The organism is Marinobacter sp. bablab_jr003, from assembly GCF_016464245.1.
In the GTDB taxonomy this organism is placed as follows: domain Bacteria; phylum Pseudomonadota; class Gammaproteobacteria; order Pseudomonadales; family Oleiphilaceae; genus Marinobacter; species Marinobacter vinifirmus.
The window spans coordinates 230,022-287,692 of record NZ_JADARC010000119.1 but is presented as its reverse complement, the minus strand read 5'-3'; the positions used below and the strand labels follow the sequence as shown (position 1 = coordinate 287,692).

Below are 57,671 nucleotides of genomic sequence, written 5' to 3'. Positions count from 1 at the left end.
TCTTCGACGAGCCGATGATTGCAGCCGTTCCGGCAAGCCATCCCCTCACCCGGCACCCGCCCTCCATGAAGGAACTCTCGGGGGTGCCCATGATCACCTTCCCCGCCGGCGCCGGCCCCAACTTTTCCGATATTACCCAGGGGTTGTTTCACCGTCGCGGCCTCAGAGTACATGTCATCCAGCAAGTGAACGACCTGCAAACCGCCTTGTCTCTGGTGGCCTCTGACATGGGCTTTACCCTGGTGCCAGAGCAGGTGCGCCGTCTGCACCGTGAAGGGGTGGACTATATGCCGCTGGAGGATGACAACATTACCACGCCGGTGATCGCCTCCCGCCGAAGAGGAGAAAGCCCCAACGCAGTCATGCGCCTGACAAATACGATTCTGGGGGAGTTGATCGAAAACCGGGTGATGGGCCGGTACCCCTGAGCATCAGCGAGCGGTTTGCCGGACCTTTTCGGCCACTGCCTGCAGGCGGGGCAGGTAGGTGTTCATCAGGGTATCCATATCCACCCGTGCGGCGTTGGTACTGATGTTCAGTGCCCCCAGCAACTCGCCACTACCAGCAAACGCTGGCACTGCTACCGAGCGCAGTCCCTGGTCCAGTTCCTGGTCAACCATCGCATAGCCCTGATCGCGAACCTTATCTATTTCTTTCCGAAGCGCCTGCTTGTCGGTAATGGAAAACTCGGTATAAGGCTCAAGACTGACCCTGTCGAGATACGCTTCCAACTCATGCTTCGGCAACTGGGCCAATAACACCCGCCCCATCGAGGTATAGGCCGCCGGCAGCCGAGTGCCGACCGACAAGGTAATGGCCATCAACCGGTGGCGGGCCGCCGAGCGCACCACGTAAACCACGTCATCACCATCCAGGACGGCCAGAGAAGACGACTCCCCGAGTTCAGCTGTCACGTCTTCAAGGTACTGTTGAATCACAGCCCGATACTGGTTTGACGCCTGGTAGGCATAACCCAGCTGAAGCACCCGGGGGGTCAGCTCAAACTGCCGGCCGGTTCGCTTCACAAAGCCCAGTGCGTGCAGCGTCAGCAGGAAGCGCCGGGCCTTGGCCCGGTCCATCTCGGTGCGGGCTGCCACTTCGCTCAGGGTCATTCGTGGGTGCTCCGCATCAAAAGCCTGTAAAACCTCCAGCCCCGAAGCCAACGCTCCCACGTAATCCCGATCACCGGGCTTGAGAATCTGCTCGTCCATTCTGACTCCTTAAGTACCGTTACTGGCCTTAGTTTCGCACGCCCACAGCGTGTTCGCACAACGAACAACTGTACATTTTTGCCTTGTGAACAAAATTTGTACTTGACGACCCAAAACCAATCGCGCCATCATGTTCGCATATTAAACTTATGTTCGTACAGCGAACTCATCACAGAAGTGACACAGGAGGCATTGCGATGGCCGAGTTTCTTCCCCTCAAGGAAGCGGTGAGCAAGTACATCAACAACGGTGATACCGTGGCGATGGAAGGCTTCACCCACCTGATCCCGTTTGCTGCGGGCCATGAAATCATCCGTCAGGAAAAGCGGGATCTGACCCTGATCCGCATGACCCCGGACCTGGTGTATGACCAGATGATCGGTGCCGGCTGTGCCAAAAAACTGATCTTCTCCTGGGGCGGCAACCCGGGTGTGGGCTCCCTGCACCGCCTGCGGGATGCTGTTGAAAAGGGCTGGCCGAACCAGCTGGAGATTCTCGAACACAGCCACGCGGCCATGGCCAACGCCTATGAAGCTGGTGCGGCCGGCCTGCCGCTGGCAGTTCTGCGCGGATATGTAGGCAGCGATCTGCCGAAAGTAAATGACCAGATCAAGTTCATCGAATGCCCGTTCACCGGTGAGCGCCTGGCGGCCGTGCCGTCGATTCGCCCGGACGTGGCGGTAATCCATGCCCAGCGGGCCGACCGCAAGGGCAATGTGCTGATTGAAGGCATCGTCGGTATCCAGAAAGAAGTGGTACTGGCCGCCAAGCGCAGCATTGTCACCGTCGAGGAAATCGTGGATGACCTGGGCGCATCGGTTAATGCCTGCGTGCTGCCGTCCTGGGCGATCACCGCGATTGCCGAGGCTCCGAAAGGCGCCAGGCCGTCCTATGCACTGGGCTACTACGACCGCGACAACGCCTTCTACAAAGACTGGGACGGCATTGCCCGCGACCGCGAGACCTTCCAGACCTGGCTGCAAGAAAACGTATTCGAGAAAGGAGCCGCGTGATGAGCCTTGAATTCACATCTTCAGAAATGATGAGCGTTACCGCTGCCCGTGCGCTGACCAACGACATGACTTGCTTCGTGGGTATCGGCCTGCCCAGTGAGGCCGCCAACCTGGCTCGCCTGACCCACGCTCCGGATGTCACCCTGATCTACGAATCCGGCACCCTGCAAACCAAGCCGGACGTGCTGCCACTGTCCATCGGCGACGGCGAGCTGTGCGAATCGGCCCTGACCACCGTCTCCGTGCCCGAGATGTTCCGTTACTGGCTGCAGGGCGGCCACATCAGCGTTGGCTTCCTGGGCACCGCCCAGATCGACCGTTACGCTAACCTGAACACCACCCTGATCGGCGATTACCGCGAGCCCAAAGTTCGCCTGCCCGGCGGTGGCGGCGCCCCGGAAATTGCCACCAACGCGAAGGAAGTGTTCATTACCGTGAAGCACTCCAGGCGCACCTTCGTGAAGGATGTGGACTTCGTGACCACCGTCGGCTTCGGCCGTGACGGCAAGGCCCGGGACAACGTACCGAACATTGGCCGGGGCCCCACGGTGGTCATTACCGACCTGTGCATCCTCAAGCCGGATCCGGAGACTAAGGAGCTCGTGGTCACCTCCCTGCACCCGAACGTGACCCGGGAAGACGTGATCGAGGCGACCGGCTGGGACATCCGCTTTGCCGAGCAGCTGGAAACCACCCCGGCGCCGACCGCCGAGGAACTCGAAGTGCTGCGGGACCTGAAAACCCGCACCAATGCCCATCATTCCGGCCAACAGTGAGGCCCACCATGACTGACGTATTCATTTGCCATCCCCGCCGCTCCGCTATCGGCCGTTTCGGCGGCACCCTGGCCAGTGTGCGCCCGGACGACCTTGCCGCCCATATTTTCAAGGCCGTGCTGGAGCAGGCGCCGGAACTGGACCCTGCCGCCATCGACGAAGTGATGATGGGCAGCGCCAACCAGGCCGGCGAAGACAACCGCAACGTCGCCCGTATGTCCGCATTGCTGGCCGGCTTGCCCTCTTCCGTACCCGGTACCACCCTCAACCGGTTGTGCGGATCCGGTATGGACGCCGTGGGCACTGCCTTCCGCGCGATCCGCGCCGGTGAAATGGACCTGGTACTGGCCGGCGGCGTGGAATCCATGTCCCGCGCGCCCTACGTGATGGGCAAGGCTGACTCCGCGTTCTCCCGCGGCCAGAAGATCGAAGACACCACCATCGGCTGGCGCTTTGTGAATCCGCTGATGAAAAAGCAGTACGGCGTCGATTCAATGCCGGAAACGGCGGAGAACGTGGCCGAGCAGTACAAGGTGTCGCGGGAAGATCAGGACCTGTTCGCCTTCCGCTCCCAGCAGAAAACCGCTCGGGCACAGCAGGAAGGTGTATTTGCCGAAGAGATCGTGCCGGTGTCCATTCCGCGCCGCAAACAAGACCCGCTGATGTTCGACACCGACGAACATCCCCGCGCCAGTACCCTGGAGAAACTCGCGGCCCTGCCAGCTCCATTCCGTGAAAACGGCAGTGTGACCGCCGGCAACGCTTCGGGCGTCAACGACGGCGCCGCCGCGATGCTGGTGGCCAGCGAAGCAGCAGTCAAACAGCACGGGCTGAAGCCTATGGCGAAAATTCTGGGCATGGCGACCGCTGGCGTAGAACCGAGGATCATGGGTATTGGCCCTGTCCCGGCTGTCCAGAAGCTGCTGAAAAAACAGGGCATCAGCATCGATGAGATCGACGTGATTGAGCTCAACGAAGCCTTCGCCGCCCAGGGCCTGGCTGTGCTGCGGGAGCTGGGCGTTGCCGATGACGACCCCCGGGTGAACCCGAACGGTGGTGCCATTGCCCTAGGCCACCCACTGGGCATGTCCGGCGCGCGCCTGCTGCAGACTGCGGCACACCAACTGCAGCGCACTGGCGGCCGCTACGCCCTGTGCACCATGTGTGTGGGCGTGGGTCAGGGTATTGCTACACTGATTGAACGGGTCTGATCGGACCCATTCTGAGGAGACAACATGGCTTTTCTGAATCACAACGGCCGCACCATCTGCTATCGCCTGCTGGGCGACAGCCAAAAGCCGTTATTGATGCTGGCACACCCTCTGGGCATGACCCAGGGGGTTTGGGACGACATGCTGCCCACGCTGTTACCAAAGTTCCGGGTTCTGACCTGGGACCTGCCCGGGCACGGTGCAAGTGGCGCCTGGCCCGAAACGGCCGGAGAGATCACCCCGGAAGATCTGGCACAGGAAGCCCTGGCACTGGCGAAAGAAGCCGGGGTATCCAGCTTTCATTTTGCCGGCACCTCTATCGGCGGGGTAATCGGTCAGCAGCTGATTGCCGCCCATAGCGAGCAGCTTGAAACTGCCACACTGACCAACACCGGCGCCATCATTGGCACCGAGGAGGCCTGGAGCCTGCGTGCGGCCAACGTTCGGGAGAAAGGCCTGGTGGCGATGGCCGGCGAAATCGTACCCCGCTGGTTCGGCCCAAATGCCTGTCAGGAACAGCCTGCGCTTCTGGACGGCTGGAAAGTGATCATGGGACGGGGCGACGCCAACAGCTATGCACTGCTGTGCGAAATGCTGGGCAAAGCGGACTTCCGGGAAAAGCTGCACGGACACAAGGTACCGTTACTGCTGATCGGTGGCTCCGAAGACCTGGCAACACCACCAGAGTCCCTGAAAGCACTGGCACAGTTCAGTGGCGCTTCGGACCCGGTTATTCTGGATGGGATCGGGCACGTACCTTCCGTTGAATGCCCTCAGACCCTGGCCTCGCAACTCCTGCAAAGCCTGAGTTAACCGGGAGCGGGCAAACACCCGCGCCCCGGCAACTCGTTGATTCACTTCTGGCCAGCAATGATCAGAAGTGAATCACCGACCGGATGCTCTTACCCTCGTGCATCAGGTCAAACGCCTTGTTGATGTCTTCCAGTTTCATCTCGTGGGTGATGAACACATCCAGCGGGATCTCACCTTTCTCGGCTTTTTCCACGTAAGACGGCAGCTCCGTGCGGCCTTTCACGCCACCGAAGGCGGAACCACGCCATACCCGGCCGGTCACCAGCTGGAACGGGCGGGTACTGATCTCTTCACCGGCACCGGCCACGCCGATGATGGTGCTTTCACCCCAGCCCTTATGGCAGGCTTCCAGCGCCGCACGCATCAGCTTCACATTGCCCACACACTCGAAGGTGTAGTCGGCACCGCCATCGGTCATTTCGATGATGACTTCCTGGATCGGCTTGTCGTAATCGTTCGGGTTAACCACATCGGTAGCACCCAGCTGTTTGGCGATGTCGAACTTGCCCGGGTTGATATCGACCGCAATGATGCGCCCGGCCTTGGCCATGGTCGCGCCAATGATGGCTGCCAGGCCGATGCCACCCAGGCCAAAGATGGCCACAGTCGCGCCTTCCTCAACCTTGGCCGTGTTCAATACCGCACCGATGCCGGTGGTTACGCCACAACCCAGCAGGCACACCTTGTCCAGGGGCGCTTCCTTGGGGATCTTGGCCAGGGAGATTTCCGGCAGCACGGTGTATTCAGAGAAGGTGGAGCAGCCCATGTAGTGGTACAGCGGCTGGCCCTTGTAGGAGAAGCGGGAGGTGCCGTCCGGCATCACGCCCTTGCCCTGGGTTTCGCGCACGGCGCCACACAGGTTGGTCTTGCCGGAGGTGCAGAATTTACACTTGCCGCACTCGGCGGTGTACAGCGGAATCACGTGGTCGCCCACTTCCAGGCCGGTTACGCCAGGGCCCACCGCTTCGACAATGCCGCCACCCTCGTGGCCCAGAATGGTCGGAAACAGGCCCTCGGGGTCGGCGCCGGACAGGGTGTAGGCATCGGTATGGCACACACCGGTGGCCACGATCTTCACCAGCACTTCACCTTCCTTGGGGGGTGCCACATCCACTTCAACAATTTCCAGCGGTTTATTGGCTTCAAATGCCACGGCTGCGCGGGATTTGATCACGTTCAGTCTCCTCGTTTCCGTTTGGTCGGGTCAGGCTTGCGGGATACACTCTTAACTTTAACACGCCTGCCGGCTGCAGGCTTTCCCGCGCTGCAATCTCATACGCAGGCGCGGGCGTATAGATTCCCGAACTGTCAGAAAGGGCCCTTCAGGTGCGCACACTCTACTGGTTTACCCGCGATCTTCGCATGCACGACAACGCTGCCCTGCTGGCCGCCGGCCGCTCGGACATGCTGCTGTGCGTGTACGTGGTAGAGCCCCGCTGGTTCCAACCCGGGCCGCTCGGGCTCAGCGCCATGGGCGAACACCGCTGGCGTTTCCTGTGGCAAAGCCTGATGACCCTGGAACGCAATCTCCGGCCCCTTGGCCAGCGCCTCCACATCGCGTTTGGAGAGCCGGAAAACGTGCTTCCCGAACTGGTACAACAACACCAGGTCAACCAGGTAATCCGCACCCGGCAGCCAGGCACAGAAGAAGCTGATCAATGGCAGGGCCTTCAGGACAAGCTGCCGGATGTGCACTTCCAGCAATTTGAAACCCTGAGCCTGTTCACTGAAAAATCCCTGCCCATGGACCTGGCCGACTTACCCGACACTTTTTCGCAATTCCGCAAGCTGGTAGAAAAACAGGGTGACCGCTGCACCGACCGGCTACGCATCCGCACCATGACGGCCCTGCCGCCGCCTCCGGGTTTTGCGAAAGACAACCGGGGCGATTGCCCACCGATTACCGAGCCGGAACACGATGCCGGCTTCCGGGGTGGTGAAAAAGCCGGGCTGCGGCAATTGCGGGAATACCTGTTTGTCAGCCATGGCATAGCCCGCTACAAGGAAACCCGCAACGCACTGGATGATCCGCTGGCGTCATCCCGCCTGTCACCCTGGCTGGCCAATGGCTGCCTGTCGGTGCGCGAAGTGACCGGCATGATTGACGAATACGAGCAGTCCGAAACCCGCAACGACTCCACCTACTGGCTGTGGTTCGAGCTGTTGTGGCGGGAATACTTCTACTGGTACGCCATGAAGCACGGCCGCCGGCTGTTCCTGCGGGATGGCGTACAACAGCAAAGCCGTGATACTGCCCTCCACCGGCCGGATTTCGAGAGCTGGTGCCAGGGCACCACACCCTACCCGCTGGTCAACGCCGCCATGAACCAGCTCCGGCTCACCGGCTATATCAGCAACCGGGCACGGCAACTGGTGGCCAGTTGCCTGGTCAATGAACTGGCCCAGGACTGGCGTTACGGCGCTGCCTGGTTTGAGCAGCAACTGGTGGACTACGATGTCGCCAGTAACTACGGCAACTGGCAGTACCTCGCCGGCGTGGGCGCAGACCCCCGTGGATTGCGCCAGTTTAATCTAGACAAGCAGGCCAGCCAGTACGATCCTGAAGGGCATTTCGTGGCACGCTGGCAAGGCGAAGCCTGAATAACATGCCGGGCTGGTAACAACCCTGCCACCCAGGGCCTCAAGGGAGCCAGCCTGGCGAAGCGGATTTTTGTCGGCTGACGGGTTATCTTAGGCGCACCAACGTTTAGTAAGGTAAGAGTGTATGGCGTGGATTACAGATAAAACGGCTAAGCATCAGCTGGACAAGGAAGCCAGCCAGGTTCAGAAAGAGGACCTGCAATCCCTGCTGGAGCGACAGAAAGCCATCGAAGACAAAGTGAAAAACAGCGGCAAGCTCAAGCGCTTTGGCACCGACATCCACCTGATGTTCTCGCTGATCCGGGACTACTGGCGCGGCGACTACCGGGCCATTCCCTGGAAATCCATCGCCGCCATCGCTGGTGCGCTGCTGTACGTGATGAACCCGCTGGACCTGATTCCGGACCTCATTTTCGGCTTTGGCCTGCTGGATGATGCCGGCGTCGTTGCCCTGTGCCTGAAACTGGTGGAATCCGACCTGCACAAGTACGCAGCCTGGAAAGACCTCAAGGAAACCTGAGTAACGGCACTCAGGCTTCCGACGCCTCCGGCTGCTGGCCCCGACGGCTCGCCCGCCATTCCCGGAACTGCTCCACCCAGGATAACAGTGCCGGAATCACCAGCAACACCAGGAAGGTCGCCAACCCCAGGCCAAAGGCGATGGATGTCGCCATCGGAATCAGGAACTGGGCCTGCAGGGAGGTTTCAAACAGCAGGGGCAACAGGCCGCCGATGGTGGTCAGGGAGGTCAGCAACACTGCCCGCACCCGCTGCACCGCCGCTTCGTTCAGGGCATCGGTAATGCCCAGGCCTTTCTGTCGCTGCTGGTTGTAGAAAGCCACCAGGATAATCGCGTTGTTGACCACGATACCGGACAGGCCGAACAGGCCAAACAACGACAGAATCGTCAGCTGAAGCCCCATGACCCAGTGCCCCAACAGGGCACCCACCAGGGCGAACGGGATGATGGCCATCACGATCAGCGGCAAACTCCAGGACGCAAACACCCAGGCCAGCACCACGTACATCAGCGCAACACCGATCACCAGGCCGGTTTTCATGTCGTCCATGGTTTCGCGCTGGTCAGCGGAACGGCCTTCAAAGCTGTAACGCACGCCATAACGGCTGGCAATATCCGGCAGCGCGCCGGCCTGCAGGCTCTCGATCACCTGGTCGGTCGTGGCCACCCGGGTGTTGAGAGCCGACGTCACTTCCACCGCCAGCTTGCCGTCAGCATGGCGCAAAGCCTGGAAGCCCTGACGGTGATCCAGGTTCATCACCTGGGCCAGGGGCACAAACCGGCCGTCGGGCAGGCGCACGGTCATGCGCTCGAGGGTGGAATACTGTTCCCGCTGATCCCGGGGCAGCTGCACCCGCACTTCCACTTCGTCGCGACCATCCTGGTAGATCTGCGCAATCCGGCCGTCAAAGGCGGCCCGCAACTGCCGGCCAAGATCCACCGTGGTCAGGCCCATGGCCTCACCAAACGGGCTCACCTGGTAGATCAGTTGTTCCCGGCCCCAGGGCATGTCGTCTTCCACATCCAGCACCCCGGGCAGGGTGCTCAGGGCCTGGGCCACTTCATCGGCGGCCCGTTTCAGGTTTTCTGCGTTATCGCCGGTCAGGCGTACGTTCACATCCCGCCCCGGAGGCCCGGCCTGGCGTTCATTGATGTTCAGGGCATCCAGCCCGGCGGGCAGCGCCATGCGGCTGCGCCATTCCCGCATAAACTCCGGGTTGCGAACGTCCCGCCGGTCCGACGGCACCAGCTCCACCAGCATGGAGCCCAGTTCGTCATCGTTACGGGAGCTGCCCTCGGCACCCTGGGTGGCCCCGAAGGTGGTTACCGCATGGCGGATCAGGTTACCGCCCAGGGCCTGTTCGGTTTCGTTCAGGGTCTGCTGCATCTGGCGCATGAAATCTTCCACGGTGCCTTTGTCCGTGCCGGCCACAAAGCTGGCATTGGCATAGAACACGGAAGGCTCCGGTGTGGGGAAGAAGTTAAAGCCCAGGCGGCCGCCGGCCAGCAAGCCCACCGTCACAATCGCCAGGGCCAGGGCGCTGGCCAAGGTGGCGCCGCGGTGTTTCAGGCTGTACCGGGAAAACCGGCGGAACGGGCCTTCCCGGAACCGGTCAAAACCCTGTTCGAACCGGTCCCGGAACCGACTTACCGGATTACCGCGCGGGCGCGCGCCCTGCTCCGGTAGCTTGTCGCCCTTGTCCTTGACCACAAAGGCATGGCGCAGGTGAGCCGGCAATACCACAAAGCATTCCAGCAACGACGCCACCAGAACACAGATCATCACCAGTGGAATATCGCCCAGAATATTGCCGATAATGCCGCCCACCACCAGCAGCGGCATAAAGGCAGCCACCGTGGTCAGGGACGAGGCCAGCACCGGCCACACCATGCGCTTGGCGGCGCCTTCGGCGGCGTAGATGGATTGCTCCCCCATGCGGGCATGGGCATCGGCATCCTCGCCCACCACAATGGCATCATCCACGATAACCCCGAGCGCCATGATCAGGGCAAACAGAGACATCATGTTGATGGAGCCGCCGAGCAGCCACAGCACCGCCAGCGCGGCCATAAAGGCGGTGGGAATACCGATGGCCACCCAGGCCGCCACCCGCCCGGGCAGGAACAGGTACAACAGGGCAATCACCAGCACCAGGCCACTGAGGCCGTTATTCACCAGCAGGGAAATCCGGTCTTCCAACAGCTGCCAGGTTTCGTCATACACCTTCATTTTGATGGTGGGGGGCAAAGCCGGGCGGGTGTCTTCCAGCCAGCTTTCCAGCACCCGGGCAGCCGCCAGCGAATTGCCGTTCTCCGCCCGCTGCAATTGCAGTTCCACCGCCGGCAGGCCTTCGTTTTCCATCACCGTCTGGTTGTCCCGGGCTTCCTGGCGAATGATGGCGATATCACCCAGCTGCAGGCGAATGCGGTCTCCGCTGAGTACCGGAATCGTTTCAAAGGCCTGGGGGCTGCGACGCTGCTCCACCGAACGCAATTCCCGGGTGGCATCCTGCTGGGCCATCATGCCCGCCGGCAAATCCCGGGACAGGGAAGCAACGCGGTCAGCAATCTGCTCCAGCGACAGCCCCAGGGTTTCCAGCCGTTCTACCGGCACATCCACGCTGACCTGCTGTTCTGGCAGACCACGGATATTGATGCGGTCAATACCCCGCTCCAGCAGCTCGTCTTCAAACCGGTACACCAGCTGGCGCAGCTCGCTGCGGTCCACCTCGCCGTATACCAGTAGCCGGGCCACCGGTTCATACCGCTCCACCCGGGCTACCTGAGGTTCCTCGGCGTCGCCGGGCAGGTTGTTGAATTCATCCACCTGCTGGCGTACATCGTCCACCGCCTGGATCGGGTCGGTGCCTTCATGAAATTCGAGCGTGATGGAGGACACGCTCTGGGCGGACGTGGAAGTCATCTTTTTCAGGCCATCGACGCTGCGCAGGCGCTGCTCCAGCGGGTCGGTGATACCTCGCTCCACGTCTTCAGCGGACGCACCACTCCAGACCACCCGCACACTGACCACATCCAGGGCGAAAGTGGGGAAAAACTGGATATTCATCCGGGTAAGCGCCAATGCGCCACCCAGCAACATCACCAGCATCACCAGGTTGCCGGCAACCCGGTGATGAACAAAGAAGCCGATTACGCCCTGCTTGCGCTTCACTGGGCAGGCTCCCCGTCAGCATCTGCCAGTTCGACTTTCAAACCGGTCACAGCATTGGGCAGGTGGGTGGTGATCAGACGGGCACCGGGGGTGAGCTGCTCTCCGGCAATCAGCAACCGGCGTTCGCCGTTTTCGCTGCGGGCCTCGCCGATGCGTTCTACTTCAATCCGCTGCATGCGGCCGTCATCGGTCATCAGGTAAACGCTGTCTGCGCCATACAGGGCGCTGAACGGTACGTCCACCGCCTGCTGCCGGGCGGGTCGTTCAAGGGTCAGGGGCAGCAACGCCCCGGGGCGCAGGCCACCGGGTTCGCCCTGCAGTTCCAGCACGGCTTCGGTGCCGGCCGGGTCTGACAGGCCGGCAAAGCGGGCCAGGACGAATTCATGGCCATTATCTGAAATCGCGGTCAGGGTTTGCCCCTGCCCAAGCGCGGTGATCAGTTCGTTCTGGAATACCTGGGGCACCCGGGCTCGCACTTCCAGGCCCCGGGTGGGATACACCGTCAGCAGAGGCTCGTTGCGAGATACCTGATCGCCTACGGCCACCTCAATACCGGTCACCACACCGTCAAACGGTGCCACCACCCTGGCCCGGTCGACATCCCGTTCCGTGGCCGCCAGGTTAGCCCGGGCCTGGGCCAGTTTGGCCTCAAGGCTTTGCAGGCGGGCGGGGTGTTCCTGGATAGCCCGCTGCCGGGTGCTGACCGTCAGTTCGGCACGGGCCAGGGCATCGGTTGCCGCCTCAAGGTTTTCACGGGAGGCCAGGTTGCGCCCCACCAGCGACTCAATACGCTCAAACTGCCGCCGGGCATTGGCAACAATGGCCTGCTCACTTTTCAGGGCGGCCTGGTCGTTGCGGTAGCGCACCTGTTCGGAGCTTATCTGGGCATCCAGGTCATCCACCTGGGCCCGGGCCTGAGCCAATGCCGGGCCGATGTCCGCTTCGTCCAGCGCCAGCAACAAATCGCCCTGTTTCACGCTCATCCCTTCAGACACCGGGCGCTCCGCCACCCGACCCGCCAGCGTGGCAGTGATGGTTTGCTGGTCCGGTGCAAGCACCTCGCCATACAGGGGCAATACCGGCACCTGGCTGCCCGGTGTAATGGCTTGCACCTCAACACGCCAGCTACGTTCCGTGGCCGTAACCTCCGCCGGTTCGGGACGGGTGGCTTTCAGGGCAATAAAAACCAGTACACCAACAGCCAGGATGATCAGGGGTAACAGACGTTTAAACATAGCCAGGTTTCTTGTTCCGGTTGGCAGGGTAGCGTTAACGCGCTAAAACTACTATACAATTTTCAGGGCGGATCCGATTGACCGTACCCTGCGACAAATTCACACAGGCCCCTTCTTGACCAGGAAGCCCGCTCAATGCCGAGCACCTACGACACATTGCTGAACGTTGTCCTGCTCAACTGCGCCCTGGTGTGCATTGTGGTGTTTATCCATAATGAAACCTTGCTGCGCCTGAGCACCATGCTCGGCAAAATGAGAAAGAGCCACCATTTCCGCCTGATTGTGGCGGTATTGGGGTGCCTGATTTCCCACGCACTGCAGGTATGGGTGTTCGCCACCACATTCTGGTTCATGCACCACGCCGACGGCTGGGGCCTGCTGACCGGTAACTTCTCGGGCAGCCTGCTCGATTGCGTCTACTTTTCCTTCACCACGTTCACCACACTGGGCTACGGCGATGTTGTGCCTATGGGCCAGCTGCGCTACCTGACCGGCATTGAGGGGCTTACCGGGTTTCTCCTGCTGACCTGGAGCGCCTCATTCCTGTTCCTGGAAATGCAGCGTTACTGGCCCGCCCGCTAGCGGCTTCAAACCCACTTGCAGCGGGCCAGGGTGTAGTACAGCAGCGGCACCACAATCACCGTGAACAACGTGGACATGGCCAGCCCGAACACCAGCGAAATCGCCAGGCCGTTGAAGATCGGGTCACTGAGGATGAAGTAAGCTCCTACTACGGCAGACACCGCCGTCAGCGCAATGGGCTTGATCCGCACGGCACCGGCCAGAACCACCGCCTTCTCCAGCTCCATGCCTTCGTCCAGCAGCTGCTTGATAAACACCACCAACAGGATGGAATTACGTACGATAATCCCCGCCAGGGCGATCATGCCGATCATACTGGTGGCGGTGAATTCCTTACCCAGAAGGGCATGGCCGGGCATGATGCCGATCATGGTCAGCGGAATCGGCGCCATGATCACCAGCGGCAGGATGTAGGAGCGGAACTGGGCCACCAGCAGTACGAAGATCATGAACACACCCACACTGTAGGCAGCGCCCATATCCCGGAAGGTTTCGTAGGTGATCTGCCACTCGCCATCCCATTTCAGGGTGCCTTTTTCCGGCAGTGGCGGTTGCTGGATAAAGAACTGCTCCGGTGCCTGCTCCTGCTCGTTCAGCAAACTGACCATCCGGAACATGCCGTATAGCGGTGAATCAATCTCGCCGGCCATATCCGCCGTCACGTAGGTCACCGGCAGCAAGTCCTTGTGGTAGATAGCGCCCATCCAGTCCGCTTCCCGCACCTCGGCCACACTGGCCAGCGGCACCAGCTCGCCACTGCGGCTACGCACCTTGATGGACAACAGGGCAGACGGCTGGGCCTTGTCGGCTTCAGACAAAATCACCCTGATTGGCACCGGGTACTTGGCCTGTTCATCGTGCAGGTAACTGACGTTAACCCCGCCCAGGGTCGTCTGCAGGGTGGCCACCACCTGGGCCTGGGACACACCCAGCCGGGCCGCCCGGGCCCGGTCTACCACCACTTCCCATTGCCGGGTGGGTGCTTCCAGGGTGGTGTCGATATCCACCAACCCCTCAATGTTTGCCATATCACCGGCAATCAGCCTGGCTAGCTCGGCTCTGCGGAAAGCATCAGCAGCGTAGACTTCCGCCACCAATGGCGACATCACTGGCGGCCCCGGCGGCACCTCCACCATTTTCACTTTGGCGCCATACCGGTCAGCAATCTCGGTAAGCGGGCCACGAAGGGCCTGGGTGATGTCATGGGAGGGGCGGCTGCGCGCCTCCGCACTGGCCAGGTTGACCTGGATATCACCCTGGTAGGGCTCGCTGCGCAGATAATATTGGCGCACCAGGCCGTTGAAATTGATCGGTGAAGCGGTACCGGCATAGGCCTGCCAGTTATCCACTTCGCCCACGGTTTCCAGGTAATGGCCCATTTCGGTCAGCACCCGCTGGGTTTGCTCCATGGGTGTGCGCTCGGGCATATCCACCACCACCTGCAATTCCGACTTGTTATCGAAAGGCAGCATTTTCAGGATCACCGCCTGGAATACCGGCAAAGAGGCCGCGCCCAGAGTGAGCAGGACCACCCCAAGCGCCAGCAAACGCCGGCGCCAGGCGTGTTCACCCAGAAACGGCCCCAGCACGGTATTGAAGATTTTCAGGGACACCGAGCTGACGCCATCGGCAGAGCTGCCGGAATCGCCACCCTCTTCCAGGGCCTCGCCTTTCTTGTGCTTGAGCAGCCGGAAGGCCAGCCAGGGCGCCACCACAAACGCCACAACCTGGGACACCACCATGCCGGCCGATGCGTTGATCGGAATCGGGCTCATGTAGGGGCCCATCAGCCCGGAGACAAACGCCATGGGCAGCAGGGCCGCCATGATGGTCAGGCTGGCCATGATGGTGGGTGTACCCACTTCATCCACGGCCACCGGGATAATGTCTTTTATGGCCCGACGGCTGTTCTGGATGCGGCGGTTAATGTTCTCGGTAATGACAATGCCGTCGTCCACCAGGATGCCGATGGAAAAGATCAGCGCGAACAGCGAGACACGGTTGAGGGTAAAGCCCCAGGCCCAGGAAAACACCAGAGTCAGCAGCAGGGTGATCAGCACCGAAATACCGACGATCAGCGCCTGGCGCCAGCCCATAAAGGCGAGCACCAGCAGCATCACCGCCAGGGTGGCGGAGACCAGGTCGGAAATCAGCTTCTGCGCCTTGTCAGACGCGGTCACTCCGTAGTCACGGGTAACCAGCACCTCCACGTCGGCCGGCAGTGCCCGGTTGCGCTGCTGGTCCAGGCGCTGTTCGATCGCGGTAGTGATATCGATGGCGTTTTCACCCGGTTTCTTGGCAATCGCGAGGGTGACCGCAGGGTAGACATCGCCGGCCTTCCCTGCCCGTTCATCCCCATGGGCCGGTCCGAAGCCCGCCAGCACGCTCTGGTCGGGTACGGTACTGCCGCGACGAACCTCCGCCACATCATCCAGGTACACAGCCGCGCCCTGGTGCATCCCCACCACCAGGCGCTTTACGTCTTCCAGGGACTGCAACAGGGTACCGGCCTGCACCGGTATCGAGAGATTATCCCGGGTTACCCGGGCTTCCTGGCTGGAGGCGTTGGCAGACTGCAGGGCACTTTCGATATCCGCCGTGGTCAGGCCGAAACCGGCCAGCAGCGCAGGGTCAAACAGGATATCCACCCGATCCGGCACACCGCCCACTGTGTAGATGTCCCGGGTACCGGGCACCCGCTTCAGGGCCACTTCCAGCATATGCGCCAGACGGGTAAGTTCTTCCCCGCTGTGGGTGCCGGTGGGGTCATACAGTGTCAAAGTCATCACCGGTACATCATCAATGCCCCGGGGTTTTATGACCGGCTGGGAGGCGCCGAGATTCTGCGGCAACCAGTCCTGGTTCGAATACACCTGGTTGTACAGCCGAACCAGGGCGTCCTGGCGGGCGATGCCCACCTCGAACTGCACGGTGATCACCGCCTGGCCCTGACGGGACACGGAATACACGTGCTTCACGCCCTTGATTTCGCTCATTACCTGCTCGGCAGGTGTGGCAATGGCGCTTTCAACCTCCCGGGTGCTGGCACCGGGCATGGCCACCATGATGTCCGCCATGGTGACATCAATCTGAGGTTCTTCTTCCTTGGGTGTCACCACGACAGACAGGACACCAAGAATAATCGCAAGGATCGCCAGCAGCGGCGTCAGGTGGTTGTTCTGGAATACCCGGGCAATGGCTCCGGACGGGCCGACCGGCGGCAGGTTATCACTCACAGCCATTACTCCCCTTCAGCCCGGGCGTTTTCAGACAGGCTCAAGCGTTCGCTGCCCACCAGCTCATCCGGATTGGTCACCACCCGTTCGCCTTCCGAAAGCCCGGCCAGCACCTCCAGCCGGTCGTTCTCGCGAACACCCAGGCGGACCTGGCGCAGACGGGGCTGATCCTGGCTGTCCAGCACAAACACGGCCCGCAGTTCGCTGCGCTGAATCAGCGCGCTGGCCGGTACCCACAGGGCCTCCCGGCTGGCTACCGGCACACTGACCTTCACCAGCATGCCCGGGAACAGGCTGCCATTGGGCTCATTCAGGCGCAGCCGCAGGCGAAAGGTGTGGGTTTCCGGATTGGCGTAGGGATAGAACGTCAGCTCGCCGGTTTCCAGCACCCGGCCGTCGGCCAGGGTAACGGTAGCCTGGCGTTCGCTGCGGGCCAGATCTGCGTACTTCTGGGGCAGGTCAACCACGACCCGAAGTTGCTCCAGCGACAGGCCGCTGAGCAGCGGCTGGCCCGGGTTCACCGACTCGCCCAATTCCACATGGCGCTCGGTCAGGATTCCGCCATAAGGGGCAATAATGCGGGTGTAGTCCAGTTGTTTCTGCGCTTCTGCCACAGAGGCTTCCGCCCGCTCCACCCGAGCCCTGGCCGCACTGAGGTTGTTCCTGGCCTGGTCAAACTCTTGCCGCGACACCAGGCCCCGCTCATGGATGGCTTCGATACGGGTGTACTGCTGCCGGGCATCCTGCAAACCGGAGCGGGCTTCTTCAAGGCCGGCTTGCGCCTGCCGAAGGCGCGACTGCTGCTCGCTGTCTTCAAGGCGCACGATCAGGTCTCCGGCTGCTACCGAATCGTCCACATCAAACGGCAGCTCGACCACCGTACCGCTGGTCTGGGCCTACACCGTGCTTTGCTGAACCGCTTCGATCAGCCCGTCAAGGTGTACGGTTTCATTGAACGGCGCCCGGGTTACCGGCGTGGCCTGGAGATCCTGTGCCGGAGCTGCGATGGGAAAGAGTAACCAGGGTGCCAGCATCCATCCGATCAACGCGCGCTTAGCCATCAACTTATTCCTTTTTGGCATTTGCTAATAACCGAATTCTAGCATCCTTTTCACCCGATGAAATCAGGCCCGGGGGTTATTTTCCGGCTGTTCCGGCGGAGCCTCTGAGCCGCCCTCTTCGGCCGGTTTCCAGCCTTTGTCACCCAGGTCGTCACTTTCCGCCAGCAACCGCAGCAGGCGTTCCCGGGTCATGCTCTCGTGCAGCTCGATCTGGCGCTGCTCGTTGCGAAGGGACTTCAACAGTGCCGTTGCCATGAAGATCATCAGCACCATGAACGGAAAGGCCGCCAGTATGGAGATGGTCTGCAGCGCCTCCAGCCCGCCACTGAGCAACAGTACACCGGCCACAGACACCTGCACTATGCCCCAGGTCAAGCGGGACCAGCGTTTCGGGTTGAGCACCCCCTTGCTGGTGAACATCCCCAACACAAAGGTAGCCGAGTTAGCAGAAGTGATAACAAACAATACGATCAGCACCAGCATCAGCCCGCCCAGAATGGCAGTACCCGGCAGGTATTCCAGGGTGGCAAACAAGGCCGAACTCATTTCCGTGGTGACCGCCTCGCCCAGCGCCGCGCCCTCGAACAGTTCGAAATACAGCGCTGAACCGCCAAAGGTGGAGAACCAGACAATACTCAGCAGCACCGGCATACCGATCACCCCGAACACGAACTCTCGGATGGTGCGACCGCGGGAAATCCGGGCAATAAAGCTGCCCACAAACGGCGCCCACGACAACCCCCAGGCCCAGTAGAAAATGGTCCAGCGCTCTACCCAGTCATCGCCGGTGTAGGGCGTCATCACCAGGCTCATGCCCACCATGTTGGAAAAATAATCCCCGATGGCATTGGTCATGGCCGCCGTAATGAAATCGGTGGGCCCGAAGAAAAACACGAATACCAGCAAACCCGCCGCCAGCACCATGTTGGCATCACTCACGTAACGGATACCGCTTTCCAGCGGCGCCAGCGAACACAGCAGAAATACCGCGGCCACACCCGCCAGGATGAACAGCTGTTGGCTGACCCCGAATGCCGTGCCGGCCACCGCCCCCAGACCACTGTTGATCTGGATAACCCCCAGCCCGAGTGTGGTGGCAACCCCGAACACCGTGGAGACCACCGCCAGGATATTGATGGCATGGCCGGCACCGGAATCTACCCGGTCGCCCATGGTGGAGCGGAAAGCTTCACTGATCAGGCCGGGGCGCTGCAGCCGGAAACGCACATAGGCAATGGCCAGCCCTACCAGCGCGAAATTGGCCCATTGGTGAAAGCCCCAGTGAAACAGCGAATAGCGCATGGCCATACTGGCCGCCTGCGGGCTTTCCGGTTCAGCGGAACCAAACGGCGGCGAAACAAAGTGGCTCATGGGCTCGGCCACCGCCCAGAACACCAGCCCCACCCCCATACCGGCTGAAAAGATCATGCCCAGCCAGGTCAGGTAGGAGAACTCCGGCGCCTCGCCGTCGGCCCCCAGTCGTATCCGGCCGTAGTCACTGCCGGCAATCGCTATGCAGAACACCAGGAAACCCGAGGTGGCAAACAGGTACAACCAGCCAAAGTGCAGGGTGGTGAACTCCAGGGCCTTGTGGGCATAGAAGGACAACTGGTCCGGCATCAGCCCGCCGGCCACCACAAAGACCGCCAGCAGAACAAATGAACTGTAGAAAACCCAACCGGGACGATGACTCATAACCACCCTGTTATCCGATACTGCTGAATTTATAGCGCCCCATTCTAGTCCCCCTGCAGAAAAGCACAAAAAAAACCCGGACAGACTCAACATCTGCCCGGGGTATAAATGTCACCCGCCGGCTATGAGAAGCGGGTAACCGCCATAATCGTCTTTACCACCGGGCCGTGAGTGCTGCGCGCACGGTACGGCCGGGTTCGTTGACCTTGAAAAACGCCTGGCCCAGGGCATCCGCTTTGCTCACGTGAGATGCCCAGGTCTTGTCGAACACGTTGTCCACCGCCCAGGTCAGGCTCAGGTTAGCCATCAGCGGATGGGTACCGGACAGGTTGAACACGCCGTAGCCCGGCGAGGTGCCGGGATCAAGGCCAGACTCCATGTCTACCCGATCCTGCCGGCGCGCCAGTTCCAGTTGCCTTCACGGCCCGACAAGCTGATTTCGAGCTTGTTGTGCTTTTCGGTATCCAGGCCCGGGTTACCCACCCAACCCAGCATTTTGTTGACGTAGCGTTCGGTCACTCCAGGGCTGCGCACACTGTGGCTGGCCACGACATCCAGGCTACGGTTCGGCGCATATCGCCACTCACCGCTGACAAAACCGCTGACATTGTCATCATTGGCATCGGTTCTGGTGGTGCCATATACCTGCTCATAAGCCTTGGCCGCACTCATCGACACCATGGTTCCATCTGGCTTTTTAAGCATGTAGGTCTGGTCAGCCTTGGTGGCCTGCATCTCTACGCGGTCGTAACGAATACCGGCACCCAACCGGGTGTTCATGCGGATCTGGTGGAAGGCTTCAACAAACACACCCACACGATCCCGCTCAACGCCAGGCCACATGTAAGAGGCCACAACATCTTTATCCACGTTGTTCAGGGCGGCATCCCAGTCGTTGCTTTCCACATCCACACCGATGGCAATGTCTTTGGTGTAGTTGATGGTCTGATCCAGCACCAGCCGCACGCCTTGAGTACGGGTCTCCGAGGCGGTCAACATTTTCATGGGAGCCGTTTGCTCGCGCAGACTGAAGTTGTCCATCACATGGTCAACGTCCGCCTGCCAGGCCATCAGGTTCCAGCCTCCATTGGCAACGGGCGCACCCAGCTCCATCCGGTACAGGTCGGTGTCGGTTTTCGGCGCGTCCATACCACGGCCCGGGAAGCTGACATCCCGCTCTTCCTGGCGGCTGACCATGCCTTTGATGTAGAAGCCGTTATCAGCTGTCCACGCACCATCCACCCGGCCTTCGGTGTTTTCGTAGGAGCTGCGGACTTCGTTACCGTCGCCGCCTTCGTAGTCGTCGGCTTCGTCGTAGCCGCCGCAGAAAGCCTGGCCGCTTCGGCGGACTGGCCTTCGGTTACCCGGATGACCACCGGGTTTTCAGCTTCGGACCGGGCATTGGCAAGGGGTGCGACGGCATAGCCGGCCATCACAAGGCTGATACAGCGAGCCAGGTGGGTTTGTCTCAACATCGGTTGGCAGTCCTTGGATCGTTTTAGTTGGTTGCATGACTAATGATCCGGAATTGTAAGACCCTTCCTTAAGCCTGGCTTGAGACACAATGCCGCACCTCTTTGGGGGTATCTCCGATAGGTGCAGAAGCACATTGTTTCGCCCTGCACTTGCAAAACTACCGTCAGATGTGGTGAAATCTCGTCCCTTTTTTTGGGTGGTCGCAAATTCTTGTGGCTTTCAATACGCGAATTCCGAGGGCTTATCCCATGACAGCAAAACTCGACGAAAAGCTGGAACCGATTTACCAGGACGTTCTGCACCGCAACCCCGGTGAGAAAGAGTTCCACCAGGCGGTTCATGAAGTGCTGGAAACTCTGGGGCCTGTGTTGGTGAAGTACCCCGAGTTCGCCGACAAGAAGATCATCCAGCGCATCTGCGAACCAGAGCGCCAGATCATCTTCCGTGTACCCTGGCAGGACGACAGCGGCGAGATCCACATCAACCGCGCCTTCCGTGTTGAATTCAACAGCGCCCTGGGGCCCTATAAAGGCGGCATGCGTTTCCACCCTTCCGTTTACCTGGGCATCATCAAGTTCCTGGGCTTCGAGCAGATCTTCAAGAACGCCCTGACCGGCCTGCCCATTGGCGGCGGTAAAGGTGGCAGCGACTTCGATCCGAAGGGCAAGTCCGACGACGAAATCATGCGTTTCTGCCAGAGCCTGATGACCGAGCTGTACCGTCACCTGGGCGAGTACACCGACGTTCCTGCCGGTGACATCGGCGTGGGCGGCCGCGAGATTGGCTACCTGTTCGGCCAGTACAAGCGCATCACCAACCGTTACGAGTCCGGCGTGTTCACCGGCAAGGGCCTGGACTGGGGCGGCAGCCGTGCCCGAACCGAAGCTACCGGCTACGGCACTGTATTCTTCACCCACGAAATGCTGAAAGCCCGTGGTGACTCCCTGGAAGGCAAGACTGTCGTGGTTTCCGGCTCCGGTAACGTGGCCATCTACGCCATCGACAAGTGCCACGAGCTGGGCGCCAAGGTCATTGCCTGCTCCGACTCCCAGGGCATGATCGTGGACGAGAACGGCATCAACCTGCAGACCCTCAAGCGTATCAAGGAAGTTGAGCGTCGTCGCATCAGTGCCTACACCGAGTTCCACAAAGACGCCAAGTACGTGGAAGACGGCAACATCTGGAGCGTTCCGTGTGACGTGGCCCTGCCTTGCGCCACCCAGAACGAGCTCAACGGCAGCGATGCCAAGACCCTGGTCGAAAACGGCTGTATCGCCGTGGCAGAAGGCGCCAACATGCCGACCACCCCGGAAGGCATCATCATCTTCCAGGATGCCAAGATCGCCTACGGCCCGGGCAAGGCAGCCAACGCCGGTGGTGTTGCTACCTCTGCGCTGGAAATGCAGCAGAACGCCAGCCGTGACTCCTGGACCTTCGATTACACCCAGAAGCGCCTTGAGGAAATCATGATTGATATCCACAAGAACTGCTACGAGACTGCGGCCGAGTTCGGCGCCGAAGGCAACTACGTGCTGGGCGCCAACATCAATGGCTTCCTGCGGGTTGCCAAGGCCATGAACGCCATGGGCGTTATCTGATCCTGCCATGAACGGCGAAGAACCTCGCCAGTCCGAAGACCGGGTATCTACCGGTCTGGCCGGACTGGACGAGGTTCTGGATTACCTCAGAATCGGCGATAACGTTGTCTGGCGGGTCTCCCACCTTGATGACTATCGCCGTTTCGTCCTTCCCTTCGTTGATGCCGCCGCCGATGCCGGCCGGCAGATTCTCTACCTCCGGTTTGGCGACCATCCGCCGATCATTGAAAACCACCCTGCCGTTCGCACGATCGAAATCGACGCCCTTGGCGGTTTTGAAAGCTTCACCAGCCGGGTCTGGCACCTGATCGAGCAACACGGTCGCGGCGCGTTCTACGTCTGTGACAGCCTGAGCGAGCTGCTCAATGCCTGGGCCACCGACGCCATGGTGGGTAATTTCTTCCGGGTGGTATGTCCGTACCTGTTCGAGCTGGATACCGTGGCCTGGTTTGCCCTGCACCCGGAGCGCCACTCCCGGATGACCCTGGACAGAATCCGCCAGACTACACAGGTAATGCTGGACGTTCGCCGCCATGGCGACAATGTGCAGGTACAGCCAATCAAGGCCTGGCGCCGGCAATCGCCCACCATGTTCCTGCCCCACCGGGAGCATAACGGCCAATTCTGCCCGATTACCGACAGCAGCGATGCCACCCGGTTACAGGCCAGCCTGGAACAGGAAAGCCTGCACCGGCAGCCCCTTCTGGATTACTGGGACCGATTGTTCCAGGACGCCAGCCGGGCCCTGTCCGAAAACGACGACGCCGCCATTGCCAACCTTCAGGAGCAGGTGCTGCAGGTTCTGGTCAGCCGGGACCCGCAGATACTGGAACTGGCCCGCCGTTATCTGTCACTGGAAGACCTGCTGGCCATCCGCGGCCGGCTGGTGGGCAGCGGCTATATCGGCGGCAAGGCCACGGGCATGCTGATTGCCCGGAACATCCTGCTGAAAGACGATCCGCAACAATGGCAGGAGATGCTGGAACCCCACGACTCCAGCTATCTGGGCACCGATGCTTACTATGCCTTCCTGGTGCACAACGGCCTATGGCCGGCGATCATGCGCCAGCGCTCCGCCACCGGTTACCTGGCAGAAGCCCCGGCCCTGCAAAACGGCATTCTGGAAGGCCGCTTTCCCGATGAAATCCGGGCAGACCTGGAGCGCCTGCTGGACCACTACGGCCAGTACCCGATCCTGGTGCGCTCATCCAGCCTGCAGGAAGACGGTTTCGGCAATGCCTTTGCGGGCAAGTACGACAGTGTGTTCCTGGTCAACCAGGGCTCGCCCGAACAGCGACTGGCCGCGCTGGAAGATGCCATCCGGCAGGTGTATGCATCGTCCATGAGCAAAGATGCGCTGGTATACCGCAAACAGCGGGGCCTGGACCAGCGGGAAGAACCCATGGCGCTGCTGATCCAGCGGGTAAACGGCCGGTTCCACACCCGCTACTACTTGCCGGATGCCGCCGGCGTGGGGGTGTCCCGCAACACCTTTGCCTGGGACAGCAACATGGACCCGAAAGCCGGCATGGTGCGACTGGTGATGGGCCTGGGCACCCGGGCGGTGGACCGTATTGAAGGCGACCACGCCTGCGTGATGGCACTGGACCATCCCACCCGGCAGCCGTTCCGCAACCAGGACGAAAGCTTCCGGTTCTCCCAGCACCTGGTGGACCTGCTGGACCTGGAAACCGGGGGCCTCGAAACCCGGCCCCTGAGCCAGATGCTTCCATCTGCGCCAAACCTGCCCATGAACCACCTTGCCGAAATCGACCGGGACGCCACCGCCAGGGCCGAGCAGATCGGCCTTGATGGCCCGGTCTGGCGCCTGACCTTCCGGCCGCTGGTGCAGGGCAGCCGGTTTATCAGCCGGCTATCGAGCCTGCTGGCCACCCTGGAAGCCGGTTACCGGCATCCGGTGGATGTGGAATTTACCCTGCACCTGAACGCTGAGGGAGAGCCGTCTTTCAACCTGGTGCAATGCCGCCCACTGGCCACCATTGGCGAAACCGGCCCGGTGCAGATTCCGGACCCGCTGCCCGAGCCCCGGCTGCTGTTCCGGACCCGGGGCCATTTCATGGGCGGCAACATCAACCTGGCCATCACAAGGGTGATCCGGGTAAACGCCGCCATCTATGCCGGCCTGAATACCAATGAGCGCTACGAGGTAGCACGGCTGGTCGGTGAAACCGTGCGGGCTTCGGCCGAAGCCACGATGCTGGTCGGCCCCGGTCGCTGGGGCACCAGCAGCCCGGAACTGGGTGTTCCGGTGCGGTTTTCCGACATTGCCGGCGTGGCCGCGCTGGTGGAAGTGTCAGAAAACGCCGGCGACATGGTGCCGGACCTGTCCTACGGTTCGCATTTCTTCCAGGACCTGGTGGAAACCGGCATAGCCTATGCGGCCCTGTTCCCGGATACCGCCCACTGCCAGTACCACCCTGATCGCCTGCCACCCTGCCAGCTTTCAGGAATGGCTGGGCAAGCTGCAGAAGCCGTGGAAGTCCATCACATCACCCGGGGCCAGCTGCAACTGACCGGCGATGTGGTAAGCCAGCAACTGGTGTGTTATTTCACCGATTGACCCCTGACAAAAGGTCGCACGTTGTTCAGGTGCGCCGCAGCCGCTTGCTGCTAGAATGCCCTCATGGAATGGCTCACTCACTCTCAGACCGGTTTTCGCCAGGCTGCCCGCTACCTGCTGGGCATGCGGCTGGCCATCATCACCACGCAACTGGTGGCTATTGCCGTTGCCGAATCCGTCATCACCCTGGCGCACCGGGCCGAGGCCCTGCTGGTTTGCCTGCTGTACGGCGTGTTGGCCACCCTTGGCTGGCTCTGGTTCAACCGCAAACCGCCCGAATCCTCGGTTCCGGTCAGCCTGACCCTGGCCACGGACCTGATCCTGATCGGTCTTTGGCTGTTCTACACCGGTGGCTATACCAATCCGCTGGTGTCGGTGTTGCTGCTACCCATTGCCGTGGCCATTATCCTGGTACCGGCCCGCCAGAGTATTGCGCTAACGCTCACCGGCATTGCCGTGTACACCGCCCTGGTCATCTGGCACACCCCGGTGGTGCACGATCACCACGGTGGCGACCTCGCCCAGCTACACCTTGTTGGCATGTGGGTGACCTTCGCCCTGACCGCCGGCATTCTGCTGCTGGTGGTGGGCACCCTGGCCCGTCGCCTGCGACACCAGCAAAGCCAGCTGTCCCGGTTCCGGGAAAACCGGTTGCGGGATGAGCAGGTAATCGCCCTTGGCCTCTCGGCGGCGGCGGTTGCACACCGGCTCGGCACGCCACTGAACACCATGACCTTGCTACTGGACGAAATCCGTTCCCACAGCGGCCAGGGCAACCCGGAGCTGGAAGAAGACCTGGACATGATGGGCCAGCAGGTGATGCTGTGCAGCAGCCACCTGCAGCAGCTCACCAAAACCGCCGTAGAAGCCAAGACCGCCCAACTGGAAACCCTGCCAGTAGGTGAGTGGCTGGCCAGGTTGCGGGAATCCGCCACCCTGCTGTGGCCGTCCGGCCCTATCCAGTGGGCAAAGGATCATCCCGATGCCCGCATTGCGGTCGACGCCACCCTCGACCAGGCCACCCTGAACCTGTTGGCCAATGCCCTGACCGCCAGCCCCCAGTGGGTAGCAGTCAGCAGTCGGCAAACCGATAACGGCCGCATAGAGATTGTGGTCGAAGACCACGGTGAAGGGCTGGAGGCCGCCCTGGCCGGGGCACCCGGCGAGGACATTGTTGATTCCAGGAACGGTCTGGGAGTTGGCCTGTTTTTGTCTAATGCCACCATCCAGCGGCTGGGCGGCAACCTGAAAGCCCGAACCGGCAACACCGGAACCACCATGGTGATCGATTTGCCGCAGACCGTGACATCCACTGCAGGAGAGCCGGAATATGTCTGAACAGGAACAGTGGCTGATTGTTGATGACGACCAGGCCTTCCTGCAGGTGCTGAGCCGCTCCCTGGCCCGGCAGGGTATCGAGGCCATCACCGCCAGCAACCACGACAGCGCCCTGGATGCGCTGGATGCCCACAACATCCGCCGCTGCGTGCTCGACCTGAACCTGGCCGGCGAGAGCGGACTGCAGTTGCTGCCGGAACTTCTCGACACCAACCCGGACCTGGACGTACTGGTGCTCACCGGCTACGGCAGCATTGCCACTGCCGTGGAGGCCATGCGCCGGGGGGCTGCCAACTACCTATGCAAACCGGTGACCGTACAGCAGCTGATCAGTGGCTTTGAACCGCTGGAAGCCCCGCCTGAATTGCGCCCGGAGCCACCCTCGGTGGAAGAAATGGAATGGGAACACATCCAGCGGGTGCTGAATGAGCACGAGGGCAACATCTCGGCGACGGCCCGGGCCCTGAACATGCACCGCCGCACCCTGCAAAGGAAGCTGCAAAAACACTCCCGCTGGCGCCAATAACCCCAACGCAAGCTATTCAATCCACACGATTTTGACGGACATCAATTCCGTCAGACTAATGTGTAATGCCCGCAATTCGCGTATACGCTAGGATTGCGCGGCGCCTGACTTTTGCAATAAATGGATAATCCGCTGACTGTCACTGCGGCCATCTCGGCCTCTACGGACGGTTAAACTGATTGCGATTGCTATACTTTCCGGCGCACTCACAGGGAGGAGAGCCAACCGCCAATTACCGGATTTACCCGAGATGCCCAAAGGTCCCGAACACATCGCACCAACTGCTGATATTTCCCCGGCCCGGCTGGCACTGGTGGCCACCACCACCAGCAACATGGTGCTGATCCTGGATGGCGAGGCCCGCATCGAATGGGTAAACGGCGCGTTTGAGGCCCATACCGGTTACCCCCTGACCGATATCCGGGGCAAAAAGCCGTTTGACCTGTTACCCGGAACCGGCACCGACAAGGAAACCGTCGCCCGCATCCGGGCGCACTTCGCCAACGGCGAACCCTTCGAAGAAGACATCCTGCACTACACCGCCAGCGGCACCCCGTATTGGGTACACACCTGCAGCATGCCGATCGGCAAAGCAGAGGGCGTGGAGCCGGGGTTTGTCGTCATCCAGACCAATATTTCCGACCGCAAGCACGGCGAGCGGGGCCTGCGTATTGCCGCCAGCGTATTCGACCGCAGCCACGAAGCCATCCTGATCACCGACAAGCACAACCGCATCATGGATGTGAACCCGGCCTTCGCCCGCATCACCGGCTACAGCCGGGAAGAAGTGCTGGGCCTGAACCCGAACATTCTCAGCTCCGGCCGGCACTCCAAGGCCTACTACCAGTCCATGTGGCGCTCTATCGAGCAAAACGATTTCTGGCGTGGCGAGCTGTGGAACCGGCGCAAGAATGGTGAGGAATATGTGGAGTTGTTGTCGGTCAGCCGGGTTCACCTGGAGGAGCCGGGGCAATATTTTCACGTGGCGTCGTTTTCCGACATTACCGCCCTGAAAAACCATGCCCGGGACCTGGACCGGGCTGCTAACTACGATGAACTCACCGGCCTGCCCAACCGGCAGTTGCTGGTGGAACGCCTGCGCACGGCCCGCCAGCACGCCGACCGCCAGAAACGTTCGCTCTCGGTGTGTTACCTGGACATTGACGGTTTCAAAGCCATCAACGACGAATTCGGCCACGACGCCGGCGACAAGGCCCTGAAAACCGTGGCCGACCGCCTGGCCCACAGTCTGCGACGGGGCGACACCATCGCGCGGATCGGCGGCGACGAGTTTGTCATCCTGGTTCAGAGCGACAACCCGGAAATCGTCTATCAGCGACTGCTGTCGGAAGTGAGCCAGCCGATCCCGGTGGCGGATACCTTTATTACGGTCACCGCCAGCCTGGGCGCCGCCATTTATCCGGACGACAACACCGACGCCGAAGGCCTGATCCGCCACGCCGACCAGGCCATGTACGCGGCCAAGGAAAAAGGCCGTAACCAGTTCCACATTTTCGACCCCGGTGAAGACGCCTTCCGGCGCCAGCGCCGCAATCAGCTGGTGGAAATCGGCAATGCGCTGGAGCACAACGAATTCGAACTGTATTTCCAGCCCCAGGTGCGGCTGGCAGACTGCCAGGTGGTGGGCTTTGAAGCCCTGATCCGCTGGAACCACCCGGCCAGGGGTCTGACCACGCCCGGGGAGTTCCTGCCTGCGGTAGAGAACAGCCACCTGGAAGTACCGCTGGGCAGCTGGGTGCTGAAAGAAGCCATCCACCAGATGAACCTGTGGAACGAGGCCGGCGAGCAGCTTGCGGTGAGCATTAACATCGGCGCACCGCACCTGATGGACCGGAGCTTTGTGCACTACCTGGAAAGCTACCTGCAGAGCCACCCGGAGGTAAATCCGGAACAGATCACACTGGAAGTGCTGGAATCCACCGCCCTGGAAGATATTCAGCGCGCCGAGAACGTACTGGCAAAGTGCCAGACCCTGGGCCTCCAGGTTGCGCTGGATGATTTCGGAACCGGGTTCTCATCCCTGACTTACCTGCGCACCCTGCCGATCAACATGATCAAGATCGACCAGAGTTTCATCCGCGACATGCTGCAGGACGACAGCGACCGGGCGATTGTGGAAAGTGTGATTTTCATGGCCCAGCGCTTCGAGAAACCGACCCTGGCCGAAGGCGTGGAAACCATGGCCCAGGCCGAAGCGCTCATGGCCATGGGCTGCAACCTGGTGCAAGGCTATGCCGTGGCCCGGCCCATGCCGGCTTCCGAGGTGCTGCCCTGGCTGGCCATGTGGCGGGAGAATGCCTCCTGCAAGGCCCAGTCGGAGCCCCCCCGCTAGCGATACCGGCGCTGGTCCAGGGTGCTCAACCGGTCGGGATGGAACACCATCAGGCCGGTCACAAAGGCTCCGTTGATAAAGCCTTCGGGAATCATGAACAGCGGCAGGTAGCGCAGGTATTCGTGCACCAGCATGTCGAAACTATAGGCTCCGCTGGTCCAGAGCAGCAAACACATCACCACCCCGGCCGCCGCCACTGACAGCCCGGCACCAAAGAACCCGCAAAAGAAGATATAAGCGAAGAAATTGCGGAAGTTACGCCGCCGCTCCCACAGCATGATGCCGTGGCTCACCAGGGCCGGCACCATTACCGTGACCAGGCCGTTGGCGGCAAACATCATCAGCGGTTCGCGCCCGGTAATCACCGTAATCACCAGCGCCAGCAGGCCGGCAAGTACTGCCAGCGCCCACCCCAGCATGAGGGTAATCACGGTAATTCCGAAAATGTGAATCGCGAGCCCCGGCGAGATGCCCGCCCGCAGCTGCCAGAGAAAACCCAACACCACCGCCGCTCCGAACAGGGTGTGCTGGGTTGTGTTGTCGTTGCGAAACGCCCGCCAGTCCACGGCCCGAAGTGCCGCAATCAGAACCAGCACAAACAACAGGGCGGTAAACAGCCACTGGCCAGTAGAGAGCAGGTTGTCGGTCATTCCCATCGGCGGTCACCGGTTGCTGGCATGAAATACGGGGGCAGTGTTCAACATACCCCCGCGCCGGTCAATGGGATCACTACGCTCAGATCATGCGATCGCCGGCCGGTTGGTGAGCGCCTGCCAGGCCTCATAGGTACTCAGGTGCACGCCACCGCCCAGGTGTTCCAGAAACTCCGTGCACTTGAGCCGGTCCATCACCGGGCCTTTCACCTCCGACAGGTGCAGCCTTGCGCCGGCATCGTGCAGGCGCTCGTTGATGGCTTCGAGGCTTTCCAGCGCCGAGGCATCAATCAGGTTCACCGCGGGGCACACCAGCACCAGGTCTGTCAGTTCCGGCTCCCGGGTGATCAGGTCCATCACCGTTTCCTCAAGGAACCGGGCATTGGCAAAATACAGGCTTTCGTCCACACGCAGGAACGTCACCTTCGGGCAAAGCTCCACATCATGGCGCAGCACGTTGCGGAAATGCTCGGTGCCCGGCACCCGCCCTACCACGGCACTGTGGGGCCGGCTGGTTCGATACAGGAACAACCCGATGGACAGCGCCACCCCGGCAATAATGCCTGCCTCCACGCTGTGAACCAGGGTCAGCACAATGGTGGCCAGCATGGCGCCAAAGTCGGTACGGGAATACCGGAAGGTGCGAGCCAGCGCCGGCAGGTCAATCAGCGTAGCCACCGCCACGATAATCGTCGCTGCCAGCGTGGCCTGGGGCAGCCAGGCAATGGCAGGCGTCAGGAACAGGGTGGCCAGGGCAATCCCCACCGCCGTATAGGCTCCCGCCGCCGGCGTTTCCGCACCGGCATCAAAGTTGACCACGGAGCGGGAGAAGCCACCGGTTACCGGCATACCTCCGGAGAAACCGGAACCCAGGTTGGCGGTGCCCAGGCCGATCAATTCCTGGTCCGGATCAATGCGCTGGCGCCGCTTGGCTGCGAGCGTCTGGCCCACGGAAACCGATTCCACAAAGCCCACCACACTGATCAGCAGGGCACTGACGGCCAGCTGGGACCATACCGAGGGCTCCAGGCTTGGCATGGTGAAGGAGGGCAAACCCGATGGCACGGCACCCACCAGCCGGACACCCTGTTCATCCAGCCGCAGGGCCCAGGCCACCAGGGTTGTCACCACCACTGCCAGAATCGGTGCCGTCTTGGTGAAAATATCCGCGGCACGGGGCGCCAGGCCCAGCTTGCTCAGCAGCGGCTTCAGGTAGCGACGGGACCACACCAGGAACAGCAGGGCACCGCCACCCACCAGCAGAGTGGGCAGGTTGATGTCAGCCAGGCCGGTGAACAACGATCCGACAATATCGATCAGGTTGTGCCCGGACGACTGGATACCAAACAGGTGCTTGAGCTGACTGGCCGCAATCACAATCCCCGATGCGGTAATGAATCCCGAGATTACCGGGTGGCTGAGGAAATTGGCCATAAAGCCAAGCTTCATCACCCCCATTACCGTCAGCATCAGGCCCGACATCACCGCCAGCAGAACGGCTCCGGCGAGGTATTCCGGCGTACCGGCCTCAGCCAGTGGCGCCAGAGCGGCCGCGGTCATCAACGAAGCCACGGCTACCGGCCCGACAGACAATGTCCGGCTGGTACCAAACACGGCATAGATCACCAGGGGCAGGATACTGGCATAGAGCCCGACATGGGCAGGCAGGCCTGCCAACAGGGCATAGGCCAACGACTGCGGGATCAGCATGACCGTAACGATCACAGCCGCGATCAGATCACTGGTGACCTGATCGCGATTGTAGCGCGGCGCCCATTGCAGAATGGGCAAGTAGCGTTTCAGATTCATACCCGGCTCAGAACCGGTTAACCGGAACTTTCAGGTAAACCTGGCCGTTATCCTCTGCCGGTGGCATATAGCCGGCCCGCATATTCACCTGCACCGAGGGCAGGATCAGCCGCGGCATATCCAGGGTGGCATCCCGCTCGGTGCGCATTTTCACAAACTCCTCTTCGGAGATACCTTCATGCACATGCACATTGGCCTCACGCTGCTCCGCCACCGTGGTCATATGCTGGTACTCATCCCGGCCTGGTGCCTTGTAGTCATGGCACAGGAAGATACGAGTCTCCGGCGGCAGGGTGAGCACCTTCTGGATCGATTGATACAGGGTGCGCGCATCGCCACCCGGGAAATCGCAGCGGGCGGTGCCGTAGTCGGGCATGAACAGGGTATCGCCCACAAACGCAGCGTCGTCGATCACGTAGGTCAGGCAAGCGGGAGTGTGGCCCGGGGTATGCAGCACCCGGCCCTGCAGGTTGCCGATGGTAAAGGTGTCGCCTTCCTGGAACAGCTTATCGAACTGGCTGCCATCGCGGGCAAACTCGGTACCTGCATTGAAAGCTTTACCAAAAATTTCCTGAACATCGACGATTTTTGCGCCAATTCCCGTCTTTCCGCCAAGATGTTCGTGCAGATAGGGTGCTGCAGACAGGTGATCTGCGTGCACATGGGTCTCCAGAATCCACTCAACCGCCAGGTTGTTGTCTCGAACGTACTGGATGATCTCGTCTACAGAGCGCACGTCGGTGCGGCCGGCGGCGTAGTCGAAATCCAGCACCGAATCCAGGATGGCACAGGCCTGACTGTCCGGATCACGCACCACGTAACTGAACGTATTGGTGGGTTCGTCGAAGAAATGCTGAACGATAGGCTGAGTCATGGTATTCACCTTGGATGTCGCCGATATCTATGATTTGATCTAAGGATATACTGAAACGATATATAAGGTGAAATTCTGTTTTCTTATATAGGCGATAAGCTCGATGCATCACACCGGGCACCGGAACACGTTCCGGCCCCCGGCAGGGTGTTTGCTCAGCGTTGCCCGAGAAGCTGTGTGGCCTCGCGGCGGCGACCGTCATCTGCCAGCTCACGACCCGGCCTGCCTGGCGCCGACAGTACTTTTTCCAGGTACACCCGCGCCCGCTCCGGCTCATCCTGATCCAGCAGAAAATCCCCGAAAAAATAATTGGCATCAATGCCATCAGGGTTGATCGCCAGGGCTTTTTGCAGGTAACTCCGGGCCTTGCTGTCATCCCCGAACCCCAGCGGCCAACCCGGGACCTGGTAGTATAGACTACCCAGAGACGTATAGGCCGAGCCATCCAGCGCTTCCGGATCGATGTCCAGTGCCGCTTCCAGTGAAGCCCTGGCCTCTTTTACCAGCCCCAGGGCGCCCAGACCGCCTTTGGCGCCAGCGTAGGTGCTGAGCACAATACCCTGCCAGATCAGCGGTTCCGCCCGGCCCGGGTAACGCTCAACAAAGGCCTTGGCCTCGGTGGCCAGTTCCTCGAATGCCTTTTCTTTTTCCTGTTCGGGTGTCTGATACTGGATTTCAGCCCAGCGTTGCTGGATCTGCGCCAGTTCGGTTGGTACATCCTGGGCCCACGCCGGCATGGCCAGCAACGCGGCCAATACCATCATCATCCACTTCATGACATTGCTCCTGAATCCAGAAAGCGCCGGATGACCGGCAGTTGTTTCAACATGGCTTTATCCACCATCTTCGGCAGGATGCCGTTGATCACCACAAACAGTTTTTCCGGCCAGCCCAGGAAGCGCCGGCGCTCATCCTTTTCCATGGCCTGAAGAATCTGGGCCGCCACGGTTTCCGGAGCGTCCATGGCATTGCCCAGCGCCCGGTTCAACTCGTTCACCGGCTCCGGGTTCATGGCCGTGGCGGTCGCCCTGGGGGCCACGTACACCACCTGCACCGGGGTATCCGCCAGCTCCCGGCGCAGGGCTTCGGTAAAGCCGCGCAGGCCGAATTTGCTGGCACAGTAAGCGGTGTAGCCCGGGAACCCGATACTGCCGAAGGTGGAACCCACAAACACCAGGCCGCCCATCCCCGCTTTACGGAACCGCGGGACAAAATGCCGGGCGACCAGCATGGCGGAACGCAGGTTGACCATGAGCTGGGCGTCCAGGTCGCTGACCGCCATGCCCTCCAGCGCCGCAAAGCGGTTCTGGCCGGCGCAGTGGATCACGCCATCAATATCCGGATACACCTCGGTCAGCTGTTGCAGTTGCCGGTCCAGTTCCAGGCTGGCCAGCTCCAGGTGCACCGGGGAAACGCCTGCGCGCTTTTCCAGCCGCTCGGGATGGCGGGTCGCCACAATCACCCGGGCACCACTTTCCACCAGGGGGCTGATCAGGGCCTGGCCAATGCCGCCAGTGCCGCCCAGCAGCAGAAAGGTTCGGTCATGCAGCCTCATGGCGCTGCTCCTTGTTACTGGCCGGCAGCGGAATGCTGTGCAGCATGTCGCCGTACAGGCGGTACACCATGCGGGCCGACTCGATGATGACCTGCTGGTCGTCCGGATCTGTAATGCTGTCCATCAGGTTGCGGAAGAACTCGAAGTGCTCCTGGTCCAGCGCGCCGTGAGAATACAGATAGCTGAAGGCCTGGTCAGGCAGGCCCAGCTGCTTCTGAATGGCTTCACCCAGGGGCGTGGCCAGTTCAATGGAGGTGCCTTCCAGTACCTGAACCATGCCGAAAAAGGCGGCCGGGTTACCGCGCTGGATGCGGTCGTACAGGTAAGCCACCATCAGCTCGATGGAGGTATCCGGCTGGCCATGGCGAATGTCTTCCTTGTCTTCACCACAGGCTTCCAGGTCGTTCAGGATCCACTCGTGGTGGCCGTATTCTTCCTCGATGTATTCCACCAGCGCCTTGCGTACAATCTCCAGCCGCTCGGGCAGCCGGCCACCGCAGGCCATCATCAGCGGTACCGTGTGTTTCACGTGGTGGTAGGCCTGGGTCAGAAACCAGGTGTAGCCTTCAAGGTCAAAGCGACCCTCCTGGATGGCCTGAATCACCGGGGCTCCGGTGACATGGGCCCGGGCCTGTTCGGTTTCGGATTGCAGTCGGTCAAAAAATGCCATGTTGGAGACTCCTGGCGTTGTCTGTTGGGGAGACGTGCCCGCAGGCACAGAAAGATTCATAAAAAGGGGAAAGGCTTCAGCCATGAGCATGGGCAGGTCAGCCTGAATCTGATGCCGCACCGGGCGGCCGTTGGCGGTGATATGGCCTTCGGCCTGGGTCAGGGGTTGCCGGCGGATGTACACGGCCTGCAAGCGGGCGTAGTCGGGCAAGCCGGCATTGAGTGCCGTCAGGGCTGCCCGCAGCTTGTCAGGGCCACGACCATCCCGAACCACCAGCAAGGCGCTGGGCTGTGGTTCGCCATCACCAAACACCACGGCCTGGGCGGCGCCCACGGCCTGTACCAACTCGCTCTCCAGCCATTCCGGGCTGATGTTGCGACCAAAACTGGTAATGATCAGGTTCTTGGCGCGGCCGTTAACAGCCAGGAAGCCCTCCGGGCTGATCGCCCCAAGGTCTCCGGTGTCCAGCCAGCCATCATCTTCGGGCTCGTCGCCCAGATAACCCAGATGGGTGTTGCCCCGCACCAGAATCCGCCGATTGCCATCCACCTGAACCTGTACATGCGAAAGCGGCCGGCCCACAGTGCCCTCCCGCTCCACGCCCGGTACATTCAGGGCCACCACCGAGCCACACTCAGACAAGCCATAACCTTCATACAGGGGCAAATTCATCGCCCGGCCACGGGCCAGCAAATCCGGTGAAACCCGGCCACCACCAACGGCCAGGAAACGAAACGAATCCGTGGCCAGCGAACCCTGCTCGGCGGCATTGACCAGCGCCATGGCCAGCTCCGGCACCAGAATCACCGAATGGGGCTGGTGCTGATTCAGGCCGGCCACCAGCTGACCCAGTTCCAGGCCGCTGCTGCCAGTCATGCCCAGGGTTTGCAGCGGGGCAACCGTCACCGTGGCACCCATCAGCAGGGGCAGGTATACCCCGGCAATGTTCTCCAGCAGGGTCGCCAGCGGCAGGATGCACAGGTGTTGCTGTAACGTCACACCTTCAAGCCGCTGTTGCAGTGCACAAGCGGTCGCAGCCATCTGCTGCGCCGACAGGCACACGCCCTTGGGGGTACCGGTGCTGCCGGAGGTGAAGGTAATCTTGGCGGTGTGTTCCGGCATCCAGGCCGCCCCCGGAGACACCGGCAGGTGCCGCAGCCAGACACCCTGGCCAATCGCCTCCGCCTGTTCGGCCTCGGCACTGAACAGCAGGGCATCCAGCCCTGCCCGCTGAATCAGGTGCTCGGTCTGGCTTTTGGAGAAAAACACCGGCACCGGCACACACACCACCTCTGCCATCAGGCAGGCAAGGTCCGCCACCACCCAGGCCGGGGTGTTGACGCCACACAGCCCGATGCGTTTAACACCCAGATTTCGCAACTGATCAGCCACTGCTCCGGCTGCGCGCCACAAATCCTGGTAACTGAGCCCGGCATCCGGCCCGCGCAGGGCGATGTGATCCGGATGCTGCTGTACGCGCCGGAGCAACAGATCAGGCAAGGCGGCCATAGGCACCTCCCAGATCCGGCTGACGTCCGGCTTCGGCGGCAGCCACCGGCTGCACCAGCTTCAGCAAGCCAGCCTCGCGCAACGCCGACATGCCATCGGCCACCCGAATCGTCATCACCACCGGATGATGGTCGTAGTAGCCGCCCCAGCCGGCACCGCCATCCGGTAGCTTCGAAGGGTCGGCATCCGCCAGCACCCGGGTGGCAATGCCCAGCCGATGAAAGCTGTTACGCAACTGATCGGTACCGGTACACACCACCCAATCGTAGCCGGCGGCATCCAGCCACACCGAAAGAGAGGCAAACAGATAGCGGCTGACGCCGGCTTCCACCCCGGCCAGGTGGGCAATTTCGGCAATCCGGCTGCGTTCGGTGGCGGGTTCTGGCATCAGCGACTGAACCGGTACCGACAGGTAATCCTCCAGAAACAGCTTGTCGACGCCGGCATTTCGCACACCTACTGCGGCCAACAGACTGCCCTGGGCTGTGGTTAACGCGAGAAGGGACGGAATACGCAGGTTTGGTTCCGCACCATAGGCCTGCTGAAAGCGGCGCCGAATGAAGGCGGTAACACTCTCGGCCATTGTTGTACCGGGAAGGATTTCGCTAAACCACCGGCCGGCACAGCGAAGCGATGGCACAACATCTGGAGCATCCGGCGGACAATAGGCAGAAATAGTCAACGGATCAGTCATCAGGTTTCTCCAACAGCCAGGGCCAGGCCGGCCCTCTGGTTACGGCTGCCAGATTAGGAGGGGAGTCTTAACCCATCCTTAAGGCGCTGTCGGAGATTTCTTAAGCCCGCGTTAAGCTTTCTGTGGCACACTCGCCAAGATCACATATAGCAGGAACCGCCAATGCGCATACTGTTGGTAGAAGACGACCATCCACTTGCCCGCACAATGCTGGACATGCTCCGGCGGGACCAGCATACGGTCGACTGGCTCGACGATGGCCAGCAGGCTTTGACGGCGCTGAAGCAAGACCACTTTGACCTGGTGATTCTTGACCTGACCTTACCCCGGCTCGATGGCCTTGATGTTCTCCGGGGCGCAAGGCAGGCTGGAAACCACACCCCTGTAATCATTCTGACAGCCCGCACTGAACTGGATGAAAAGCTCCTTGGCCTTGATGCCGGGGCAGACGACTACCTCACCAAACCTTTCGCCATGGCCGAACTGAAAGCCCGGATGCGTGCAATAACCCGGCGCGGGGTTCCCACCAACGGCGATGCCGAGCTTCAGGTAGGGCAACTAAAGCTGAATACCGATACCGGTCAGCTTGTGGCAGGTGGCGAGACCTCCATACTGCCTCGCAGCGAATTCCAGATTCTTCACTACCTGATGCGACATCCTGGCCAGGTTGCCACCCGCCGGCGCCTGGAAGAGCAACTCTACGGCTGGGATTCCGGTGCCGAAAGCAACGCACTGGAGGTACACATTCATCACCTGCGCCGCCGGGTTGGCAAACCCGTCATCCGAACCATTCGGGGCGTCGGCTATGTTCTGGACCCTGAAGCCGCTACCGGAACTTCGGTATGTCCCTGACGCGTACTTTGACCCTTCTGGTTACCTCGACGGTGCTGCTGATCGCACTGCTCGCCTCCGTTTGGAGCTATATCGAGAGTAGTCATGAACTGGAGGAGCTGTTCGATGCCGAGCTTGCCCAAAGCACACGAATCGTACAGGGACTGGTTCGTCACCTGGTGGATACCCAGGCCCTTGAGCAGTTACCGGCAACCCTGAGCGAGACCCTGACCCTGCCGCTTGATCCCGCAGCGGAGATTGACCTTGAGGCCGACGAAGGCGAGATCCTGCCCGGCGGGGTTGGCCACAAATATGAGAAGAAACTGGCCTTCGAAGTATGGACCCCTGAAAGGGAGCCTCTGCTGGACACCCTGAACTCGGATGACAACCTGGGGCTCGCACCTGGCTATTCCTGGGCCGAATCCCGCGGCCATCGCTGGCGCACCTTTACCCTGCAGGATCCGGAAACCGGGTTCTGGATACGAACCGCCCAACGGGAAGACATCCGCGGCGAGCTCAGCCAGGAACTGGCACTTGGGAACGTACTGCCATTGATCCTGGCGTTGCCGCTGTTAGTCGTTGCGGTGATCGTCGCCGTTCAGGTCGGATTCCGCCCCCTGGCCCGGCTGGAGAAACCCATCCGACATATGGCGCCGGAGCGGATTCACCCGCTCGACGACCGGCAGGCGCCCAAGGAAGTCGCCGGCCTGGTACAGGCGGTAAACGCGCTACTCAGACGCCTGGACCTGGCCCTTGAACGGGAACGGCGGTTTTCCGCCGATGCGGCTCACGAATTGCGCACCCCCCTTGCAGCCCTGCGCCTTAACCTGGAACGGGCCTGTACGGAACATCCGGAATTGTCTCAGGATCTGATCCAATCCGTTGATCGCATGGTGCACCTGGTCGAGCAGATGCTACTGCTCAACCGGGTGGACTCCGGCATTGACTTCGCGCCGACCCAGACCAACCTTTCGGCCATCCTTGAACAGAGTGTTGCCGACGTTGCCCCCCTGGCCCTGAAGAAACAGATTGAACCCGTTCTTGAAGATAATACCCATCAGGCAATGGTTCAGTGCCATAGTGCACTGATCAATACCCTGATGCGCTCCCTGCTCGCCAACGCCATACAGTACAGCCCCCGGAACACCGTCATCACCACTCACCTGATCGCTGAGGGCGATGGCTACAGCATTTCGGTCTGTGATCAGGGGCCGGGCATTGACGCTGGAGAACGGGAGCGCGCCCTCAGTCGCTTTGTCCGGCTGGATCAACGCCAGGGTGGTGGTGCCGGACTGGGGCTTGCCATCGCACGCCGGATTGCCGAGCTGCACGGCGGCCACCTGATCCTGTCGGATCGGCCGGATGGTTGTTCGGGCCTGTGCGTCCGGGTCTGGCTGCCTATCAAATACCGATGCGAGCACAGCCGGCATTAAGGTTCGATTAAGGTTGGAAGCTGATAATTGATCCCCGTACCAGAGGGCCTGACCCCTGGATCATTTTTGGGGGAGCTTACAGATGCCACATCAACCAACCCTGTCGCTGGTGATACCCGCGAAAGATGAGCAGGATAACATCGCTGCGCTGTTGACCGAGACCTTCACCGTCATGCGCGATTATCCCGGATTTGAAGTGGTACTCGTTGATGACGGCAGCAGCGACCGGACGCTGGACACAGCCAGGCGCACAGCCACAGCTCTCGGCGGCAACCTGACAACAATCCGGCATGACCAGAGCATAGGACAGAGTGGGGCCCTGGCCACGGGCATACGTCAGGCCAGAGGCCAATTGATCGCTACCATGGATGGTGACGGCCAGAACGATCCTGCCGATATCCCGGCATTGCTGCAGAAAGCCAGCACTCTGAATCAACAAGATTTCTGTATTGCCGGTTACCGTTGCAACCGTAAGGACACGTCATGGAAGCGCTTTCAGTCACGGCTTGCTAACCGCGTTCGTAATGCGTTTCTCCATGACGGCGTACCAGACACCGGCTGCGGCCTGAAACTGATCCCTCGTGCCACGTTCCTTAAACTGCCCTGGTTCGACCACGCCCACCGCTTCATCCCCGCACTGGTGAAGGGGATGGGAGGGGTAATTGCCATTGTTGAAGTGAACCATCGGCCACGCACCGCCGGGGTATCGAAATACAACGCCTGGAACCGCGCCTGGGCCGGGATCATCGATATGATCGGGGTCATGTGGCTGCTTCGTCGCACACGGGTGCCCCGGATTGCCGGCGTGGCAGAGAGCGGTAACGAACAACCGATCACGGATCAGGCTTGATATGACCAGAGCTTTCCGCTGGCTGGCCCTTATCAGTCTGGTTCTTACCGGCTATTTCGCCATCGAAGGGCACTGGCTCGATCTCATCACCGACCAGGTGAGTATCGCGGGCTTCCTGCAACGTCATGGGTGGCCCGGATTCGCCGCAATCATCCTGCTGAGCGCCCTATTCACCGGATTTGGCGGCCCCCGGCAAGCACTCGCCTTTGTCCTTGGATTCGCCACCGGCAGCGTTGAGGGTACCGTCATATCGACCCTTGCCACCGCACTCGGTGCGACTGGCTGTTTTTATGCCGCCCGGTGGCTGCTGCGGGCACCGCTCCTGAACCGATTTGATCTTCGCATGCAGCGCTTCGACAGCCTGTTCACTGAAGGCACCCTGCTGAAAATCCTCATGATCCGTTTGCTGCCTGTGGGCAGCAACCTTGTCACCAATCTCCTCGCCGGGTGTTCCGGCATACGATTTGCCCCGTTTTTACTGGGCAGCGTTCTTGGCTACCTGCCCCAGATGGTGATCTTTGCAATGGCCGGCGCGGGTATTGGCCAGGCCCATCTCAACCAGTTTCTGGTAAGCGCGGTTCTGTTCGCCCTGGCAAGTGCCATTGGCGCTTACCTGTATCACAACCAGCGCAATCAGGCCCTTGCTGATTCCGTATCTGACCCCTCCTGAGTTGCAATTATGACACTCAATTTCCGTCTTCGGCGTTTACCCGACACCTTGTTCAGTCTGCCGCACAACCGGTTGTTACTTGTCTTGCTGGCCTTCGCGGCACTTATGATTCTGTCGGGCATCGGTTGGCGCTCTCCATGGCCTGCCGACGAACCGCGATTCGCCGAAGTAGCCCGGGAAATGGTGGCCTCCGGGCAATGGCTGCTGCCCATGCGGGGCGGCGAACTCTACCCGGACAAACCACCGGTGTTCATGTGGGCCATCGCCTTTTTCTACTGGCTGACCGGCAACCTGAAAATCGCGTTTCTGCTACCGAACGCCCTGTGTAGCCTGCTAACCCTGGGCCTGGTGTTCGATCTGGGCACACGCTTGTGGAACCAACGCACCGGCGCCATTGCCGCACTGCTGCTGATGCTGGCACCCCAGTTCCTGATTCAGGCCCAGCGAGCCCAGATTGATGCCATGGTGGCCTGCTGGATCATGGTGGCCTGTTACGGTCTGATCCGGCATTTTTTCGTGCAGCCGTCCTGGCGTTGGTATTTCGTGGCCTGGGCCTTTATGGGGCTTGGCATTATTACCAAAGGGGTTGGCTTTCTGCCCGCCTTGCTGTTCATTCCGATACTGGCCCTGAAACTGCAGGACACCTCTCGATTTCAGGGCACACTCCGCTGGCGCTGCGCCCTCGGGCCCCTGGCCATGCTGTCCGTTGTGGCCGCCTGGCTGGTACCGATGGTTCTGGCTGTCAATCACCTGGGCACCGACGAGGCCCTGGCTTATCGCGACAATATTCTGTTCAAACAGACCGGCGAGCGCTATGCCGATTCCTGGGGGCACATTCAGCCCTGGTATTACTACCTCGCCAATGTGATTCCCTCGCTGTGGTTTCCGTTGCCGCTGCTATTCCTGGCGCTGCTGAGGCCCGTTCGTAAGATTCTCAAACACAGGCTGGACGTTGTGGTTCTGCTGGCGTGGGTCATATTGGTGGTGGTGTTTTTCAGTCTGAGCCCGGGCAAACGCGGAGTGTATGTGCTGCCAGCTCTGCCGGCACTGGCCCTGAGCCTGGCCCCGGCATTGAGTGGACAAAACCCGGCACGCTGGTTCGGGGCAGTCATCAGTGCTCTGCATCTGCTGCTTGGTGCAGCCTTGATTACCCTGGGCGTGCTAGCCTGGAATGACCACCCTCGTCTGGTGGAAAAGGTCGCTGACTACACTCAGGATCCGGCCCGACTGCACGAAGCCGGCACCCTGTTGTTCACACTTGGGCTTATCTGGGTCGCAAGTCTCATGGCGCTCTGGCACTCCCGGGCACTCGAGCGCTGGTTCATTGCCCTGATGGTGAGTTGGCTGGTGTTCACAACCTGGGGTTATCGAATTCTCGAGCCATTGCGCACACCCAGGAATGTGCTCGCCGTAGCCGAGCAGACCGTGCCTGCCGGCGGGCAAATTGGCATGATCAATTTCCGGGAACAGTTCATTCTGTTTTCAAAACGGGACTTTACCCATTTCAGTTACTTCAGCAACAGGGAACAGGAAAGCCGCAACGCTTGGCTCTGGATGCGGGAGACACCGGATAGCTATCTGATTGTGGCAGGGGATGGAGAGCTTGGCTGTTTCAATAAGCAGGGTGCCCGACCGCTGGGCACCGCTCACCGGGATACCTACGTGCTGCTGAGCGACCAGGACATGACTGACAGCTGTGAACCACCGGACAAGGTGACACGCTTTACCACCGAAAACCCCGGGGAGTGGCTGGACTGATGCGACTCTGAGAACACCGCAAACTTTGCTGGTCTCACGTACAATGGGCGCTTTTGAATTCTCAAGGAGGCGCCCTTGCTCCCTCGCTCGCGGATTGCACAAGAATGGCAGGCTTTCTGGCTGGCACTGGGATTCCTGACTCGTATCCCCATGCTCGTCCGGATTGATTACTCCCAGCGCCTGATGAACCAGAGCAGCGTCTATTTTCCCCTGGTGGGCCTTCTGCTCGGCCTTGGCTATTGCGCCGCCTATTTTCTGTTCTCACTGGTGGCCAGCCCGCTGGCAGCCGTTATCCTGGTGGTTATTCTGCACCTGTTTATCACCGGGGCCTTCCACGAAGATGGCCTGGCCGACAGTGTTGATGCTCTCGGCGGCGGCTATACCGTTGAAAAACGGCTGGAGATCATGAAAGACAGCCGGATCGGAACCTATGGCACGGTGGCACTGGTGATGGCCTTGCTGCTGAAAGTAGCCCTGCTGGCTGAGGCTGAATTGATCTGGCTTGCGTTGCTGGTGGCACCTGCGGTTTCCCGGCTGACACCACTGATATTGATGGCCTGCCTGCCGTACGTCACTGACCCCGACAAGAGTAAATCCAAGCCGGTGGCAGACGGTTTCTCCCGCAGCCGTTTGCTGGCGGCGGCAGGCTTTGTGTTGTTGCTGGCATCCGGATTATCACTCTGGCAGCCGTTACTGATTCCCGCAGCCATAACCGCCGTCCTGCTGGTTGCTGTGTTCTGGGGCAGCTATCTTCGTAGCCAGCTCGGTGGCTACACCGGCGACACCCTGGGCGCAGCTGTCGTGTTCAGCGAACTGGCGCTGTTGCTGGCTCTCTAACACGCCGGAAATCGTCAGTTATCCACCGTGAACGACACTATCCGGGACAGGTGGCTGATGGGCATTTCCGTCTCTTCGTGCCAACGGTTGAACGCCTCCTGGGCCTGGCTCATGCCTTTCTTGCTGGCCGGTGAGGCATCCAGAATTCCGGCCCGGGTCAGGGCGGTAACCACATCGTGGGACAGGATAAAGCCATCCCAACCCACCCGGCGCAGGAAATACTGGGCCGAGTTCCCGCCCAGACGCTCACCGTTACGCTTCAGGTAAAGCAGCAGCCCCACCTGATCGGTCGACGGCCACTGGGCCAGAAACTGACCAAAGCTACCATGATCTTTCGCCACACCCATGATCATCCGGGCATTTTCCGGCACGGTTCGGATCTTCTGCATGTTGCGAACAATACGCTCGTCTGTAGCCAGCTGCTCCAGCACTTCCGGCGGCACCTGCTGCCAGTAGGCGGGCACAAACCCTTCGAATGCCGCCTCAAAATCCGGCCACTTGTTCTCGATCACCCGCCAGACAAAACCAGCCTTGAAAATGCATCGGGTGATCTCGGACAGGTAACGGTCGTCGCCGATCTCCGCCAGACGATGCTTTTCAATGACCGGTGGCAACAGAGATTTCAGGGCCTGTTCGCCACCCTTCCGGGCCAAGGCCTGCTGGTAAAACACAGAAAACTTCATCTCACCCCCTGAACAGAAGTCCCAAGTCGGGTCGGATCGTACCCAATTCGGGACCTATGAGGAAAACGATAATAGTTTTTTATGGTACCCATCACCCCCCGGCGAGGTGCTTTTCCAGTTTCCTATGCGCAATCGGCTGCCCCCAGCTATTCCCATGCACCAGATCTTCCAGCGGCAGCCGGGAACGCCAGCCTTTGGACTGTAATTCCGGTTGCTCCAGGAATTCACTGACATAGCCCAGGCAGAGATAGGCCAGCGGGTATACATGATCCGGCAACTGCAGGATATTCGACAGCACATCCTGATCCAGAATACTCACCCAGCCCACGCCAATGCCCTCGGCCCGTGCTGCCAGCCAGAGGTTCTGCACCGCCAGGCAGGTACTGAACAGGTCCATTTCCATAATGGAGTTACGCCCCAGGACATTGGGACCGCCGCGGGATCGATCACAGGTGATGCAGAGGTTGATGGGGCTTTCCAGAATGCCCTGCAGTTTCAGGCTCCGATAGGTTTGCTGGCGCTCGCCGGTGTAGTTTTCCGAGGCCTTTGCGTTTTCCTCGTTAAAACTTTCCAGCACCTGCTCGCGCACCGCCAGGCTGTCAATCACGATAAAATCCCAGGGCTGCATGAAGCCGACCGACGGGGCATGGTGGGCAGCTCTCAGGATGCGCGCCAGAACCTCCTCCGGAATGGCATCTGGCAGGAACTGGGAGCGCACATCCCGGCGCTCGAAGATGGCCCGGTACAGGCCTTCGCGCTGGGCATCGGTGAAGGGATCATTCGGGTTACTCACAACTGCAACAGCCTCCTTAACCGCTCTATGTCCAGGCACTGCTCCACCTGATCGGCCAGGCGATCAAGTTGCTGCAGACGGTGACGCTGGTAGTCCACCGACTGCTCGCCCTGTGTTTTAAGGCCTGCCCAGGCCAGAATGGCATGGCAGGCGGCTGGCTCGTCGAAGACGCCGTGGATGTAGGTACCCGCCACCTGGCCATCCGCACTGACGGCGCCATCCGGCCGGCCTTCCAGCTCTGCAAATGGGCGCACCAGCGCGGCGCCTTCGGTGACACCGTTGTGCATTTCATAGCCTTTCAGAGCGCCTGTCACCGCCGTGCTGACAACATGAGAGGTCAGCCCGCCATTTACCATTCGGAGCTGCTTGCCCGGCACCATACGGGTAACCATTTCGAACAGGGCCAGGCCCTCGGTAGTGCCGGCTTCACCCTCCAGCCCTTCCGGGTCTTCCACTTTTAGCCCCAGCATCTGGAAGCCGCCACAGATACCCAGTAGCTTGCCGCCATACCGCAGGTGTTTCTGGATGGCTTCCGGCCAGCCTTGTTGCTTCAGCCACTGCAGGTCGTGCCGGGTGCTTTTGCTGCCGGGCAAGATAATCAGATCCGCTGGCGGAATGGGTTCATCCGTCCCCACGAACACCAGGTCAACGCCCGGGTGGAGTCGCAACGGATCAAAATCGTTGTGGTTGCTGATCCGAGGCAATATCGGCACCACCACTTTCAGGGCGCCGGCCTCACTGGTGCCGGCGGCACTGACGCTGTCTTCTGAGTCGATCACCAACCCGTGCAGGTATGGCAAAACCCCGAACACCGGCTTGCCCGTGTGTTCCGTCAGCCAGTCCAGCCCGGGCTCCAACAGCGCAATATCGCCCCGGAACCGGTTGATGATAAAACCCGCCGTCCTGTCCCGCTCACTGTCGGAAATCAACGCCAGCGTACCCACCAGCTGGGCGAAAACCCCGCCCTTGTCGATATCCCCTACCAGCAACACCGGACAATCAGCAGCTTCGGCAAAACCCATGTTGGCAATGTCGTTGGCCCGCAGATTGATTTCCGCGGGGCTGCCGGCGCCTTCGGCGATGACCACATCGTAGCGGGCACTCAGTGCCTGCCAGCTCGCCATCACCGAATTCATCGCCTCAGCTTTGTAGGCGTGGTAATCCAGGGCATCCATATTGCCATGGACCTTGCCCCGCAAGATCACCTGGGCGCCGCAATCGCTCTGGGGTTTCAACAACACCGGGTTCATGTCGCTGTGGGGCTCCAGGCCACAGGCCAGGGCCTGTAACGCCGTGGAACGGCCAATCTCGCCGCCATCCACGGTGACTGCACTGTTCAGGGCCATGTTCTGGGGCTTGAATGGCGCGACTGAGACCCCCTGCCGGGCCAGCCAGCGACACAGCGCCGCCGCCACCGTGGTTTTGCCAGCATCCGAGGTGGTGCCCTGCACCATCAGGGTGGGCATTTACAGCTCCACACCCTTCTGGGCCTTGATGCCCTGATCCTTGAAGGCGTGCTTGACCACACCCATTTCGGTCACGGTGTCGGCCAGGTCGATCAGTTCCTGGGGAGCACCACGGCCGGTGACCACCACATGCTGCATCTCCGGCCGGGCCTGCAGGTCATCCAGCACCCGGTCCAGATCGATGTAGTCGTACTTCAGCGCGATATTCAGTTCGTCCAGCAGAATCAGGTCATAGCTGTCGTCTTTGAGCATGTCAGCTGCGATATTCCACGCTTCAGTCGCACTCTGCACATCCTGTTCCCGGTTCTGGGTGTCCCAGGTGTAGCCCTGTCCCATCACGTGGTAGGTCACGTTCGGCAGGCTCCGGAAGAACGCTTCCTCGCCGGTGCTGAAAGCGCCCTTGATAAACTGGACGATGCCCACTTTCATACCATGGCCCAGGGCCCGGGCCACCATGCCAAAGCCGGAACTGCTTTTGCCCTTGCCGGGGCCCGTGAGCACCAGCAACACGCCCTGTTCTTTCTGGGCTCTGGCAATGCGTTCCTGCATGATCTTCTGTTTTGCTGCCATGCGCCTGGCATGGCGTTCGGGGTCTTTGGCGCGTTCTTTCACAGGATCTCCTTCAGTCGTTCGCCGGAGCAAACAGGCGAATGTCATCTTTATTCAGCTCAATCAGTTTCTGGTCATAAAGGCCTTCCAGTGCGTCGCGCACCAGCATTGACTCGGTTGGTCCCCAGCAGGCCTGACCATCCGGGTACAACAGCAAAACATGACTGCACCATCGCGCGGCCAGATTAAGATCGTGCAGACACATGAAGATGCCCTTTTCGCGGTGGGCACAGGCACTCAGCAGACGCATGACCTGAACCTGATGATGTAGGTCCAGATGGTTTGTCGGTTCATCCAGCAACCAAACCGCCGGATCCTGAGTCATCAGGGTTGCAATCGCTACGCGTTGTCGCTCTCCGCCTGACAGGGTATTCAACAAACGCTCGCCGAGCTCTCTGAGATCCAATGCTCCCAGAGCGGCCTCTGCCCGGTGGATATCCTCCGCCTGCTCACTTTGCCATACCGAAAGCCAGGGGTGACGGCCAATCAACGCAGTCTCGAGCACCGTTGCAGGAAAGCTGTCTTGTCGGTCCTGAAATACCAGCCCCAACTTTCGGGCCAGTTCACGCCGGGGTATGGCAGCCAACTCAACATCATCAAGCCATACTTCGCCACACCGGGGTGCTTTCAGTCCTGCCAGGGTATGCAATAACGTGGTTTTCCCCGCACCGTTCGGCCCCAGAACCCCCCAGATCTGTCCGGGCGCCACGTCCAGGTTCAGCTTCGCACCGTTCGAACGTCCGGGAATATCGATAATCAGCTCGCGAGCAGAGAGAGTCGTCATCATCGACTCCGGTGAAGCAGATAAAGGAAAGTGGGTACGCCCAGCAAGGCGGTAATCACACCCACCGGTAGTTGCTCAGGCGCAATCACAGTCCGGGCCAGAGTATCAGCCAGAACCAGCAAGGTGCCGCCTGCCAAAGCACTTGCCGGTAAGATGATCCGTTGGTCATTCCCCAGCACGAGACGCAGCATATGGGGCACAATCAGGCCAACAAAACCGATGCTACCCACCGAGGTGACCGCCGTTGCGGTCAGCAGGCTGGCCAACAGGTAGATGCTCCATTCCAGAGGGCGAACAGACACACCCAGAGCCGCGGCCTGCAATGGTCCCCTCGCCAGTACATTCAAGCTACGAGCCAGTGGCAGCAAGGCAATAACCGCAAGCATCAGCACCACGATGGAGGGCCAGGGCAGACGCGCATAAGACACATCGCCCATCAGCCAGTACAGCATACCCGGCAACTGATGAGCGGGGGTGATGGCAAGCATCAGGGTAATGGCCGCTCCCCAACCAGCGGCGGTCACCACTCCGGTAAGCAGCAATCGCGATGGGGTCCAGCTGCCGGTACCGTGGGCCAGCCCAAACACCAGCAGAGTCGCAAACAGGGCGCCAGCAAAGGCGGCGCCAGACACCAAAACCATGCCAGCCCCCGCAAGCATGGCTAGCAGCGCACCGGTGGCAGCACCACCGGACAGCCCCAGAACATAGGGATCGGCCAGCGGATTTCGCAACAATACCTGCATCAATGCCCCGGCGATCGCCAGCAAACCGCCAGCAGCAAACGCCGAGAGCGTCCTGGGTAAACGAAGATCAATCAGAAGGGTTCGATCCAGCGTATCACCCTGCCCGAGAACAACCTGCCACAGATCACCGGGCGGGATAGTAACACTGCCGACGGCGAGGGAGAGCGCACAAGCCAATGCCGCAATAACCGTCAGTATTGTCAGCGCTCGCATCATCCCCGGTCCCTCAAGCGGTTCCTTGTGTTATTACAACCGAGCACGCGCCATATCCAGTTTCTCGCAAACCGTGCGTGCTCCATCCAGCAAACGCGGCGTGGGGCGTGAAATGGGCGAGGCCGGAATGATAAACAAATTATCCGCCGCTACCGCCGCCATCGCGCCAAACTCCCTCCAGCGCTCAAGGCTTGTATAACTGTTGCCGTCTTCATCGGTGCCGCCCGACAGGATGGCTTCGGGGTCTCCGGCCAGAACATCTTCCGGCCCGATACGCGGCACCAGGCGAGCCATCTCACCAAAAATATTCTGGCCACCGCACAAAGAAATCACCTTTCCGATCAGATGCTCATCATTGATCGTCATCAAAGGCTGATCCCACACTTGATAAAACACACGAATGGGTTCACGCCCCCGATATTGCTTCGCCAATGCGGCAATTCCCTGTCGAAACCGGGCCGCCTCCGCATAACCCTCAGACTCTGTACCCGCGAGCGACGCCAGCCTCTCCAGCACCGAGGACACACCTTCAAACGTTCGTGGCTCAATCGCAAAACTGGCCATGCCAAGCTGATCGAGCATAGTGACCTGCTCAACCGGATTACCAGACACCCAGGTAACCACCAGATCCGGCTTGAGAGCGACCAACGCCTCCAGATCAATCCGGGTATGGCTCCCGACATTGGGCAACATTTCAGCCTCCGGGGGATAATCGCTGTAATCAACAACAGCGATAACCTGCTCACCAGCACCCGCGGCAAACGCCAGCTCCGTCGCCCCGGGGGATAGTGTCACGATGCGCTGGGCAGGCCCGGGCAAACAAAGCTCCACTCCGTTATCGTCCGTGGCACAGACATCAGCCACCACATGGCTGGAGAGCATCAGGAAAAGCACGAAAACCCGAATGACTATCATGAGACCTCCTGAGCGCTGGCTAACTCTGAACTATTTGTCATTTATTGACGACCTCTTGGCCACACCGTAAACTCTTACTCAAATTTTTTATCCGTAGCAGGTGCCCACCTCAAGCGCGACAACTGTTCGACTGAGCGATGGGTGAAACTGGGAAGTTCGGTGAAATTCCGACGCTGCCCCCGCAACGGTATGCGGTACGAGAGGAATGGCCCTGAGCCAGCCACTGCAGCAAAACGCTGTGGGAAGGCATCCTACTCTGGCAAGAATGCCAGCCGCAAGCCCGGAGACCGGCCTGCTACCGGCTATCAGTGCTTTTGACGGAGGGTCAGAACACGGAGCAGGCGTATATGCCTCTTCTCTTTTGGTAGCTGTTCAGGCAACCAGAAACCGCAACAATGCTGGTTGCAGACGCAGAGAAATGCAGCCGGTGCCCATCTCCCTGATGAAGAAAATCGTTATCTCCATTTTTTCGCTGATGGCCACCAATGTCATCGCAGAAGATACACTTCCTTTTATCGTGGTGGAAGCCACTCCCATCAACGCCGCCAGCGATGTAGACCCCAGCCAGGCGACAGGCCCCGTGCGCGTTCTGGATCGGTCCAGCATCGAAAACCGGACCGCTTCAGTCGCTGATGTTCTTAGCGATCAGGCCGGCGTCCAGATCCGACAAAGCGGCGGACTGGGAAGCGCCTCATCAGTGTCCATTCGAGGATCGACCTCGCGGCAGGTACAGGTTGTTCTGGACGGCATGCTACTGAACGATCCGGTCACCGGCGGTGTTGACCTCGGCAAACTGTCGTTGACTGATGTCAGCCGTATTCAGGTGTACCCCAGTGGAGCCCCAGCACAGCTGCCTCAGGCGGGCATCGGTGGTGTGGTGGTACTGGAAAGTCTTGGCAAAGACATCGAGGATGCCACCAGCATCAATGTCGGCGCTGGTTCCTTTGACACTTACCGAACCGGCCTCTTCAACAGCGGCAGCCACGACGATTTTTACTATTGGGTGTCGCTTGATCGACAAACCAGCAATAACGACTTTGAATACCCCAACGCCAGTGACTGGTTCAATCCGAATGATGGCGATAACACCAAGCGGCGCAATGCGGATTATCAACAGGATGCTGTCAGCACGAAACTGGGCTGGGAGATCAGCCGGACAGCCCAGGTCGACGCTCTGTTCCAATACACCCATTATGAGCAGGGTGTGCCAACCATCCAGAACTGGCGGGACAACGATGCGTCTCTGGCGAACGAAACTTTTCGCCTACAACTTCAGGGGCAGGAACGTGGATGGTTCCAGGGCAAGCTGCACTCCAGCCATCGCCTGATTGTCGGCGATATCACCGAGCATTACGACAATACCAGCGGGCGGGTAGGTCTCGGAGTCTCCGATGTAAAAACCGACACACAACAGCTTGGGCTGGTGAATACCCTCTCAGCTTTACTTGGCAACCACACCATCACACTGAGCGTTGATACCACCCACTATGACTACCAGCAGGACGACAAACAGGATACTGAGCCTCGAGATGAACGGGAGCGGTTCCAGCTAACCTCGTCGTTATCCTATGCCTGGCAGAGTATCGATAACCGTTGGAAGACGCAGGCAGCTATCCGTCAGGTGCACGTTCAGGACGAATCCGATGAATCGCTTGCCGATGGAACCACCGAGTCGACCCGCTCGCGCGACAATCACACCAGCTGGCAACTCGGGCTGACCCGCGTGATTCATGATAACTGGACACTCTCCGGCAACATTGCAAACAACGTGCGCGTTCCTACCCTTCAAGAGCTATACGGTCAGCAGGGGCTGTTTATCGGCAACCCGGACCTGCAGCCAGAAGAATCGATGAACTACGACCTGACACTGCGCACAGACCAGGGCTGGGGTCATGCCGAAGCCACAGGGTATTTCCGGGTGCTGGACCCTGCTGTGATCGCAACCTACGACGCCCGCGGCGTCGGTCGTTATCGCAACCTGGAAGCCGAGGTTTATGGCGTGGAGCTGGATGCGGTTTTTTCCATCACCCCCGCCTGGTCCCTCTACGGCAATGCCACGGTACAGGAGTCGGAAAATACCGACAAGTCAGTGCGCACGCGTTTCGAAAAGCGGTTGCCGGGTATTTATCACGAATCGTTTCTTGCCGGTACCCGCTGGCGTTTCAGGCCCTTCCAGATCGACCTGTCCTATCAGGTGGACGATGAACTCTATTATGACTCCGCCAATATCCTGGAGGCTGATGCCAGAGAGACGCTTAACGCAACGGTGCAATGGCAACGGATCTGGCCGGACAAGAGCATGACTGAGGCACGACTGGAAGTTCGCAACATCACCGACGAAATCTACCAGGATTTCAATCGGTTCCCTGGCCCCGGACGCGGCTGGTTTATCAACATCAAGCATTCCCTCTAACCATTACAAGGGTTATACCATGAACCACACGGAACTATTTTCACTGCGCCAAGGCACCCTTGCTGCGCTTGCACTGACCATCGGACTGACCGGTTGTGGTGGGGATTCCTCGTCTTCAACACTTGATCCTGTGATTACCGAGAACGTCGGGGTCGTTGCCACGGCGGCCGATGACTACACCTCCGGTGAGGTAGAACTGGTATCAATACAAGAAACTGGAATGCAAGCTTCGGGCGGTTATTTCAGCGGCATTTCGGACATCACAGTGAATGGCTATGGTCAGCACTATTACCTGATCAGAAAGTTCTTTGGCGATCAGGTATTGAAGGTCGACATTGAAAACCCCGGGAAAGAAGTCTGGGAAGCCAGCACTTTGGAAGCCGGTGATCAGGGCAGCGCCAACCCGTACCAGATCGTCTTTGCCAATGAAGCCAAAGCGTACCTGCTCCGCTACGGAAAAAACGAGGCATGGGTTGTAAACCCTTCCGCCAACAGGGCTGAGGACTTTTTCACCGGCAAAACCCTGGATCTGAGCGTCTATGTACCCGCAGACAGTCAGGGCGATGTAGTTCAGATGTCAGCGGGTGCTGTCGTCGACGGCAAACTGTTTATCACCATGCAACGGCTCGATAGCAATTACAGCCCCACCAATGACGGATACGTTGCGGTTTTTGATACCACAACGGACACAGAAATCGAGACCAATGCCAGTGCTACCGACATAATGAAAGGCATCCCTCTCATTGGCCGGAACCCTTCCAACATCCAGCACGTTGATGGCATCGGGCTGGTCATCACCAACCTGGGAAGCTTTTCCGCACCCTTTGAGGGCACAAGCCTAGATGTCGTTGACCCTGAGACCTATCAGGTTTCTTCAATGATTCCAGACGCCGACATTGACACTCAGATCAATGATGTCGCCATCATCAGCCCGACTGAAGGTTACATACTGAACTACGCGGGCTGGCAGAACATTTCACTGCAGTCCTTCAATCCGTCCGAGGGCGCAACCTCGCTGGCCACGGTCAACAATCTGACCGGAATGGACTTCCGAGATATCGAACTGAGTCCTGAAGGCCGCCTGTGGTTGGCAGATGCCACTCTGTCGAATCCGGGCGTGCGGGTCATCGACCCTTCCGACAACAGTCAGGCCGATTTCATTGAAACCTCACTGCTACCCATCGCGATCAGCTTCGGCACGGTGGTCACCAATCCTTGACCTCGACAGCGGGCGGCTTTGGTGGCCGCCCGCCCACTGCCCTACCAGGCGCTCTAACGCCTGTTCCAGTCTGTGCCATTCCTGCTCAGTGCCCGGAAGTCCGACTCTGATTGCAAGGGGATTCTCGAACAACCTCACCAGGATACCCTTATGCGCCAGTTCATGGTGAAGGTCGTTAGCCCGGGCGTGTCTCAAATAACGGAACAGAATCGTGCCGTCACTGAGTCCAAGCCCTGACTCAGATAACAGATCACCCAATCGTTGGCTCTTGTGTTCAAGCTGATCCTTTGCCTGCAACTGCCAGGCCCTATCCTGAAGCATTTCCGCCATTATATAGCGCGCTGGTCCGCTCACGGGCCAGGGGCCCAGCTCAGACATCAAAGCTCTGCCCGTCTCTGCCTCAGCTATCACAGCGCCTGCGCGCAACCCGGCGAGGCCGAAGAACTTGCCCATGGACTTGAGGACGATCAGTCCTTTCAGGGCCCCCGCAGCTATCAGGCTCTGTTGGTCACAAGCCGGCAAAAAGGCCTCATCAACTATTAGCCAACCTTGCCGCGCTCGCAGACGTTCCCACCAAACCAGCAACCGTTCAACGGGGATCAGCTCCCCCGTCGGGTTATTCGGCTGTATCCAGACCACCACATCAACGGAATCCAGCCACGCCAGCTCCGCTTGCATTGTCGCCTGTTCAGGAATCGCCACCACGTCGAAACCCGCTCGCCGCCAGGCATGACCATGCTCACGATAACCGGGCATGGGCACGGCCACCCGACCGAAACCATGCTTACGGGCACGAACCGCTGGCAGGGCCATGATCGCCGCCTGGGAACCCGCTACGGGTAGGCAGCAGGCACGCTCCGGCGCCCCGGCCCAGATACGGATAATCTCTTCCAGCCCATCTTCCGGCTCCGGCAGCCGTTGCCATACCTCCGCCGGAATTGCCGGAACCGGCCAGGGCACAGGATTAATACCGGTGGAGAGATCCAGCCATTGTTCCGGAGGAATGCCCCAGTGCTGAGCCGCTGCCCTCAGGCGACCTCCATGCTCCGGCAAATCAGCACCATCGAACGCTGTCACCCGATACCTCCTGACCAGAACGCATTCAGAGTTGCGGCCAAGGCCAACAACACCAACAGCCACAACATCACGCCACGCTGAACCAGGGAAATCGCGCCCTCCACGGTTTGCGCCGTGGCGCCTTGCCCGCTGCCCAGCAGCGGTCGCTGCTTCACGCCACCGGAATACGGCGCCGGGCCGCCCAGAGTGACACCGAGCGCGCCCGCTCCTGCTGCCATCACCGGGCCGGCGTTCGGACTGTCCCAGGCCCTGGACTGTTCACGCCAGCATTTCACGGCCAGCCGGGTATTGCCCAGCAACGCATAGGTCAAGGCAGTTAGCCGGGCAGGCACCCAGTTCATAGCATCATCGAGCCTGGCGGCGCAGCGCCCGAAATACAGATATCGTGGCGTCCGGTAGCCCCACATGGCATCCAGCGTGTTCACCAGCCGGTGCAAAACCAGTCCGGGCAAGCCAGCGACCAGATACCAGAACAAGCTTGAAAACACCGCATCCGCGCCATTTTCCAGCATGGATTCCGAAGCGGCGGCGGCAACGCCTTCGTCGGTCAGCGCTGCAGCGTCGCGGCTGACAATTTGGCCAACCGCCAGCCGGGCCCGGGCGCCATCCCCGGACGCCAACGCAGTCGACACCGCCCGACCATGCTCCGCCAGCCCCCGTAATGAAATGGCAAGCCAGACACCGGCCACCTGAGTGAGCAGCCACAGCCAGCCCTCCAGCAGGAATTGCAGCAGAATTGCCAGCACGACGGCTGGCATGACCGCTACCAGGGTCGCCAGCAACCCCCGCAAAAGGCTTTGCGTCGGGAATGACGGCTGATCATTCAGGCGTTGCTCCAACAGGGATGCCCACCGGCCGAAACCCACCAGCGGATGCCATCGCCGGGGCTCACCCAAGAGCCAATCCACCAAAACCGCGGCACCGCACACCAGCGCTGCAACCACAAACGTATCCAAAGCCGGTCTCCGTAAATCAAGTGCCGGTAAGTCTAACCGACCGATCACTGAACTTGACAGTCTTGCCTCCCGGTTAGACCATCGTGGGTTTTCCGCCCACAAGGACCCATCGCCATGGCACTGCCCGACAGTTGGTTGAAGTCACCCCCAAGGCCCTCGGTTCAGCACACCGCGCTTGCCGCCGAACGCCAGCAGGTACTCACCAAGCCACCCGGCTCTCTCGGGCAACTGGAAAAGCTCGCCATCAACCTGGCGGGCCTGAACGGCAGTGACAAACCCAGCGTTGATCCGGTGCGAATGGCGGTGTTTGCCGGTGATCACGGAGTTTGCGCCGAAGGTGTTTCAGCATTTCCGCAGGCAGTCACCGCCCAGATGATCGCCAACTTTGCCAGCGGTGGCGCCGCCATCAGCGTGATGGCCGAGGAACTCGGTGCCAGCCTGGAAGTGGTTAACCTGGGTACGGTTGGCGAAGTACCGGAATTACCCGGCGTCATACACCAGATTATCGCCCCCTCTACGGCCAACATGGCAAAATCACCGGCCATGTCCTCGCGCCAGGTTGAATCCGCGTTATACAGTGGCGACGATGCCGCCAGGCGTGCCGTAAACGCTGGCTGCCGCCTGTTTATTGGTGGCGACATGGGCATCGGCAACACCACCAGTGCCGCCGCATTGGCCTGCGCCCTGCTGGGCCAGCAGCCCACCACCCTCGTTGGCCCGGGCACCGGGCTGAACTCCGAAGGCGTTGCCCGCAAGGCCCGCATTGTTGAGAAGGCCTTGCACCGACATGGTCCCGACCGGGATCCGCTGACGGTACTGGCCTCTTTGGGAGGCTTTGAAATAGCCGCACTGACGGGCGCCATAATGGGCTGCGCCGCACGCCGGATCCCGGTGCTGGTGGATGGTTTTATTGTCTCAGTCGCTGCACTGGTGGCCGTGCATCAACAACCGACTGCGCGCGAGTGGCTTCTGTTTGCACATCGGTCAGCCGAACCCGGCCACAGTGCCGTGCTGGAGGCACTTGATGCCTCGCCGCTTCTGGATCTTGGCATGCGCCTGGGCGAAGGCAGTGGCGCCGCCGTTGCCGTTCCCCTGTTACGCGCCGCCTGCACGCTGCATAACCGGATGGCCAGTTTTACCAACGCTGGCGTCAGTGGCAAAGCGGAAGAATAGCCCTATGACCACCACAGTAATCGACCTGATACGCCACGGCGAACCGGAAGGTGGCCAGATGTTCCGGGGCAGTAAAGACGACCCTTTGAGCGACACCGGGTGGCAACAGATGATAGCTGCCATCGCCGAGGGTGATCGGTGGGACGCCATCGTCAGTTCACCCATGAAACGGTGCCGACGCTTCGCCCAGCAACTAGCCGAGGAACACAGGATTCCACTGCACATCGAAGAAGATCTTCGGGAGATCGGCTTCGGTGAGTGGGAAGGGTTGACCGCAGAGCAGATCCAGGAGCGTTATGGGGATCACCTCAACCACTTCTGGCAGGACCCCATCAACTTCCTCCCCCCCGGCGGTGAAGCTGTGACGGATTTCTACCAGCGCACCATCGATGGTTTTGATCGGTGGCAGCAAACCCTAGCCGGCAAACGGGTCTTGGTGGTCTGCCACGGAGGCGTGATTCGCATGGTGCTGGCCAATGTGTTGGGCATTCCGCTGGAAAAATCATTCACCGGCTTCGCCGTCCCTTACGCCTGCCGCAGCCGGATACAGGTGGACCAGTCCGAATTCGGTGTGTTCCGCAGCCTGATCAGCCACCAGCCTTGAGGGTAATTGGTAAACCCGCCACGGCCATCACCACCTCATCACATCGCTGGGCCAGGGCCTGATTGAGCCAGCCCAGCTCGTCGGCAAAACGGCGGGTAAGCGGGTCCATGCCGATGGTTCCGAGCCCCACTTCGTTGGTCACAATCACCAGAGGGCCGGGATAGGCCTCAACCGCCTCCAGAAAGGCCGCCCGCTCGGGCTGGAACAAGGAGCCGTCGGCAAACAACAGATTGCTCAGCCACAGGCTCATACAGTCCACCAACAGCAACGGTGGCTCTCCCAGACCGCTGGCATACACTGACAATACCCGGCCCAGGCGCAGCGGCTCCTCAACCAGCTGCCAGTGATCGGGACGCAGCTGCTGGTGACGCTGGATACGCAGTGCCATTTCATCATCGCCTGCAGTGGCGGTCGCCACATAAACCACGTCGTTACCGGCCGCTTTGGCCCTCTGCTCAGCCAGCCCGGTCTTACCGGAGCGAATCCCGCCGGTTACCAGTAACTTGTTGACCATAAACCTTTCTCCAGCCCGCCACATTCCGTCGCCAAGGTACACCAACCGGACAGACAACTGCTATAGTTTGGCCAGACTCTGGAATAACCGGTCAGCCAACCGCAAACATTTAATCAAGACTCAGTCACTCTGGAGAGCCCATGCAGGCCGAACTGTTGGACATCCGCAACCACATTGCCCAATACCCCCCGTTCAATGACATGCCTGAAGAACTTCTTGAACGAGTTGTCAGCGGTATTGAGGTGGTCTACTACCGCGCCGGCACCCAGATACTTGAACTCGGCCAGACCAATCATTGGCTCCACTATATCCGCAGCGGCGCCGTGGAGATTTTCCGCCGCTCCGGTGAGCTGTACAACCGCGTGGGC

At 60.4% G+C, this 57,671-nt stretch carries 50 protein-coding genes, 1 pseudogene and 1 riboswitch (2 of these 52 cut by a window edge); of the genes and pseudogenes, 24 read left to right on the top strand and 27 right to left on the bottom strand.

The window, feature by feature from the left end; all coding sequences use genetic code 11:
• On the top strand, positions 1-428 hold the end of the coding sequence (locus H3Z84_RS13540) for a LysR family transcriptional regulator (RefSeq protein ID WP_199457807.1). Its footprint begins 475 nt before the window's first position; 428 of the gene's 903 nt are visible here — the last part of the coding sequence; its start codon lies beyond the left edge, outside the window; the stop codon is at positions 426-428.
• Positions 429-431: 3 nt separating this feature from the next.
• Here H3Z84_RS13540 and H3Z84_RS13535 read toward each other — a convergent pair whose 3' ends face one another.
• Positions 432-1,211, bottom strand: a complete 780-nt coding sequence (locus H3Z84_RS13535) for an IclR family transcriptional regulator domain-containing protein (protein WP_199457806.1) — start codon at positions 1,209-1,211, stop codon at positions 432-434.
• Positions 1,212-1,408: 197 nt separating this feature from the next.
• Between H3Z84_RS13535 and H3Z84_RS13530 the strand changes: the two genes are divergently transcribed.
• From H3Z84_RS13530 to H3Z84_RS13515, 4 genes are read left to right on the top strand one after another with little or no spacing between them, the layout of a single operon-like run.
• Positions 1,409-2,224: a CoA transferase subunit A gene (locus H3Z84_RS13530; protein WP_199457805.1), complete on the top strand. Its 816-nt coding sequence runs from the start codon at positions 1,409-1,411 to the stop codon at positions 2,222-2,224.
• Complete coding sequence (locus H3Z84_RS13525; RefSeq protein WP_199457804.1) at positions 2,224-3,000, top strand: CoA-transferase subunit beta; 777 nt, start codon at positions 2,224-2,226, stop codon at positions 2,998-3,000. Before H3Z84_RS13530 ends, H3Z84_RS13525 begins: the two co-directional genes overlap by 1 nt.
• A gap of 8 nt (positions 3,001-3,008) precedes the next feature.
• Complete coding sequence (gene pcaF / locus H3Z84_RS13520; protein ID WP_199457803.1) at positions 3,009-4,211, top strand: 3-oxoadipyl-CoA thiolase; 1,203 nt, start codon at positions 3,009-3,011, stop codon at positions 4,209-4,211.
• A 24-nt stretch (positions 4,212-4,235) separates the two neighbouring features.
• Positions 4,236-5,024, top strand: coding sequence for an alpha/beta fold hydrolase (locus tag H3Z84_RS13515; RefSeq protein WP_022990597.1), 789 nt, complete (start codon positions 4,236-4,238; stop codon positions 5,022-5,024).
• Between the two features lie 61 nt (positions 5,025-5,085).
• Here H3Z84_RS13515 and H3Z84_RS13510 read toward each other — a convergent pair whose 3' ends face one another.
• A complete protein-coding gene (locus tag H3Z84_RS13510) occupies positions 5,086-6,198 on the bottom strand; it encodes an S-(hydroxymethyl)glutathione dehydrogenase/class III alcohol dehydrogenase (protein ID WP_094624449.1) in 1,113 nt (370 codons plus the stop codon).
• A gap of 152 nt (positions 6,199-6,350) precedes the next feature.
• Between H3Z84_RS13510 and H3Z84_RS13505 the strand changes: the two genes are divergently transcribed.
• Positions 6,351-7,625 carry a DASH family cryptochrome gene (locus H3Z84_RS13505; protein ID WP_199457802.1) on the top strand — a complete coding sequence of 425 codons (1,275 nt, stop codon included), beginning with the start codon at positions 6,351-6,353 and terminating at the stop codon, positions 7,623-7,625.
• Between the two features lie 124 nt (positions 7,626-7,749).
• Positions 7,750-8,145 (top strand): YkvA family protein, encoded by a 396-nt coding sequence (locus tag H3Z84_RS13500; protein WP_022990594.1) that lies wholly within the window; start codon positions 7,750-7,752, stop codon positions 8,143-8,145.
• A gap of 10 nt (positions 8,146-8,155) precedes the next feature.
• Here H3Z84_RS13500 and H3Z84_RS13495 read toward each other — a convergent pair whose 3' ends face one another.
• Together H3Z84_RS13495 and H3Z84_RS13490 are read right to left on the bottom strand one after the other, a co-directional pair.
• Positions 8,156-11,317, bottom strand: a complete 3,162-nt coding sequence (locus H3Z84_RS13495) for an efflux RND transporter permease subunit (protein WP_199457801.1) — start codon at positions 11,315-11,317, stop codon at positions 8,156-8,158.
• Positions 11,314-12,552 carry an efflux RND transporter periplasmic adaptor subunit gene (locus H3Z84_RS13490; RefSeq protein WP_199457800.1) on the bottom strand — a complete coding sequence of 413 codons (1,239 nt, stop codon included), beginning with the start codon at positions 12,550-12,552 and terminating at the stop codon, positions 11,314-11,316. The genes H3Z84_RS13495 and H3Z84_RS13490 overlap by 4 nt, the downstream gene beginning before the upstream one ends.
• 135 nt (positions 12,553-12,687) lie before the next feature.
• Here H3Z84_RS13490 and H3Z84_RS13485 point away from each other — a divergent pair, with 135 nt between their 5' ends.
• Positions 12,688-13,134 carry a potassium channel family protein gene (locus tag H3Z84_RS13485; RefSeq protein WP_094624444.1) on the top strand — a complete coding sequence of 149 codons (447 nt, stop codon included), beginning with the start codon at positions 12,688-12,690 and terminating at the stop codon, positions 13,132-13,134.
• 5 nt (positions 13,135-13,139) lie between these two features.
• Here the strand turns inward: H3Z84_RS13485 and H3Z84_RS13480 are convergent, their stop codons facing one another.
• The 6 genes and pseudogenes from H3Z84_RS13480 to H3Z84_RS13465 all read right to left on the bottom strand — a co-directional run bounded on the left by H3Z84_RS13480 (position 13,140) and on the right by H3Z84_RS13465 (position 20,368).
• Entirely contained in the window at positions 13,140-16,370 is a 3,231-nt protein-coding gene (locus H3Z84_RS13480) for an efflux RND transporter permease subunit (RefSeq protein ID WP_199457799.1), read from the bottom strand.
• 5 nt (positions 16,371-16,375) lie between these two features.
• Positions 16,376-17,254 (bottom strand): annotated as a pseudogene (locus H3Z84_RS13475) (efflux RND transporter periplasmic adaptor subunit); the annotation flags it as partial.
• A 12-nt stretch (positions 17,255-17,266) separates the two neighbouring features.
• Positions 17,267-17,431 (bottom strand): hypothetical protein, encoded by a 165-nt coding sequence (locus H3Z84_RS17115; protein WP_228285854.1) that lies wholly within the window; start codon positions 17,429-17,431, stop codon positions 17,267-17,269.
• Positions 17,432-17,494: 63 nt separating this feature from the next.
• On the bottom strand, positions 17,495-19,126 hold the full coding sequence (locus H3Z84_RS13470) for a BCCT family transporter (protein WP_199457798.1): 1,632 nt from the start codon (positions 19,124-19,126) through the stop codon (positions 17,495-17,497).
• Positions 19,127-19,280: 154 nt separating this feature from the next.
• Positions 19,281-19,505 (bottom strand): TonB-dependent receptor, encoded by a 225-nt coding sequence (locus H3Z84_RS17110; protein ID WP_228285853.1) that lies wholly within the window; start codon positions 19,503-19,505, stop codon positions 19,281-19,283.
• A gap of 2 nt (positions 19,506-19,507) precedes the next feature.
• Entirely contained in the window at positions 19,508-20,368 is an 861-nt protein-coding gene (locus H3Z84_RS13465) for a TonB-dependent receptor (RefSeq protein WP_323127003.1), read from the bottom strand.
• A gap of 482 nt (positions 20,369-20,850) precedes the next feature.
• On the opposite strand from H3Z84_RS13465, the gene gdhA reads away from it, so the two are divergent.
• From gdhA to H3Z84_RS13440, 5 genes are all read left to right on the top strand, one after another.
• Positions 20,851-22,200 carry an NADP-specific glutamate dehydrogenase gene (gene gdhA, locus H3Z84_RS13460; protein WP_022990586.1) on the top strand — a complete coding sequence of 450 codons (1,350 nt, stop codon included), beginning with the start codon at positions 20,851-20,853 and terminating at the stop codon, positions 22,198-22,200.
• A 7-nt stretch (positions 22,201-22,207) separates the two neighbouring features.
• Positions 22,208-24,781 (top strand): PEP/pyruvate-binding domain-containing protein, encoded by a 2,574-nt coding sequence (locus H3Z84_RS13455; protein WP_199457797.1) that lies wholly within the window; start codon positions 22,208-22,210, stop codon positions 24,779-24,781.
• A 63-nt stretch (positions 24,782-24,844) separates the two neighbouring features.
• Positions 24,845-26,119: a sensor histidine kinase gene (locus H3Z84_RS13450; protein WP_199457796.1), complete on the top strand. Its 1,275-nt coding sequence runs from the start codon at positions 24,845-24,847 to the stop codon at positions 26,117-26,119.
• On the top strand, positions 26,112-26,645 hold the full coding sequence (locus H3Z84_RS13445) for a response regulator transcription factor (RefSeq protein WP_022990583.1): 534 nt from the start codon (positions 26,112-26,114) through the stop codon (positions 26,643-26,645). The genes H3Z84_RS13450 and H3Z84_RS13445 overlap by 8 nt, the downstream gene beginning before the upstream one ends.
• Positions 26,646-26,895: 250 nt before the next feature.
• Positions 26,896-28,998, top strand: a complete 2,103-nt coding sequence (locus H3Z84_RS13440; RefSeq protein ID WP_199457795.1) for a GGDEF and EAL domain-containing protein — start codon at positions 26,896-26,898, stop codon at positions 28,996-28,998.
• Here H3Z84_RS13440 and H3Z84_RS13435 read toward each other — a convergent pair.
• From H3Z84_RS13435 to H3Z84_RS13405, 7 genes are all read right to left on the bottom strand, one after another.
• Complete coding sequence (locus H3Z84_RS13435) at positions 28,995-29,654, bottom strand: energy-coupling factor ABC transporter permease (protein ID WP_199457794.1); 660 nt, start codon at positions 29,652-29,654, stop codon at positions 28,995-28,997. The genes H3Z84_RS13440 and H3Z84_RS13435 overlap by 4 nt on opposite strands.
• 84 nt (positions 29,655-29,738) lie before the next feature.
• Complete coding sequence (locus H3Z84_RS13430) at positions 29,739-31,460, bottom strand: SulP family inorganic anion transporter (RefSeq protein WP_199457793.1); 1,722 nt, start codon at positions 31,458-31,460, stop codon at positions 29,739-29,741.
• Between the two features lie 7 nt (positions 31,461-31,467).
• Positions 31,468-32,334 (bottom strand): MBL fold metallo-hydrolase, encoded by an 867-nt coding sequence (locus tag H3Z84_RS13425; RefSeq protein WP_199457792.1) that lies wholly within the window; start codon positions 32,332-32,334, stop codon positions 31,468-31,470.
• Between the two features lie 155 nt (positions 32,335-32,489).
• Positions 32,490-33,110 carry a tetratricopeptide repeat protein gene (locus H3Z84_RS13420; protein ID WP_199457791.1) on the bottom strand — a complete coding sequence of 207 codons (621 nt, stop codon included), beginning with the start codon at positions 33,108-33,110 and terminating at the stop codon, positions 32,490-32,492.
• Positions 33,107-33,889: an SDR family oxidoreductase gene (locus tag H3Z84_RS13415; RefSeq protein WP_022990577.1), complete on the bottom strand. Its 783-nt coding sequence runs from the start codon at positions 33,887-33,889 to the stop codon at positions 33,107-33,109. Before H3Z84_RS13415 ends, H3Z84_RS13420 begins: the two co-directional genes overlap by 4 nt.
• Positions 33,876-36,068 (bottom strand): AMP-binding protein, encoded by a 2,193-nt coding sequence (locus H3Z84_RS13410; protein ID WP_199457790.1) that lies wholly within the window; start codon positions 36,066-36,068, stop codon positions 33,876-33,878. The genes H3Z84_RS13415 and H3Z84_RS13410 overlap by 14 nt, the downstream gene beginning before the upstream one ends.
• A complete protein-coding gene (locus H3Z84_RS13405; RefSeq protein WP_228285852.1) occupies positions 36,052-36,651 on the bottom strand; it encodes a thermostable hemolysin in 600 nt (199 codons plus the stop codon). The genes H3Z84_RS13410 and H3Z84_RS13405 overlap by 17 nt, the downstream gene beginning before the upstream one ends.
• Before the next feature lie 273 nt (positions 36,652-36,924).
• On the opposite strand from H3Z84_RS13405, the gene H3Z84_RS13400 reads away from it, so the two are divergent.
• From H3Z84_RS13400 to cobS, 6 genes are all read left to right on the top strand, one after another.
• A complete protein-coding gene (locus tag H3Z84_RS13400; protein WP_199457788.1) occupies positions 36,925-37,614 on the top strand; it encodes a response regulator transcription factor in 690 nt (229 codons plus the stop codon).
• Positions 37,605-39,026 carry an ATP-binding protein gene (locus H3Z84_RS13395; RefSeq protein ID WP_199457787.1) on the top strand — a complete coding sequence of 474 codons (1,422 nt, stop codon included), beginning with the start codon at positions 37,605-37,607 and terminating at the stop codon, positions 39,024-39,026. Before H3Z84_RS13400 ends, H3Z84_RS13395 begins: the two co-directional genes overlap by 10 nt.
• Before the next feature lie 82 nt (positions 39,027-39,108).
• A complete protein-coding gene (locus H3Z84_RS13390) occupies positions 39,109-39,876 on the top strand; it encodes a glycosyltransferase family 2 protein (protein WP_199457786.1) in 768 nt (255 codons plus the stop codon).
• A gap of 1 nt (position 39,877) precedes the next feature.
• Positions 39,878-40,546 carry a TVP38/TMEM64 family protein gene (locus tag H3Z84_RS13385; RefSeq protein WP_199457785.1) on the top strand — a complete coding sequence of 223 codons (669 nt, stop codon included), beginning with the start codon at positions 39,878-39,880 and terminating at the stop codon, positions 40,544-40,546.
• A 9-nt stretch (positions 40,547-40,555) separates the two neighbouring features.
• Positions 40,556-42,304, top strand: coding sequence for an ArnT family glycosyltransferase (locus H3Z84_RS13380; RefSeq protein ID WP_199457784.1), 1,749 nt, complete (start codon positions 40,556-40,558; stop codon positions 42,302-42,304).
• Between the two features lie 75 nt (positions 42,305-42,379).
• Positions 42,380-43,141, top strand: coding sequence for an adenosylcobinamide-GDP ribazoletransferase (gene cobS / locus H3Z84_RS13375; RefSeq protein WP_199457783.1), 762 nt, complete (start codon positions 42,380-42,382; stop codon positions 43,139-43,141).
• A 14-nt stretch (positions 43,142-43,155) separates the two neighbouring features.
• Here the strand turns inward: cobS and H3Z84_RS13370 are convergent, their stop codons facing one another.
• From H3Z84_RS13370 to H3Z84_RS13340, 7 genes are all read right to left on the bottom strand, one after another.
• Positions 43,156-43,824, bottom strand: coding sequence for a DNA-3-methyladenine glycosylase I (locus tag H3Z84_RS13370; RefSeq protein ID WP_199457782.1), 669 nt, complete (start codon positions 43,822-43,824; stop codon positions 43,156-43,158).
• Between the two features lie 91 nt (positions 43,825-43,915).
• Positions 43,916-44,617: a 5,6-dimethylbenzimidazole synthase gene (gene bluB / locus H3Z84_RS13365; protein ID WP_199457781.1), complete on the bottom strand. Its 702-nt coding sequence runs from the start codon at positions 44,615-44,617 to the stop codon at positions 43,916-43,918.
• Positions 44,614-46,083, bottom strand: coding sequence for a cobyric acid synthase (locus tag H3Z84_RS13360; protein WP_199457780.1), 1,470 nt, complete (start codon positions 46,081-46,083; stop codon positions 44,614-44,616). Before H3Z84_RS13360 ends, bluB begins: the two co-directional genes overlap by 4 nt.
• A complete protein-coding gene (gene cobO / locus H3Z84_RS13355; protein WP_199457779.1) occupies positions 46,084-46,695 on the bottom strand; it encodes a cob(I)yrinic acid a,c-diamide adenosyltransferase in 612 nt (203 codons plus the stop codon). It abuts the gene before it with no gap.
• Between the two features lie 10 nt (positions 46,696-46,705).
• Positions 46,706-47,476, bottom strand: coding sequence for an ABC transporter ATP-binding protein (locus H3Z84_RS13350; RefSeq protein ID WP_199457778.1), 771 nt, complete (start codon positions 47,474-47,476; stop codon positions 46,706-46,708).
• Complete coding sequence (locus H3Z84_RS13345) at positions 47,476-48,435, bottom strand: FecCD family ABC transporter permease (protein WP_199457777.1); 960 nt, start codon at positions 48,433-48,435, stop codon at positions 47,476-47,478. Before H3Z84_RS13345 ends, H3Z84_RS13350 begins: the two co-directional genes overlap by 1 nt.
• Before the next feature lie 30 nt (positions 48,436-48,465).
• Entirely contained in the window at positions 48,466-49,347 is an 882-nt protein-coding gene (locus tag H3Z84_RS13340) for a cobalamin-binding protein (protein ID WP_199457776.1), read from the bottom strand.
• Positions 49,348-49,428: 81 nt separating this feature from the next.
• Positions 49,429-49,658: riboswitch (cobalamin riboswitch) on the top strand.
• Between the two features lie 131 nt (positions 49,659-49,789).
• On the opposite strand from H3Z84_RS13340, the gene H3Z84_RS13335 reads away from it, so the two are divergent.
• Together H3Z84_RS13335 and H3Z84_RS13330 are read left to right on the top strand one after the other, a co-directional pair.
• Positions 49,790-51,760 (top strand): TonB-dependent receptor, encoded by a 1,971-nt coding sequence (locus tag H3Z84_RS13335; RefSeq protein WP_199457775.1) that lies wholly within the window; start codon positions 49,790-49,792, stop codon positions 51,758-51,760.
• 19 nt (positions 51,761-51,779) lie between these two features.
• Entirely contained in the window at positions 51,780-52,979 is a 1,200-nt protein-coding gene (locus H3Z84_RS13330) for a hypothetical protein (protein WP_199457774.1), read from the top strand.
• Here H3Z84_RS13330 and cobD read toward each other — a convergent pair.
• Together cobD and cbiB are read right to left on the bottom strand one after the other, a co-directional pair.
• Positions 52,935-54,056 (bottom strand): threonine-phosphate decarboxylase CobD, encoded by a 1,122-nt coding sequence (cobD, locus tag H3Z84_RS13325; protein ID WP_323127001.1) that lies wholly within the window; start codon positions 54,054-54,056, stop codon positions 52,935-52,937. The genes H3Z84_RS13330 and cobD overlap by 45 nt on opposite strands.
• Positions 54,053-55,012, bottom strand: a complete 960-nt coding sequence (cbiB, locus tag H3Z84_RS13320) for an adenosylcobinamide-phosphate synthase CbiB (RefSeq protein ID WP_199457772.1) — start codon at positions 55,010-55,012, stop codon at positions 54,053-54,055. Before cbiB ends, cobD begins: the two co-directional genes overlap by 4 nt.
• Positions 55,013-55,132: 120 nt before the next feature.
• Here cbiB and cobT point away from each other — a divergent pair, with 120 nt between their 5' ends.
• Positions 55,133-56,185 (top strand): nicotinate-nucleotide--dimethylbenzimidazole phosphoribosyltransferase, encoded by a 1,053-nt coding sequence (gene cobT / locus H3Z84_RS13315; protein ID WP_416226192.1) that lies wholly within the window; start codon positions 55,133-55,135, stop codon positions 56,183-56,185.
• Positions 56,186-56,189: 4 nt separating this feature from the next.
• The gene (locus H3Z84_RS13310; RefSeq protein ID WP_199457770.1) at positions 56,190-56,789 is read left to right on the top strand and encodes a histidine phosphatase family protein; all 600 of its coding nucleotides are present in this window, start codon (positions 56,190-56,192) and stop codon (positions 56,787-56,789) included.
• Here the strand turns inward: H3Z84_RS13310 and cobU are convergent.
• Positions 56,773-57,303 carry a bifunctional adenosylcobinamide kinase/adenosylcobinamide-phosphate guanylyltransferase gene (gene cobU, locus H3Z84_RS13305; RefSeq protein ID WP_094624414.1) on the bottom strand — a complete coding sequence of 177 codons (531 nt, stop codon included), beginning with the start codon at positions 57,301-57,303 and terminating at the stop codon, positions 56,773-56,775. The genes H3Z84_RS13310 and cobU overlap by 17 nt on opposite strands.
• 140 nt (positions 57,304-57,443) lie before the next feature.
• Between cobU and H3Z84_RS13300 the strand changes: the two genes are divergently transcribed.
• Positions 57,444-57,671, top strand: partial view of a putative nucleotidyltransferase substrate binding domain-containing protein gene (locus H3Z84_RS13300; RefSeq protein ID WP_199457769.1) — the start only. Its footprint extends 1,647 nt past the window's final position; 228 of the gene's 1,875 nt are visible here — the first part of the coding sequence; the start codon lies at positions 57,444-57,446; its stop codon lies off the right edge, out of view.

What these genes read in the sequence shown, in the direction of transcription:
- H3Z84_RS13535 (WP_199457806.1), bottom strand. Translation starts at nt 1,211, where the DNA reads ATGGACGAGCAGATTCTCAAGCCCGGTGATCGGGATTACGTGGGAGCG.
- H3Z84_RS13530 (WP_199457805.1), top strand. Translation starts at nt 1,409, where the DNA reads ATGGCCGAGTTTCTTCCCCTCAAGGAAGCGGTGAGCAAGTACATCAAC.
- H3Z84_RS13525 (WP_199457804.1), top strand. Translation starts at nt 2,224, where the DNA reads ATGAGCCTTGAATTCACATCTTCAGAAATGATGAGCGTTACCGCTGCC.
- pcaF (WP_199457803.1), top strand. Translation starts at nt 3,009, where the DNA reads ATGACTGACGTATTCATTTGCCATCCCCGCCGCTCCGCTATCGGCCGT.
- H3Z84_RS13515 (WP_022990597.1), top strand. Translation starts at nt 4,236, where the DNA reads ATGGCTTTTCTGAATCACAACGGCCGCACCATCTGCTATCGCCTGCTG.
- H3Z84_RS13500 (WP_022990594.1), top strand. Translation starts at nt 7,750, where the DNA reads ATGGCGTGGATTACAGATAAAACGGCTAAGCATCAGCTGGACAAGGAA.
- H3Z84_RS13490 (WP_199457800.1), bottom strand. Translation starts at nt 12,552, where the DNA reads ATGTTTAAACGTCTGTTACCCCTGATCATCCTGGCTGTTGGTGTACTG.
- H3Z84_RS13485 (WP_094624444.1), top strand. Translation starts at nt 12,688, where the DNA reads ATGCCGAGCACCTACGACACATTGCTGAACGTTGTCCTGCTCAACTGC.
- H3Z84_RS17115 (WP_228285854.1), bottom strand. Translation starts at nt 17,431, where the DNA reads ATGGCTAAGCGCGCGTTGATCGGATGGATGCTGGCACCCTGGTTACTC.
- H3Z84_RS13470 (WP_199457798.1), bottom strand. Translation starts at nt 19,126, where the DNA reads ATGAGTCATCGTCCCGGTTGGGTTTTCTACAGTTCATTTGTTCTGCTG.
- H3Z84_RS17110 (WP_228285853.1), bottom strand. Translation starts at nt 19,505, where the DNA reads ATGGAGTCTGGCCTTGATCCCGGCACCTCGCCGGGCTACGGCGTGTTC.
- gdhA (WP_022990586.1), top strand. Translation starts at nt 20,851, where the DNA reads ATGACAGCAAAACTCGACGAAAAGCTGGAACCGATTTACCAGGACGTT.
- H3Z84_RS13455 (WP_199457797.1), top strand. Translation starts at nt 22,208, where the DNA reads ATGAACGGCGAAGAACCTCGCCAGTCCGAAGACCGGGTATCTACCGGT.
- H3Z84_RS13450 (WP_199457796.1), top strand. Translation starts at nt 24,845, where the DNA reads ATGGAATGGCTCACTCACTCTCAGACCGGTTTTCGCCAGGCTGCCCGC.
- H3Z84_RS13445 (WP_022990583.1), top strand. Translation starts at nt 26,112, where the DNA reads ATGTCTGAACAGGAACAGTGGCTGATTGTTGATGACGACCAGGCCTTC.
- H3Z84_RS13440 (WP_199457795.1), top strand. Translation starts at nt 26,896, where the DNA reads ATGCCCAAAGGTCCCGAACACATCGCACCAACTGCTGATATTTCCCCG.
- H3Z84_RS13435 (WP_199457794.1), bottom strand. Translation starts at nt 29,654, where the DNA reads ATGGGAATGACCGACAACCTGCTCTCTACTGGCCAGTGGCTGTTTACC.
- H3Z84_RS13430 (WP_199457793.1), bottom strand. Translation starts at nt 31,460, where the DNA reads ATGAATCTGAAACGCTACTTGCCCATTCTGCAATGGGCGCCGCGCTAC.
- H3Z84_RS13425 (WP_199457792.1), bottom strand. Translation starts at nt 32,334, where the DNA reads ATGACTCAGCCTATCGTTCAGCATTTCTTCGACGAACCCACCAATACG.
- H3Z84_RS13420 (WP_199457791.1), bottom strand. Translation starts at nt 33,110, where the DNA reads ATGAAGTGGATGATGATGGTATTGGCCGCGTTGCTGGCCATGCCGGCG.
- H3Z84_RS13415 (WP_022990577.1), bottom strand. Translation starts at nt 33,889, where the DNA reads ATGAGGCTGCATGACCGAACCTTTCTGCTGCTGGGCGGCACTGGCGGC.
- H3Z84_RS13410 (WP_199457790.1), bottom strand. Translation starts at nt 36,068, where the DNA reads ATGGCCGCCTTGCCTGATCTGTTGCTCCGGCGCGTACAGCAGCATCCG.
- H3Z84_RS13405 (WP_228285852.1), bottom strand. Translation starts at nt 36,651, where the DNA reads ATGGCCGAGAGTGTTACCGCCTTCATTCGGCGCCGCTTTCAGCAGGCC.
- H3Z84_RS13400 (WP_199457788.1), top strand. Translation starts at nt 36,925, where the DNA reads ATGCGCATACTGTTGGTAGAAGACGACCATCCACTTGCCCGCACAATG.
- H3Z84_RS13395 (WP_199457787.1), top strand. Translation starts at nt 37,605, where the DNA reads ATGTCCCTGACGCGTACTTTGACCCTTCTGGTTACCTCGACGGTGCTG.
- H3Z84_RS13390 (WP_199457786.1), top strand. Translation starts at nt 39,109, where the DNA reads ATGCCACATCAACCAACCCTGTCGCTGGTGATACCCGCGAAAGATGAG.
- H3Z84_RS13385 (WP_199457785.1), top strand. Translation starts at nt 39,878, where the DNA reads ATGACCAGAGCTTTCCGCTGGCTGGCCCTTATCAGTCTGGTTCTTACC.
- H3Z84_RS13380 (WP_199457784.1), top strand. Translation starts at nt 40,556, where the DNA reads ATGACACTCAATTTCCGTCTTCGGCGTTTACCCGACACCTTGTTCAGT.
- H3Z84_RS13370 (WP_199457782.1), bottom strand. Translation starts at nt 43,824, where the DNA reads ATGAAGTTTTCTGTGTTTTACCAGCAGGCCTTGGCCCGGAAGGGTGGC.
- H3Z84_RS13360 (WP_199457780.1), bottom strand. Translation starts at nt 46,083, where the DNA reads ATGCCCACCCTGATGGTGCAGGGCACCACCTCGGATGCTGGCAAAACC.
- H3Z84_RS13350 (WP_199457778.1), bottom strand. Translation starts at nt 47,476, where the DNA reads ATGACGACTCTCTCTGCTCGCGAGCTGATTATCGATATTCCCGGACGT.
- H3Z84_RS13345 (WP_199457777.1), bottom strand. Translation starts at nt 48,435, where the DNA reads ATGATGCGAGCGCTGACAATACTGACGGTTATTGCGGCATTGGCTTGT.
- H3Z84_RS13340 (WP_199457776.1), bottom strand. Translation starts at nt 49,347, where the DNA reads ATGATAGTCATTCGGGTTTTCGTGCTTTTCCTGATGCTCTCCAGCCAT.
- H3Z84_RS13335 (WP_199457775.1), top strand. Translation starts at nt 49,790, where the DNA reads ATGAAGAAAATCGTTATCTCCATTTTTTCGCTGATGGCCACCAATGTC.
- H3Z84_RS13330 (WP_199457774.1), top strand. Translation starts at nt 51,780, where the DNA reads ATGAACCACACGGAACTATTTTCACTGCGCCAAGGCACCCTTGCTGCG.
- H3Z84_RS13310 (WP_199457770.1), top strand. Translation starts at nt 56,190, where the DNA reads ATGACCACCACAGTAATCGACCTGATACGCCACGGCGAACCGGAAGGT.
- cobU (WP_094624414.1), bottom strand. Translation starts at nt 57,303, where the DNA reads ATGGTCAACAAGTTACTGGTAACCGGCGGGATTCGCTCCGGTAAGACC.